The sequence below is a fragment of the Sulfitobacter sp. G5_S2_6_S6 genome (genome assembly GCF_054968505.1).
The window spans coordinates 1-55,782 of the sequence record NZ_JBQKUI010000008.1; the positions used below are offsets into that span (position 1 = coordinate 1).

Below are 55,782 nucleotides of genomic sequence, written 5' to 3' on the forward strand. Positions count from 1 at the left end.
TTTAAATCTCTGAATATAGCTGATTGGCCCGAGTAAATAAGGGTATGTCGCGGCTTTCTTCCCTTGGAGAGGCTTGCTTTGCTACAGGAAGCGCTACGGTTTCCGAGCCTGCTATTACGGAAAATAAGGGGTTGTATGGTCGCCTTTCGAAATGATGCTGCTAAGTAGGTTCGATAGTGCCAGCCCTTCCGAGAACGATGCGCGAAGGATGCCATGTTTTATCGGTGATGCGAGCGGCGCGGATCATTTCCGGCAGCTCTTGGATCCCGTCATTGGTCAGTGCGGCACCGATTGCAGTGACGAACGTCTCTTATGGGGCGCTTACGTCTTGCGGTAGGTAGGGCGGATTGCGGAAGTTCGCTGCAATTGCGCTTCTATGGTAGAGTATTCTGGAAGCCGCCATTGAAATACAGCCAGAAGCAGGCACTCAGTGGCACCGCAATTATGGCCAGCCGGTAGACCGAACTCTGAACCGCGCGGGGCGCAGTGTCGCGTGCAAGGTTGTGGAGCCGGTATTGATAGACCGCCGCACCCCTATGGCTGCGGCGGTCTAAAGGGTCGTCAGGCGAAATCCACACCGTTTTCGATCATCGGCAGGTGGGTCACCAGATCACGCCCGGAGGCTGCGATTGCGTTGGCGAGCGCTGGACCCGCCGGCGGTGTACCCGGCTCGCCAATGCCTGAGGGTGCATCGTTTGTCTTGACGATATGCACCTCAATGGCCTTGATGTCGCGCATCCGCAGCGGTTCGTAGTCGGGGAAGTTTTGCTGCACTACGACGCCGCCATCCAGCGTGATCTGATCGCGCATGATGTGACCGACGCCAAAGCCGATCGCCCCTTCGACCTGGGCTTTGATGACATCGGGGTTCACCGCGACGCCACAGTCGACGGCTGCGGTGTATTTCTCGATCTGAACATAGTCATCTTCGTCGATCGAGATTTCGCAGATCTGCGCACAGTAGGTACCAAAGGATTTGTGCACAGCCACACCGTGGAAATGCCCGTCCGGCAACGGCTTGCCAAACCCGGCGTTCTCGGCAGCCAGTTTAAGGACGTTAGCTTTGCGTATTTGATCGGCTGTGTCGCCGGGCAAATACGCAAGACGGAAGCTGACGGGATCCTGACCCGCTGCTGCGGCGGCCACATCCATCATGGTTTCCATGACATAGGCGTTATGGCTGTGACCGACGGACCGCCAATAGTTAACGGTTGTTGCCGGGGCCGCGTCCGTCAAGCCGATGTGCATTCCGGGGATCGCATAGGGATTTTCTGCCGTCCCTTCCACCGAAGAAATGTCCACACCGTCTTTGACATAGAAAGCGTCAAACGGCCCATCTTTTGCAATGGATTGACCCGCCACGCGGTGATCCCAGCCAACAATCTTGCCCGCATCGTCCAGACCGACACGCACCTTGTGCGCATAGGCCGGGCGGTACCAGCCGCCAGACAGGTCATCTTCGCGGGACCAGACCAGCTTTACCGGGCGGGTCTGGTCGGTCATCGAAAAGGCCAATGTCGTTTCGACGATATAGTCCGCGCCCGCGTTGAAGCGACGGCCAAAGAATCCGCCTGCATACAGGGTTTTGACCTCAATCTTGTCCATCGGGATGCCAAGGATCTGGTGCATCGTGGCGTGGTTCATGGTGGGCCCCTGCGCGCCGTCATACATGATCACGCCGCCGTCTTCGGTGGCTGCGATGGTGGCCGACAGGGGCTCCATCGTTGCGTGGGCCAGCATTGGCAGGAAGAATTCCCGCTCTACGACTTGGGCGGCACCTTGCAGCGCTTCCGTCGCTGCATCCAACGTCGTCTCGGATGCCTGCCACTGCGGATCAGTGTTCACAGCCGCCAGTAGCTGTTGCTTGATCTCGTCGCTGCTGCGGGTTTCGGCATTGCTCAGATCCCACTCAACTTCGATCGCGTCGCGCGCTTGAAACGCGGCCCAGGTGTTTTCGGCGTAGGCCACCACGCCCGCACCGTTGGGCAGGGCCTTGGCGATGATAAATCCCGTGACGTCCTTGGCGAGACTATCGTCGAACGAGGCAACAGTCGCGCCGTATTGCGGAATGCGTTTGATTGCGGCAACCATCTGGTTATCCAGTTGGATATCCATGCCATAGATGCCTTCGCCGTTAACCTTGTCATGGCTGTCGCGGCGCGCTTTTTGGGTGTTGCCGATCTGGGTCCAGTCTTCGGGGGCCTTCAGGACGGGCTCGGCCGGCACCGCGATCTGCGCAGCGGTGGAGATAAACTCACCGATCTGGCCCTCTTTGCCCGCGCCTGAAATGACGCCATTGGCAAGTGTCAGCTCAGAGGTGTCCACGTCCCAATCCTTGGCCGCGGCTTGCAACAATACGTCACGCGCGGCCGCGCCTGCGGTGCGATATTGCATGAACGAATTGGCCATCGCGGTCGATCCGCCCGTGCCTTGCAGCGCGCCAAAGAACAGGTTGTTGTAAACGGCGGTATCCGACGGGGCCATTTCGAAGGTGATATCGCTAAGCTCCATGTTCAGCTCTTCCGCGATCAGCGTGGACAGGCCCGTAGAGGTGCCTTGCCCGCCTTCAAAGTGCTTGATGACGGCTGCAACCGTACCATCGGCATAGATTTTTACGAAGGGCGTAATGGCTGTGCCAGCCTCCGACGTCGAAGCGGCAAGCGCGCCCTTGGGGTCAATGCCAACGGCCAGAACTGCAACGGCCGCACCTGCACCTTTGAGGAAACTGCGGCGGGATGTGTTGATGGTCATGGCTTAGCCCTCCACGATTTCTGAGGCGCGCTGGATACCGGCGCGGATACGTTGATAGGTGGCACAGCGACAGGCATTGCCGTCCATGTAGTCGTCAATCTCATCCAGCGTTGGCTTTGGCGTTTCTTTCAACAGGCCCACCGCAGACATGATCTGACCAGACTGACAGTACCCGCATTGCACCACGTCGAGCTCTTTCCAGGCTTGCTGTACGGCAGCGCCGATCTTGTCGTCGCCAATCGCTTCGATGGTGGAAACCTCGGCACCCTCGACGTCTTCGATATAGGTCTGGCACGACCGGGTCGGTTCGCCGTCGACATGCACGGTGCAAGCGCCGCACGACGCGACGCCGCAGCCGAATTTGGTGCCGGTCAGCTTCAGTTCGTCCCGGATCACCCACAGCAATGGTGTGCCCGGTTCTGCTTCGACAGAGCGTTCGGCCCCGTTAATCTTTAGCTTGATAGTCATGGTCAATCTCCATCTGGCGATACGATTGGAATGTGGGTAAACTGGTCGGTGTACTTATATGGCGTAAAGAGCCGCAGGTAAACCCGCAAGTTTACCGAGCCGAAAAAATTGGCAATTCCTGGATGTGGTGTGTAGACCGACAGAATGAGTGAAGTGGCTGAAAATTCGGTAGATAAACGTGACTCGATCCTGCAAGGCGCGTTTGATGAATTCTGCGAGAATGGGTTCCTTGCGGCCAGCATGGACCGAATCTCCAAGCGGGCCGGTGCGTCCAAGCGCACCGTGTATCGGTATTTTGAAAGCAAGGAAGTGCTCTTCCAAACCCTGATGCTGCGCCAGTGGAGGGTCATCGCGGACAACCTGAAGGTCAGCTACCAGCCCGGCATGGATATCCGAGAGCAACTGATTGAGATGGGCCGCGCGCAGGCGCGACTTTACACGTCGCCCGAAGTCATGAACGCCAACAAGATGTTGATGACTGAGATCCTGCGGGATCCGGAACTTGTCAGGGAAATCCAGAATGAAGTCGACTATACGGCGTCATTTGAACAGTTGTTCAAAGAGGCCGCCGCCGACGGGGTGCTGACCATCCCAAACCCCCGACAAGCGGCAGAAGAGTTCATATCGTTGTTGAAGGGCAAGGCTTTTTGGCCGTTCATGTTGGGGGCGCCCTTGGTCAGTCCTGACGAAATGGACGCCATGATTGACCAATCGGTTGATATGATGATGAACCAATATGGCACCTGAGAAATCAGGTCTCATGCGATCCGCCACAGCAGGAAATCGAGCACCGAACGACCTGTGACGCGAAGAGACCCAACGATATAGATCAAACTGACCAAGCCGTCGAACAATACAAAGGCGTATTGCGACGGATCAGCCAACCCGTTTGGCACGGCGTAGAGCACAGCCGTGATTGCAGCCAAACGCGATATAGCGCTCCAGAACACAACGGCTGCGCGCGCGACAAGATCGCGGGTTGCCCAGACCAACAATGATGCGGCCATGATGAAAAACCCCGCAAGCGTGAAGGAAAACACGAAATTCGCGGGGTTGGGCATTTGCACAGCCTGCCCGATGATCATTGGCGCAAAGAGAAAGTTCAGCAACGCAGTGCCGATGATAAATTTTTTGAACATGCCGGTGGCCCTTCGTGTCGTTCAGTTATTTGGAAAAAACTGCGGATGATTTTGGCAAATCAGCCGAGAGAGTTGCAGCGGCAAGCTCGGCCGCCGCTGCAGGCTCATCCGAGCCATTGCCTTGAAAGCCGACTGTTGCGGCGGTCGATTGGGATCCGCGCGCGGCGCTTCTGGTGTGGGTTACAGGTTGGCGTGCCAATCACGGACGGCTGCACCGATCTCGTCAGGGGAGTCTTCCTGAATGAAGTGCAATCCGGGCACAGTCACTTCGGTGATGTTCGGCCAGCTGCGCACACGGTCCCGTACCGCCCCAGTGATCAACACGCCGGGGTCCGCATTGACGAAGAGCTTGGGTATTGATGTCTTGCCGAGCCAGTCGACATAGGCATCGACGATTTCGGTCACATCCGCTGGCTGCCCTTCAATCGGGATCTGGCGCGGCCATGTCAAAGTGGGGCGGCGATCTTCGCCCGCGTTGGCAAAGGGGCGACGGTATTCGTTCATCTCTTCTTCGGTCAAATCCCGCAGGATGGAACCCGGAACCAGCGCTTCGACAAAGAGGTTCTTTTCAAGAACCATCTCCTCGCCAGCAGGCGAGCGTAGGGCTTGGAACATTTCGCGGGCACGGTCTGGGAATTGGTCCCAGCTATCACGGGTTTCGACGATAGCTTCCATGAAGGCAATGCCTTTGACGGCCTCGGGATGCGTATGTGCCCAATGGAAACCCAAACCGGAACCCCAGTCATGGATGACCAGTGTGACGTTGTCGGTGACGCCCAATTGTTCAAGCAAAGCAAACAGATATTTGCGGTGTTCGACGAAGGTATAGCTGTCCGGGCCAGAGTTATCGAGCTTGTCACTATCGCCCATGCCAATCAGGTCTGGCGCGATCAAGCGTCCCTTGCCTGCAAGGTGGGGCATCACATTGCGCCACAGATAGGACGACATCGGGTTGCCATGCAGGAAGACAATCGGATCGCCGGTCCCTTCTTCGATATAGGCCATCTGCTTACCATGGACGGTGGCAAATTTCTTTTTGTCGCGGAAAGACGTAGTCATGCGAGCACCTCGGGCTTGTGTTTGAGTCGGGGAAGATGTGGAAGAACGATCATTCTAAAACAAGGTTAAAAATGCCAAGAGCGAAATCTCAATCCCGCGAAAACCTGTTGGACAGTGCGCTCAATACGTTCTGGAAGACTGGTTTCCACGTTGTTTCCATGGGCGATCTGGTGCGCGAAACCGGCGTGAGCCGAGCTGGAATCTACAGCGATTTTGGCGGCAAGGAAGACCTGTTCCATGCCTGTCTCGACAGGTACCAAGACACCGTCGTCACTCCAGCCTTTGCCCCGGTCGAGGCCGAAGGCGCGGGAATCGAGGGCATTCAAAAGTATTTCGATAACCTTCTGGCGCGTTTCAAAGACGCGGGCGGCTTTGGTAAGGGATGCCTTGTGGGCAACACACTGTCCCAGATCCCTGAAGATGCGCTGGACACCCGCCAAAAGCTGCGCGCGCATAGCGATCGCCTGACGGCAGGCTTTCGCAAGGTGCTGGCCCATGAGAATGGGGATCATGGCTCATTGAGCGATGCCGAAATCGAGGCGCTTGCGCGCTATACCATGATCACGGTGCAGGGCATTTGGTCTTACTCCCGTCTGACAGGGGATGTCGCGGAATTGCGTGCGGCGTCTGACATGCTCATCGCTGTGTTGAAAGCCCGGCTTCGGGGAACACCGGATTGATGCTGCCTCTGCCCGTGGGTGATTTCCAGTTCATTGCATTGGATGTAGAAACCGCCTGTGGTGACAGCGCCAGTATTTGCCAGATCGGGATCGCCTGCGTCGGCTTTGATGACAGCATTCTTACATGGTCTACCTATGTCGACCCGCTTATGCCGTTCGCGCCCTTCAATGTTGACCTGCACGGGATTGGGCCGGAGACTGTGCGCGGCGCCGGAAGCTTTGCGCAGGTCTGGCCCCAAATCTGGCCGTTGCTGTCACGCCACCCGATGGTGCAGCACAGCAGGTTCGATGAATATGCGATCAACGCCGCGTGCAAAGCGCAGGGCCTTCCGCGACCACGTCTGACATGGCACGACAGCGTGAGCATCGCGCGCAGGGCTTGGCCCGAATTGAAGGGCAACGGCGGCCACGGTCTGGCCAACCTGAAACTGGTGCTGAACCTTGACTTTCACCACCATGACGCAGGCGAAGACGCCCGCGCCGCTGCGATGGTGGTTCTGCGGGCGCAGGCCACGACCAAAGACCACCGGCTGTTCAAACCCGTGCAACTGTCACTGCCTTTGTAAGGGTGGCCCACCCGCCGTTTGCCTCAGCCCCAGCCATAGCTTCCGATCATTTCGGGTCCGCCAAGGCGACGCTCAGCGGAACCGAAACCATTTGAACTACCAACCAAGGCCAGGCTCATCACGAGCATCCGAGTGCCGGAGAGGAGATCCAGTTTAAGTGGCTACGTGGCAGCTTTGCCCCGCGTTGGGTCAGTTCGGCCCGCATCACGTTTTGCTCTTGCAGCAAAGGTCGGCAATGTGTGCTGCAACCGCCGCATCGAAGGACTTGGGAAAATGTCGGCTTTGGGTCGTTCGTATCGACCGACATCTTCGGCGGGAAGCGGTCATTTGCTGCAAGTGTAAAGTTGCTCTTAAGGTGCATGGCCCTTGGTTTCCTAGACACCTTCTTGGTTCACATTGACCTGTCTGTTTTCGAAGTCGACAGGCGACAGCATACCGTTTCTGACATGTTTGCGTTTCGGGATATAGAACATTTCGATGTAGTCGAAGATGTCCTGTCTGGCCTGCTCGCGGGTTTAATATGTTCGACGCCGGTCGCGTTCCCGTTTGAGCAGGTTGAAGAAGCTCTCAGCGACCGCGTTGAAGCTCCTATATTCGTCAAGCCTTGATCCGTGTGGATCAGGACGCGTCGCTTAGGTTTGCGTCGCCAGACAGCCATCAGAAGGGCTTGCTGCACGAGGTCTGTTGGTTGCCGCGATTGTGTCGCCCAGGTCAGTATCAGCCAATGGGCAAATGAGGATCTGCCCGAAACAGAGGCCGAGGAAGAAAATCGAAAGCGAAAGTTCAGCCGCCGTATGGGTGGCGTTCATCGAGGCCGCGAGCTCACCGAGTGCGGCGAGGTACATATCGGTGGCCAATGGGGGAAAGAGGGACAAAAGGCCCAAGGTGGCGGTATCGGCAAAGGCCCGTTTTGGGGTAAGGGAGATCTGTGACAGATCGGCTCCGACAACAATATTAGACGGCGGTCTATTGGCAATTGGTGGACGGCAGTCTGATGATCAATCACGGACTATTCTGCATCTATGAACAGGAACTGTACCTGTCGGGCAAAAGGCCAAGCGGGCGGCCCGCAAATCAAGACGCCAGCACGGCATTGAAGGCTGTGGCTCTACGTCTGGTTCGGGAACTTGGCTATGAGAAAGTCTCGGTTTCGGAAATCATCGAGCAGGCTGGCGTGGCGCGCCAAACGCTATACAACCGCTGGAATACGAAGGCTTACCTTGTTCTCGAAGCCGTTTTTGAGCGGACCAACACCTATGCCGCCGAACGTTCTTGGGACGGGGCAGAGGATTGTCGGACCTTGCTCGAAGATTTCCTGATCCGTATTTTCGAACACTTGCGCATCGACGGGGACACCCTACGAGCTTTGATCACCGCTGTGCTCCGCCGGGCGCAGGACCGCGGAGAGCTTTCGTCGGGGCGGAACGTGGAGACACTGTCGGCCTTGATACATGGCGCGTTCTGGTATCGCTTGCTGAACCGCGGGGTGTTGGACGCCGGGTTCGCGAAAGAAATAGTGGCGGAAACCTTCGCCTGATCGTTCGGCATTCTGCACCCAGAATAGCTTCGGCAAAGGGTTGCCGCAAAAGTTAAACCCTTTGCCCGAAGTGCCCGAACGTAACGCTTGGAAAAATCAGGACGGCGGCGTCAACAGGGCCGCCGCGGCGATTGTTCCTTCCCAAATCGTGTCTAAGGCAGCACTCAGTGATATTCCTTCTCCGTGCTCCCAGAGGAAGATCGCCCTGCCCACTGCTTCGGTAGTGTGGCTTGCGAGCGCGGCGGCGGCTTGGGAGTGCTCGATGCGGTGGCTCAGGCATTCTGTAAGCTCTCTGCGCTCCATCATGAGGAACCCTTGCAGAATACCTCTCGCTCTTTCGTTTGAACGCAGAACCGTGCCGATCATCTTGAGAATAGGTTCATCATTGGTCAGCGCAGCGAAGTGTTGATCCAAGAACATCTTGAGATCGTCCGCAAGCGGTCCGTTTCCGCTGCGTAACGCTTCTTTCGCAGCCTCCGAAAAGGGGGGCGGGGCCCCAACCGCAGCCGTTTCCTTGTTGGTATAGTAGTTGAAGAAAGTGCGCGTGCTGATGCCAGTTGTCGCAGCGATCTCCTCGGTCGTCACATTCTCTAACCCTTTTTGAACGGCCAGATTCAGCGTCGCCAGCTGAATGTCACGCGCCGTCTGCTGTCGTCTTCGCTCTCGTAACGAAACTGTCATGTCTGAATTCCTTGCGTACTGTGCAACGTCTGCCTACAAGGCATCAAACCTGCTGAATAGTCAAGGATCGAGAAGCACATGAAAATCGGCGTTTGGAAGATGTTTGGCGCAGCGCTTGCGTTTGCGGGGGCTGCCACAATGGCGAGCGCGCAGGGCGGCCCTCCCGATGGCATGCCCGCGGCGGGGCCGCTTGAAGTAGGTGTGATCGACATGCAGATGCAGGAAATCCCACGCATTGTGACCACGCCGGGCCGGGCCGTTGCGTTTCAAGACGTTGAAGTGCGCCCGCGTGTCGGCGGTGTGGTCAAAGAGATCCTCTACACGCCCGGACAATTGCTTGAGGTCGGGGATCCGCTTTTCCGGATCGACGATGCCTCCTATCTCGCGGCTGTCGCGACAGCCCGTGCCAATCTGGCCACTGCCGAAGCCAACCTGCCTGTGAAGCAGGCGGCCTATGACCGCGCCGAACAACTCTCCGGACGCGGCTACACCGAGGCAGAGGTCGAAGCGGCGCGTGCCAGTCTGGCCGAAGCAAAGGCCACGCTTGATGCAAACAAAGCGGCGGTTGAATATGCCGAGACCGAACTGTCGTGGACGACGATGACCAGCCCGATCGCCGGGCGTGCGGATGTTTCAACCGTTTCGGTTGGGGATTTGGTCACGGCTGGGCAGGCCGACGCTTTGACGAGCATCGTCACCTCAGATCCGATCTATGTGGATATGATGGAGGCAAGTGCGCGTATCTTGTCGGTGCGCCGCGCCATTGCCGAGGGTGATCTGCAACAAAACGACACCCTTCAAGCGACATTGACGCTGGAGAACGGCGACATCTATCGCGGTACCGGGCAATTGGTCACACCCGGCAACAATGTCTCGACCTCCACCGGAACCGTGACCATCCGTTTCACCTTCGACAACCCTGACCACATTATCCTTCCCGGCATGTTTGTGCGGGGGGAAATCGTGCTTGGCACGATGCAAGCCTACCTTGTTCCGCAGCGTGCAGCGACGCGTGGCAACTCAGGTAAACTGACTGCTTATGTTATCGGTGAAGACGGCAAGGCCGAACAGGTGACTCTCGAAGATGACGGTACCTATCAGAACGCATGGATCGTGCGTGAGGGGCTGAACGATGGGGATCGGCTCGTCGTGGACGGCCTTTCATCCGTCCGCGCAGGGCAAGAGGTCAGCCCCGTGGCCGTGACGATCGACGAGGTTGGCGTCTCTCGCGATATCGCTGCCCCCGCGGCGAAGGATTGATCTATGGCCCGTTTCTTCATCCACCGCCCTGTTTTTGCTTGGGTTCTGGCGATTGCCACCATGTTGCTGGGCGCTTTCAGTATGACGGGTCTGCCGATCTCGCAGTATCCTGATATCGCGCCCACCACCGTTCGAATTTCCGCCACCTATACCGGGGCCTCGGCCGCAACGGTGGAGAATTCGGTCACCACTGTCATCGAGGACGGGCTGACGGGGTTGGATGGGCTCACCTATATGACCTCATCCTCCAGCGAAGGTGCGGCGAGTGTATCGCTGACCTTTGACGATAGTATTGATCCTGACATGGCGCAGGTGCAGGTCCAGAACAAACTGCAACTGGTCGAATCGCAGCTGCCTGACACCGTGACAAGCCAGGGCGTTTCCGTGTCCCGCTCGACCGACTCGGTCCTGATGGTCGGGGCGCTTGTCAGCGAAGACGGCAGCTATACCTCGCTTGAACTGGGCGACCTACTGAGCAGCACGATTGAAGACCCGGTACAGCGCACGGCGGGGGTGGGGTCGATCAATGTTTTCGGCACCGAATACGCAATGCGCATTTGGTTGAACCCCGAAAAGCTGTTCCAATATCAACTGACATCTTCGGAGGTGACCACCGCCGTATCCGAGCAGAACACAAACGTGACGGTCGGCAGTCTGGGTGAGCAGCCGGTGGTGAAAGGCCAGCAGTTCACGGTCTCCCTGTCGGCGCAGTCCCAGCTTGAAACGGTTGAGGACTTTCGGAACATCCTGCTGAAGACCAACTCGGACGGGTCGGCCATTTACCTTGCTGATGTTGCCACAATCGAACTCGCCGAAGAGGACTACGGCAGTGTAAGCCGCTTTAATGGTCATCCGGCGGCGGGCTTTGCGGTGAACCTTTCCACCGGGGCCAATGCGGTGGATACCGCCGAAGCGGTGCGGGACGTGGTGGGCAATCTTTCTTCCGCGTTGCCCGAGGGCGTAGTGGTCGAATATCCCTATGACACCTCGCCCTTCGTCGAGGAATCCATCGACCAAGTCTATGAAACGTTGATCGAGGCGATTGTCCTCGTCTTTCTTGTCATCTTCCTTTTCTTGCAAAGCTGGCGGGCGACGATCATCCCGACCATCGCCGTGCCGGTGGTCTTGCTGGGCACCTTTGGCGTGCTGTCCGCCTTTGGCATGTCAATCAACACCCTTTCCATGTTCGCATTGGTCTTGGCCATTGGTCTGTTGGTCGATGACGCGATTGTTGTTGTCGAGAACGTCGAACGGGTGATGGAAGAAGAAGGGTTGGACGCCGTCACCGCCACGGAAAAGAGCATGGGGGAGATTTCCTCGGCGCTCATCGGGATCGTGATGGTGCTTTCTGCTGTGTTCCTGCCGATGGCCTTCATGGATGGGTCGACGGGGGTCATCTACAAACAGTTCTCGGTCACGATCATTTCGGCGATGGTGCTGTCGCTTTTCGTCGCCCTGATCCTCACGCCTGCGATGTGTGCGCAGCTTCTCAAACCGAACCATGACAAGAAGCCTCTGCTTCCGCTGCGCTGGTTCAATGGCGGCCTTGACCGTCTGACGGGTGGCTATGCTTCGCTTGTCGGGCAGTTGTCCATGCGGCCTTTCCGTATGGTGTTTGTCTTGGCGCTCGTCGGATTTGGCGCCTATTGGGTCTACGACCGTCTGCCGTCGTCGTTCCTGCCGACCGAAGATCAGGGCGTGCTTATGACCATGATCGAACTGCCTCAGGGATCGACAGTTCAGCAGACAGCCCACACGATTGAACAGATCGAGCAATATTTGCTGACCGAAGAGACCGAAATGGTCGATGGCGTCTTTGCCAATGTCGGATACAGTTTCGGGGGGTCTGGTCAGAATTACGGGATGATGTTCATTAGGCTCAAGGACTACGAAGAGCGTCCTGGGCTTGATGCGGCTGATCTGATGATGCGGGCCAATGGCAGGTTCTTCCAGTCCCGACTAGGCAGTATTTTTGTCCTTCAACCGCCTGCCATTCCGGGGCTTGGCACGTCTTCGGGCTTTGCAATGTACCTCGTCGATCAGTCGGGCGCGGGTCAGGAAGCATTGAGTGATGCCGCAGATAAACTGGTCGCGGCAGGGCTTGCTGACGGTCGCGTGACCAACCTGCGCGGCAATGATGCTGCGACAGAACCTTCGTTGAAGCTGCGTATCGACCAACAGAAGGCCGAGGCTTTGGGCGTGTCTTTGTCGAGCGTGAACACCATGCTGGCGACCGTGTTTTCTGGCACCTATGTCAACGACTTCCCTCTGGGCAACAACCTGCGCGAGGTCATTGTACAGGGTGGTGCAGACTGGCGCATGCAGCCTGACGACATTGACCATTGGTATGTGCGGAACGACAGTGCGGAGATGGTGCCGCTGTCGGCCTTTATCAGCCGCGAATGGGAAACCATCACGCCCAAACTGTCGCGCTACGGCGGCACCCGCGCACTGGAGCTTTCCGGCGAAGCGGCAGCGGGCATCAGCTCGGGCGACGCGATGGAAGTGATGGAACAGCTTACCGCTGATCTGGACGGGTCCTACGCCTCGGCCTGGACAGGGCTGAGCTATCAGGAACGGTTGTCCGGCGATCAGGAAGCCATTCTCTATACAATCTCGGCGCTGGTCGTCTTCCTCTGTCTCGCCGCCCTCTATGAAAGCTGGGCCGTGCCTTTTGCGGTGATGCTTTCGGTGCCCGTGGGCATTCTGGGGGCGCTGGTGACAACGTGGTATTTCGGACAGTCGAACGACGTCTATTTCAAGGTAGGTCTGCTTACCACGATCGGCCTTGCGGCGCGAAATGCCATTCTGATCGTAGAGTTCGCGGAATCCCTTCGGGCGGAAGGCAAAGTATTGCTGGAAGCCACCGTCATGGCAGCGCGACAGCGTCTGCGTCCCATCCTAATGACCTCCCTTGCCTTTGGTTTTGGCATCATGCCGCTGGTGCTCGCCTCCGGGGCAGGGGCCAATGCGCAAAAATCCATCGGGACGGGGATGCTCGGCGGGATCATCTTTTCCGCAGTCATCGGGATCGTGATGGTGCCAGTCTTCTACGTCGCCGTAATCCGAACAACAGAAATTTTCCGTAAGCGAGTGGAGAAAGCTCAGTGAAACCTTACTATCTCGTACTGGGTCTGCTTGTCGCGGGCTGTGCTGTCGGCACTGATTACCAGCGCCCCGAAGTGGCCATGGAAACCCGGTTTGTCGGTGGCAATGCAGAGCAGATCGGCGCGGTAGCCACTCAGCAGTGGTGGCTGAACTACAAAGATTCGAACCTAACAAGTCTTCTCACGCGTGGCCTTGCCCAGAACCTTGATGTGATTGCCGCGGGTGAGCGCATACGCCAAGCGCAAGCGGAGTTGCGTACAACCGGGGTAAACGCCGCATCGGACGGATCGCTGACCGGATCCGTGACCACATCCGGCGGCGACGGCACCAACGGTACAAGTACCGTCGAAAGCGGGACATTAGGCGCCTCGCTTGTGATTGATCTCTTCGGTGGTATCCGGCGCGAGCGCGAGGCCGCTGTCGCCTCTCTCACTGCCGCCCGGGCGGAGGAAGAGACCGTTCGTCTTGCATGGCTGGCCGAACTTATCGCTGCCTATTCCGACGCGCGCTATTACCAAGAGGCGATGGCCTTGACGCGCACCGCCATCGCCACGCGCGAAGAGACGGTGAGCATCACCCGAAGCCAGTTTAATGCGGGCGCGGCCACCGAATACGAAGTGGCCGAAGCGCAGGCCTTGCTTTCGACGGCGCGCGCCGATTTGCCGCAATTCGCCGCCTTGTTTGACGCAAATGTCTACGCCATCGCGACACTGCTGAACGAACCCGCGGGACCGATCAAGGCACAGATGCAAAAAGGTGCCCCCCAACTCTCCAGCCCCGGAGATGCGCGCACCGGCGTACCGGCGGACCTGCTTCGCAATAGGCCCGATGTGCGCAGCGCCGAAGCCGATTTGGCCGCTGCCGTGGCCAACGTGGGCGTCGCCGAGGCCGCGCTTTACCCGGCCTTGTCCCTGTCCGGAACGGTGGGCCGTACGGACGCCACAGATGCGTGGAGTTTCGGGCCGCAATTGTCCCTTCCAGTATTTAATCAGGGTCTCTTGAAAGCCAGCCGTGACGCGCAACTCTCTGTCGCACGGCAGGCCGAGATCGCATGGCGGGCCTCGATCAACGAAGCGGTCGAGGATGTCCAAGTCGCACAGTCCAACCTCACCCGCGCGCGCCAGAGGGCGCAACTGCTGCGAACCGCCGCCAGCGACTACGGCCGGGCGCTGACATTGGCACAGGAGAATTATCGAAACGGTGCCATCACGCTGTTGAACCTGCTGGAAACCGACCGGAATACCAATGCTGCAAGGATCTCGGCGGCCTCGGCCACGAACGAAGCGGCGCAGGCCTGGGCCACGCTGAAGATCGCGACGGGGGCAGGGGCGGCCGTGACTGGTCAGCCGAGTAACTGAGCACATATTAACGCTGGTCGTGAAAGGCCGAAAACATGAGACATACTGGAAAAATTGCCGCCCTAATCGCCGTTGCAGGGTTAATTTGCGTTACACTGATCTTGTTCGGAGCGCGCATGGGGCTTTGGGAGCCGATCATAGGGTTCGGGCTTTACCGGAGCTACTTTAACGCAATCGGGGTGGGCATCTTCAGCGCGGGGCTGATCGCTTTGGCCATCCATCTTGGCCGGGGCGAAAAGGGATGGGCAGCGGTCGGCGGCGTGGTCACGCTGCTTGGGCTGGGGGCCCTGTTTCCCCTCATCTCAAACACCGTGAACCCCCAACCGCGCGCGGCACCAATCCATGACATCACGACTGATACCGCCAATCCCCCGGCCTTTGAGGTGCTGGATGACACCCGCGCGGGTGCGCGCAACACGCTCGAATACGGCGGTGTAGAAGTGGCAGACCAACAAGCGACAGCCTATCCCGATATTGTGCCACTTGAGACCGGCCTGAGCACGGACGCAGCCTTTGAGCGGGCATTGCAGGTGGCAGGCGAAATGGGGTGGGAGATCGTTGCGACCGATCCAACCCGCCATCGGTTCGAGGCCACCGCGCGCACCTCTGTCTTCTATTTCGCCGACGATATTGTCGTTGCAGTTACCCCTGCCGAGAACGGGAGCCGCGTGGACATGCGCGGCGTTTCACGGGTGGGGCGCAGTGACCAAGGCGTCAATGCAGCGCGCATTCGTGCCTTTCAACAACAGTTCCATAAGGAGTGAGCGATGAGATTTCCAAGCTCAAACTTGGCCTTTGCCGCGCTGATCGTATTGGGCCAAAGCATCCCATTCTCGGCCCATGCGGAGGCACCAAGCCTCCAGACCGACGGGCCCGTCATTCATCTTGCCGATAACCTTAACGAGGAAGCGTCGCTCGGCTGGTGCATCGATACTGAAGGGCGCGGTCTGAGCGATCAGCTTCACGCCCATTCATGCAAACCGGAAGGGGACGACGTGTTGTTCACCTATGCGGCAGCGACGGGCATGATCGCGTCGGCGACCTATGATGGTCTGTGCATGGCGTATAATGATCCCGAGAATGCCGAAAACCCATTTGGTCTGGTTTCTTGTGACGAGGGCGATCCCGCACAGCAGTTTGTTTATGATGACGCGAGCATGGAGATGCGTTTGGCCTCGAACCCCGCGCAATGCGTCACCGTTGCAAAAACAATCGACGATGCGGGCCCATACCAGTCTCGCGACTTGATCCTCGCGCCATGTGGCGCATTGGAGGCCAGCCTCAAACAATGGGTCATTCAAAGGTAAGAAGCATTAACGGTAACGCATATCGGGAAGCACTTGGTTTAGTCGGTGAAGATCCTAGCGGGAAAGCTTGTATTTTATAGCGAAAAGTCTCTGAAAGAGACTTTCCTTGCCCGCCGGCCCAAGGTCCGGTTTGGGCTGTTCGCTTCGGCCGACACGATGGGTGGCTTATGCACTTTGACGGTAGGTGCGAAGATTCCCTATAAAGGTAGGGAGATCGGCTATTTAGCTTTAGATCGCCGAAAGAACGCGGAGAATTTGCCCTGCAACCCCTCGCTTACGTCAACGCGCGCTGGCGGCGGCGTTGTTGGGTTGACCACAGACGGTACATCTCAAGAACGGCCAGAGGCGCAAAATGCACCAGAGCCGCGCCGACGCCGCCCCAATCGTGCAGGGCAGCCCAGTGGATAAGGGTTAGTATAGCCGCAGCATAGACAAACTGCTGTAGCTTTTTCCACGACCGCCCAAGGCGGCGCACCCATGCGTCTGTCGAGGTAACAGCCAATGGCACAAAGATAAGAAAAGCGATCCAGCCGGTCCAGATGTACAGCTTTGATACCTCGCCGTCAGTGAAGGCTATGGCGCCTTCATCAATGAGATAAAGCACCGTGTGGGCCAGCGCGTAGAAGAATGCGGCCACGCCAAGATTGCGCCGACGCTTCATCAGCCAGCGCGGCCAGCTCGCATCGCGAAAAAGCATCATCAGCGGGGTGATCATCATCGCGATGATCATGAACCGCGCGGCGAATTCACCCGTGGGATGCAAAAGACTGCTGACCGCGTCCGGCGCGCCGGAGGTCAGGCCAAGGGTCATTGGAATGGCGGGGAGGCTCAACAGCGCCCAGAAGGTGAGGGGGTGATCCCATGTGGATTTCAGCACGCAAATATCTCCGAAAGGTTGGTCGTTCTACGCGGGTCGCCCCGCGTATCTGTGGCGATCAGCGTAACAGCGAGGCGAAATAATCTTCCCAGCTTTGATGCGGGCGTCCGGTCGCGGCTTCATAATCGCCGGAGGCGTCAAAGGCGCTGCGGCGGATACCGTCGTAGATGCCGCCGATAATCGGGCCGATAAAATCGCCAAGCTCGGCGGTGCGGTCAGCCACATAGTCTTCGGCCGACATGCTGCGATAGGTAAGCGCGGTGCCATATGCGGCGTTCATGTACTGCGTTAGTTCCGCCTGAGTGATCGGCGTACCGTTCAAATCAAAGGTTTGACCGTTCAGCCCGTCCCGCGTCAGCAAAGCGGCATAGGCATGGGCCAATTCGGAACGGGTCGTGTAGCCGCATTTGCCGTCCCCCGCGCTGTTGGCGATCTCGCCCTTGGCGCGGTAGCTGTCGATATACTCAACGTCAGGCTCGATGTAGATGCCGTTGCGACCGATGGCCCAGTCCAGACCGCTGGCGCGGATGTCGGCCTCGGTCTGACGGTTGCTCTGCACGACGGGTGAGAAGGCGGTCCCAACTTCGGGACCTTGAATGCTGGTGTAAACGATCTTGCGAACGCCGGCGGCCTTGGCCGCCTCGATCACGTTGCGGTGCTGGCCGATGCGGTCTTCGGGCGGGGCCATGCCTGAGACGAGCACAAGGGCATCAACGCCCGCAAGAGATGTTCGAAGCGCGTCCGGCTGGTCATAGTCGCCGGGGCGCACCTCGATCCCTAACGCGGTGGCATTGCCCGGCGTCCGGGCGAGGCCGATGACCAAGGCGTGATCTGTTCGTTCTATGAGTTTGCGGGCGATTTCTTGACCGAGTTGTCCTGAAACGGCGGTGACAGCATAGCGCATCGGGCTCTCCTTTGACTGGGGTCTCGCTGGCAGGGCCTGACGGGCCCTGCCATGTTGCGGATATTAGCCGTGGTAGGCTTGGCTGACGGCAAAGCTGTCTTCGAACCAGTGCCACAGCACCACCTGACCATCGCGGACCTTGGCACGCAGGGCAAAGGTGAAGGGGCCAGTCTCTTTGCCGGATTTCGTGGTGATGCCGCTCATCTTACCAAAGACGGCAACGGTGTCGCCTGCGGCAAAGGCATCTGTGTTGTCCCAAGCGGTTGTCTGAAAATTCTGGCCAAAGACGCCAAGAAAGTCGAAGATTGCCTCCTTGCCGCGTGCCTCACCGATCCACGGCAAGCTTCCGTCGCCCTCGTTGTGCCAGACCATATCGTCGGCCATCAGGGCCCGCATTTTCTCCATATCGCCCGCCCCCATAGCGCCCATGAAGGCCATTACGGTGTCAAAGCTCTCTTGTGTAACTGTGTCCATGTCTTTTGCTCCTGCGTGTTGTCCGAGAATGATGGCCAGAGATGCGCCGAGTGACGTTTTCAGAAGGGTTCTGCGTTTCATGTGTCGCTCCATATCGGGTGCCCCGAAGGAATGGGGCCTTGGTTAAGTTCAAGATTTCGGGTGCCACTCCGCGCGGCACGCGAAAAGCTCGGGCCAGCTCAGCTCTCAGGCGGCGTAGGTCCAAGTGAGCTTGGGGTCTTCGCGGAAGGCAAAACGTTCGAGGTGGCTGGTAATGACCTGCACGACCCTATGGAGTGCGGCCGGGTCATCGGCTGTCGCGCTCAGTGACAACTGGCCCTTTGTTGCGACCAGTTCACATGCCCCGAAAGGCAGTTCGATATGGCCGTTTTGGCGCGTGTGGGTGACGGGCACCTTGTGGCCGAAATGTTTGCAGAGCGTGCCCAGATAACGCTCTGCGCTTTCGGTGTTGAGATGAGTGGTCGCTTTCATGGCGGTGTTCCTCGTGTTGCAAGGAACATCTATTCCCGGCGCATTGATCGGGGTATTCATGGAATCCAGAAGTGATAGTTCCGGCAGGCCGAACAATGATCGATCATCTAAAGCATATGGCCATCTTCGCCCGGGTGGTGGACGAAGGCTCGTTCCGGGCCGCGGCGAAAGCCCTTGGCGTCGCACCGTCGCGGGTGAGTGAAACCGTCTCCGAACTCGAAGATTTCCTTGGCGTGACACTGCTTTACCGCACAACCCGCAAGATCGCGCTGAGCAACGAAGGGCGGATGTTCTACGCCCGGGTGACCGACATGCTGCGAAGCGCCGAAAGCGGATTGAATGACCTCAACGCCCTGTCGTTGGAGCCTGTGGGCGCGCTTAGGGTGTCGATCCCTGCCTTTATGTCGTCATCGACCCTGTCGACGGCGATCGCTGAATTTTCCCGTCTTCATCCGCAAGTCGCCCTGTCGCTGGCTTTTTCGGATCAGAGGATGGACCTTATCAACGATGGTTTTGATGTGAATATCCGCGCGGGCTGGCTCGACGACAGTGCGATGATGTCGCGCAAGCTGGGTGAAAGCGCGCGCGCCTTGGTGGTTGGCAGCGACTATGCCGCAACGCGCCCGGCCCCCGAACATCCTTGCGATCTGGAAGACTGGGACTGGGTGCGCTACCGACATCGCTCAGACTATACTCGTCTCAGCGGCCCCGGCGGGGAAGAGGCGAAAGTTCTGGGCCAAGCCCGGCTGGAAGTGGACAGCGTGGATGCCCTCTACCATTTCGCCTGCAAGAACCTTGGCGCCACGGTTCTGCCCGAGCATCTCGCCGCCCGGGGGGAGGCGGAGGGCAAGCTGAGCCGCCTGTTCCCCGATTGGCGGCTGAAACCGTTGGGAATTTTTGCCGTCTGGCCAGACACCTCGCGCCGCGAGAACCTCACGCTTCTGTTCGTTCGGTTTTTGGCAAAAGAGCTCCATCAATAGGACGGTGCCTATCGGGCCATTTGGCCCCGTATGAAGGGGGCATCTGCCACGTCGCCTTAGATTCCCTCATGGTGCGGCCAAATGAGCCTTTCGCTGAACGAAGCCCCGGTGCAGATGGCTGAACGCCAGGCCGAGAGATACGATCTTTGCCGGATCCTCGCTCCTTCATCGCAACCCTTTCCCAAGGTGATCAAGCAGCAGCCGGACCTTTGGCGAAAGATACCGGTTCTGCGGATAGATCGCCCAGATGCCATCGTCCGGCGCGCGGTAGCTGTCCAGCACGGGTATCAACCGACCGGCCCGCAGCTCCGCCTCGACGTAATAATCCGGCAATTGGATGATCCCGAGGTTCTTCAGCGCCGCATCGACCAGCGATGCGCCGCTGTTGCAGCGAAGATTGCCTTTCACCCGTATGTGGCGGGTGGTTCCTTTTTCCTGAAACCGCCAATAGCCCAAAGTACCTTGCAGACAGTTGTAGCCGTCAAGTTCGGACAGGGTGTGCGGGGTTCCGTGAGCGGAAAGGTATTCGGGTGCCGCGCAGGTGTAATGCCTGCGAGAGGCCAGCCGCTTTGCCATCATGGAGCTGTCTTCCAACTCTCCCAGCCGGATCGCGAGATCGTAGCTTTCCGCTACAAGATCGAGCAGCTGATTGGTCAGCCTGAGGTTGATCTCAAGCTCAGGATAGCGCCGCACGAAGTCATTCACCAAAGGCGCGATGCGGTTCTCGCCATATGTCACCGGGGCTGTAAGGTTCAGCCGTCCCTTGGGGCTTTGATGCAGATCGGTGATCGCGCGCTCGGCTTCGGCCAGCCCATCAAGCACCTGCCGGCAATGGTTGTAATACACCTGACCCGTCTCGGTGATCGTGACCTTGCGCGTGGTGCGGTAGAACAGCTTGGTGTCCAATCGCGCCTCAAGTGCGCCGACTTGGCGGCTGACCTGAGCCGTAGAAATACCCAAGCTGTTGGCAGCAGCTGTAAAGCTTTGTGCTTCAGCGACGGCCACAAACTCTGATACCCCCTCCCAACTCAGCATGATGTTCCTTTCAATCTTAATGGCGGAAGAACTATTGCTAATAGGTAACGGTGTTTTGCAGATATCTCTGATTATCGCCAGTGGGAAACAGTGTAAATGACAGTCCCTACAACGTCACCCGCCAAAATAATCCTAACCGCGAAGTGAGACCCATGACCGATATCATCAAATGCAAAGCGGCCGTCGCCTGGGCCGTTAACGAACCTCTCTCGATCGAGGAAATCGACGTAATGCCGCCTAAGGCTGGCGAAGTGCGCATCAAAATTATCGCCTCGGGCGTTTGCCATACCGATGCTTTCACCTTGTCGGGCGAAGACCCCGAAGGCCTGTTCCCGGTCATTCTGGGCCATGAAGGGGGCGGGATTGTCGAATCCATCGGCGAGGGCGTCACCAGCGTGGCGGTGGGTGACCATGTGATCCCGCTCTACACGCCAGAATGTGGCGAGTGCAAATTCTGCAAATCCGGCAAGACCAACCTCTGCCAGAAGATCCGGGAAACCCAGGGGCGCGGTCTGATGCCCGACGGCACCAGCCGGTTCTACAAGGATGGTCAGCCCATCCTGCACTACATGGGCTGCTCGACCTTCTCGGAATACACAGTGCTGCCCGAGATATCGCTTGCCAAGGTTAACCCCGATGCGCCGCTTGAAGAGGTTTGCCTTCTGGGCTGCGGCGTCACTACCGGCATGGGGGCTGTGATGAACACCGCGAAGGTCGAAGAGGGGTCGACCGTTGCGATCTTCGGTATGGGCGGCATTGGCCTGTCCGCCGTGATCGGCGCGACCATGGCCAAGGTCAGCCGGATCATCGTGATCGATATCAACGAAAGCAAATTCGATCTGGCACGCAAGCTGGGTGCCACCGATTTCATCAACCCCAAAGATCACGACAAACCCATTCAGGACGTGATTGTCGAGATGACCGACGGCGGCGTGGATTATTCGTTCGAGTGTATCGGCAACGTCAATGTTATGCGCTCGGCGTTGGAATGCTGCCACAAAGGCTGGGGCGAATCCGTAGTCATCGGTGTCGCAGGGGCAGGGCAAGAAATCTCGACCCGTCCGTTCCAGTTGGTCACGGGCCGCGTCTGGCGGGGGTCGGCCTTCGGCGGGGTCAAGGGACGCTCCGAGCTACCTGACTATGTCGAGCGCTATATGAACGGCGAGTTCAAGCTGAATGATTTCATCACCCATACCATGGGGCTGGAAGAGATCAACGAGGCCTTCGACCTGATGCATGAAGGAAAAAGCATCCGCTCGGTCATCCACTTCGGCGAATGATCGCCTCCCGGTCGCGCCGTTTGTAGGCGCGGCCGGGGCGATCTGGAAGCGTTGCTGGAAAGCCTAAAGTCAGACCCTTTCGCGCCGCTGTGCATCCCTGACCAGCGCTGCCATTCGGTAGAACCCATGCGCCATCTTGGTGAAAGGCGTGAGCAGGAAAAACGCCAGTACCGCGCCGAGGTGTATGACCAAAAGACCCGGCATCCAGCCAGAACCGCTTGCCGCATAGAGCAGCAGCCCCGATAGTCCGACAAACCCCAGCAATCCGGTAAAGGCTATTTCGCCACCAAAGGCATTAGTCGCGCCGAGTGATTTGTCAGACCGCAGCTTGAGCCAGACCATCTTGCCACAGCCCAACACCAGCAGAACACCGCCGGAAAGGCCGAGGATCTTGGGAGCGGAGAACAGCCCGTAGGGGGCGGGCATATCCAGCAGATAGTGCATCAGGGTTCCTACGCTGGTCGAAGCGAAACACAGCAGAAAGCCATACATAATCGCCTGATGCGCATAGCGGCGGGCATGGGTGAAGCGGTCTTCGTCTTCAAAGTTGCAGCCGTCGCCGTGGCCGCCCTTGAGGTTGCGCATGTTCGCGACAGAGGCGATGGCCCCGCGCAGATGCGACAGGCGAACCCGGGTGCCGCCCACGGTTTGCCAGTAGCGGCGCAGGCCGATGGCAATGCTTATCAACGGAAAAAGAAAGGCGGGCAGGAAGATCGCCACCATCGCATTGTGGGATAGCACGGCGTAGAAGCCTTCGCCTCCTGCGGCGGCCAGCGCACGGGCGGCCCAGAAGAGCAGGGCAAAGCCCAAGACAGTGGCGAGCACGATGGCGAGGCCGTTTTTCTGGAAGGCTTTCCCGGCGGCACGTGGAAAGGCAAACTCTTCCCAACTGTCTTGGCGCACATAGGCCAAGGCTTGGGGCAGGTTCAGGTCAAACTCATGCGGGGCGGTGTATTGGCACGCATAGTAGCAGCCCCGGCAATTGTGACAGAGGTTCGCCAGTTGCGTCAGATCCCCGTCCGAAAAAGCGCGTTCGGCTTGAAGGGCAGGGAAGACCGAGCAGTACCCCTCGCAATAGCGGCAGGCGTTGCAGATTTCGGCCTGACGGCGGGCCTCTTGGAGTAGATCAATTTGCATGGGCTGCGGCCTCCTTGCCTGCGATACGTCCGAATACGGTGCCGATGGTCATGCCAAACCCGGCGAGGTAGCCTTGGCCTAGGATCGACCCGGCCATGGTTTCGCCCGCCGCCCAAAGGTTGCTGACAGGGCGGTCATCGATGGAACATTGCGCGTTTTCATCCACCTTCAGCCCGAGATAGGTAAAAGTGACGCCAGTGCGCAGCGAATAGCCGTAGAACGGCGGCTCGGTGATCGGCCGCGCCCAGTTTGTCTTGGGCGGGGTCAGACCCGTGGTCGCCACGCCATCAAGCTCGGTGGGGTGAAAGCCGCTTTGATCGCCGCAGGCTTCATTGAATTCGGCCACGGTCTGCTCCAGCGCCTCAGCGGGCAGGCCCATCTTATCCGCCAGTTCCGCCAGCGTATCAGCTTTGATCGGCGGGAAGACGGAAGGCATAAACAGGTTCAGCGATTTGGCATCGATGATGACATAGCCGACCTGATCGGGCTGCGCGGCCACCAGACGGCCCCAGATCGCATAGCGTTTCGGCCAAACATCCTCGCCCTCATCATAGAACCGCTGCGCATCCTTGTTGACGACGATGGAGAAGGGCACGCAATCCAGCCGTGTGACGATCCCGCCATCGAATTTCGGTGCCCGCCCGTCGATGGCGACGGCGTGACATTGGGTCGGATCGCCCACCTGTGCGATGCCTTGATCCAGCAGATCCGCCAGAACCACGCCGCGGTTATAGGGCGTGCCGCGGATCAAGAAGTTCTTCGCCGCTGGCCCCCATGCGCGTGCCAGCCAGTCGGTGTCGGCCTGAAATCCGCCAGAGGCCACGACGACGGATTTGGGCGAGAGGCTCTTTGCTGCCCCCTCATGGGTATAGTCCACCCGCGTTACCCGGTCGCCTTCCAGTTCGAGATGGGTCACGGCGGCTTCATAGAGCACCTCCACGCCCAGCCCTTCGGCGGTGCGGTAATAGGCGTTCACGAGGCTCTTGCCGCCGCCGCGAAAGAAGGCGTTGGTGCGGGCAAGGGATAGGGTGCCCGACAGCGAGGGCTGAAACCGCACGCCATGGGCTTCCATCCACGGCAGGCATTCCTCGGAAGAGCGGATGGCGAGGCGTGCGAGATGTTCATCTGTCTTGCCACCCGTCACCTTCATCAGATCGGCGAGGTATTCCTCTTCGGTGTAGCTTTCGACCAATGGGCCCAAGGGGCCATGGTGCATGCAGCGGAAGTTGCGGGTGTGGCGCGAATTGCCGCCCCGGTAGGGTTTTGGCGCGGTCTCAAGAATCAGCACGCGGGCGCCGTTTTCGGCAGCGGTGATCGCGGCACAAAGCGCCGCATTGCCGCCGCCGATCACGACGATATCGTAGGTTTCAGTCACAGCAGGTCTCCGTCATAGGTTTCATCGCGCGTGGGCTGCGCGCGCAGGGCGCGCACCCGAACCCGTTGGGCCGCTTCGATATGCGCGCGCATCGCCGCTTCGGCGAGGGCGGCATCACGGGCCTTGATCGCATCCAGAACGCCAAAATGTTCCTCCACCGCTTTCTCGGCACGGTCAGGATCGGTGAGCGTCGTCGGGCCGAGGATCATCAGCGTCTTTTGCAGTGTATGGATCGACCGGGTGAGAAAACGGTTCTTCGCGGCGTCCAGAAGGGCGGCGTGGAACTGGCGGTTGAGGGTGAAGGCTTCGGGCACATTGCCCAGGGTGGCAAGCTGCTGGTTCATGTCCTGCAACTCTTCGATCTCGATGTCCGAGGCAGCGCGGGCGGCGAGCCGTGCGGCGGTGCCCTCCAGCACGGCGCGCATCTCGTAGAGTTCCATCACCTCGGCGTAGTCCAGCGTGCGGATGCTCGCCCCTTGACGCGGGATATGTGCCACGACGCCGTCTGCCTCTAACTGTCGGATCGCTTCGCGCACGGGGGTGCGGGAGACGCCCAGACGGTCGGCCAGTTCGGTCTCCCGCAGGCGGTCGCCGGGGTTCAGCCGTCCGGCGCGTAACTCATCCATTAGTTGAGCATAGGCAGAGTTGCCCTGCGGTGTGCGGTCTTCTTCGCTCATAAAACGCCCCCAAAGGTGATTATTGCATACATGTGGATACAATAGTATGCAATAATGATCAAGTCCGATAAACTGCAGGAGTGGACCCCATGCGCATTGCCATACCAACCCGAAGCCGGTCGCTTACCCTCATCCTCGCCGGGGCTGGCACTTTGGCCTTCTGGGCGCTTGATCTGCCGCTACCATTCCTTTTCGGCCCTATGGCCGCCTGTCTTATCGCGGCATTGTCGAACGTGCCGATTAAAGGCTTCGGTCAGGTCTCGGTGGCGGCGCGCACGATCCTTGGGGTGGCGGTTGGGGCTTCGATCACGCCTGATCTTTTTTACCAACTTCCACAAATGGCGATGTCGGTGGCGCTGGTCCCGGTCTTTATCGCGTTGATCGGGATTATCGGGGTCCCGTTCTTTCGGCATGTTTGGGGGTTCGATGGGCCGACAGCCTATTACGCCGCGATGCCGGGTGGCCTGCAGGACATGGTGATTTTTGGCACCGAAGCGGGGGGCGATCCGCGGGCGCTGTCGTTGATCCATGCCACGCGGGTGCTGATTATTGTCACCCTCGCGCCTGCCTTCCTGACGCTGGTTTACGGAGCAAGGCTGACCAATCCCATCGGCGCGCCGGTGACGGAACTGCCGGTGGGCGAGATGGCCCTGATGGCCGCCGCCGCCCTGATCGGCTGGAAGGGGGGAGAGCGGATCGGCCTTTTTGGCGCGTCGATCCTCGGCCCCATGATCGTCACCGCTGTCTTGTCACTTTCCGGCCTGATCCACAGCCGCCCGCCCGCCGAAGCCATCCTGGCCGCGCAGTTCTTTATCGGCTGCGGGATCGGCGTGCATTTTCTGGGCGTGACATGGGGCGAGCTGACGCGGGTGGTGCTGGCGGGCATCGCCTATGTGCTGGTGCTCGCCGTCTTGGCCGCAGGTTTCACCGGGCTTGTCACTTGGGCCGGGTTGGGCAACCCGGTCGAGGCATTCCTTGCCTTCGCGCCGGGCGGGCAGGCCGAGATGACGGTGCTGGCCATCGTGACCGGTGCGGATTTGGGCTTTGTCATCACCCACCATCTGACCCGCATCGTGCTGGTGATCGTCGGCGCGCCGCTGGTCGCGGGGTTTATGGCGCGTAGACGGAAGGATTGATCATATGGATCGGAGCGCCTGCCGCATAGGCGTTCACCTGTTCGAAGATATCCGCGAATTGCTTGTCGAATTCGTCTTCGGTGACAAAGCCGATATGCGGGGTGGCGATCATCTTGGGGTGGGACAGCAGCGGGTCGCTGGGGTCGGTCAGCGGCTCGGCATCAAAGACATCCACCGCCGCCGCGCCAAGATGCCCGGCGTTAAGCGCTTGCAGCAGCGCGCCTTCGGCAATCAGCCCGGCGCGCGAGGTGTTCACTAATACCGAACGCGGCGGCATCGCACCGAGGTCGTCGGCGGTGACACTGCCGCGCGTCTCAGATGTAAGCCGCAGATGCAGCGAAACCACGTCACATGTGCCGAAAAAGGCCGCGCGGCTCTCGGGCACGGTCTCGCCATCGGCTTCCGCCCGCGCGCGCCCGGCTTCGGAACTCCACCAGACAACTTCCATGCCAAAGGCGCGGGCATAATCGGCCACAACACGCCCGATGCGCCCATAGCCATAAAGCCCCAGCCGCCGCCCGCGCAGGCTGCGCCCGACGCCCATCTGCCAGTTGCCCGCCTTGGCGCTTGCCATCTGCTGCGGCAGTTGCCGCATGGCTGCAAGGATCAGCGCAAAGGTCAGTTCCGCCGCCGCATGGTTGGCCCCATCCGCACCTTTGTTGGAACACAGCAGTACTCCCTGGTCGGTGCAGGCCGCGACGTCCACATGCGGATAAGCGCCACGCTGCGAGATCAGGCGCAGGTTCGGCAGGCGCTCCAGCAGCCCGCGCGTCACCTTGGTCCGCTCGCGAAAGAGCACGACGCAGTCGGCATCCCGCAAACGGTCGGCCAAGATCGCCTCGTCAGGCTGATGGTCCGTCCAGACGGTGACATCATGCCCCGCCAGCAGGTCAAAGCAAGGCAACCCGCGGAGGGTGTTGAACCAGTCGTCGAGGATATGAACCTTCATCCCTGCACCCTATGCTGAAAGCGCGTTGATCGCTTTGCTGACCCGTTCGTGCAGGATCAGCAGATCAGAGTCGCGGTCTTTTTGCGTGTTGAGGCTGGCGATCAGCTCGGCACGCAGTTTTTCCAGATCACGGCGGGCGGTTTTGATTTTCTCGTAGTTGGTCATCATTTGCTTCTCAATGGGACAAAAGAACGGGGATTTTGATCTTTTCCAGCACCTCGGCGGTCACGCCGCCAAGGAAATCTTCGCGAAACTTGGAGTGTTCATAGGCACCCAGCACCAGTAGTGAGGGATCGTGCCGCTCGCAATAGGACAGCAGAGTCTGTGACACCGGATGGGTTGTCGGAAAGTCTTCATGCACCGCTTCGACGCCGTGGCGGTCGAGGTGGGTCATCAGATCGGTGATCGGCCAGGATGTGCGTTTGCCGACCGTCAGCACGCTGACCCGGCCATCGGCCTCAAGCAGGCGCAAGCTGTCCGACAGCGCCCGCGCGGCGGCGCGACCACCGTCCCATGCCAGCGCCGCGTGGCTGTGCTGCGCGCCTGCGTCATAGCCCGCGGGCACCACGATCACCGGACGCCCGGACTGCAAGGCGATGCGATCAGGATGGTGGGTCACATGGGCGTCGTCGCTCTCGGTCCGGGCACCGACGATCAGCATGTCATAGTACCGCGCGCCTTCGGAAAGCAGCATGTCGACGCGGCCGGTCTCTTCGCGGAAATCCAGCGCGTCGCCCAGACCGAGGGCGGGGCGGAGTTCTTCGAACCGGCGGATGACCTCGGCCAAGATTTCGCTGTTGGCAGCCTCCAACAGGGCGCGAGCCTCTTCAGGGATCCAACGGGAACGACGGTCGATCACCTCATGCGCGGTATGCGCAAGGATCGCCGTGACATGCGCGCCGCGCTGTTTGGCGAGGGAAGCGGCATAGCGCAGCGCGGCGACGGAGGCGTCGGAGCCGTTGAAGGCGACAAGCAGGTTCATCACGGGCATGTCAGCGACCCTCCCAAATGCGCGAGGGGACAAAGACACAGCCATCCGCCAGCTTGCGGGCTGTTCGCAGCAGCCCGGCGGAGTTCAGCGCGAAGCCGTCCGACGTGTCGTAATCCACCAGCACGTCGATCGTACCAGAGGCATGTTCAAGCACCACATCAGCGGGGCTTTGAATGGGGCGTTCCAACAGGCCATCGGCCACACTGCCGGGCGTGAGCGCGCAGGAAGCAAGACATTGCGCCCCGGTCACCGCCATGGAGGGGTGCGTGTTCCACGGCATGAAATAGCGCGTCGCGATGGTGCCGCCCTCGCGGGCGGGGGCCAGCAGGCCGAACTTCGGCGTAACGGATTTTGCCACATCCCCCATGCCCATGGCGGCCCCGGCCTGAAGGCGGATGGCTTCCATACGGGCAAAGAAATCCTTGTTCGCGTCAAGCTCGGCGACGCTCTCATACCCCGTCAGGCCAAAGTCCGCCGCGCGGGCGATGACCATCGGCATGGCGACATCCATGCAGGTGACTTCGATCCCGTCAAAGGTATCGCGGATACTACCCGTGGGCAAAAACGCCCCGGTCGAAGAGCCGACGACGCCCATGAAGTTCAACGCCACGGCTGCACCGGCACCGGGCACGCCCGCGATCTCGGTGTCGCCGTCATAGGTGAGCACACCGCCGGGGGTCAGCACTTTGGAGAGCACCTTGGCCCCAGTGTTGACGGCGTGGATCTTCACATCCGTTACATCGCCGGTGGGCTGGACGAGGCCCAATTCCACCGCCGCAGGGCCAACACCCGACAGGATGTTTCCGCAGGTCGGTTTGAAGTCGACCAGCCGATCCTCGACCGAGACTTGGGCGAAGAAATAGTCCACATCGGCCCAAGCGTCGTCTGAAGGCGATAGCATCGCGACCTTGGTCGTGACCGCCGCGCCGCCACCGATGCCGTCGATGTTGAGCGGATGGCCGGAGCCCACCACAGCGAGCAGCACCTCGGCCAGAGTTTCGCGGTCTTCCGGCAGATCCGCGCGGTTGAAGTATGGCCCCCGCGAGGTGCCGCCGCGCATGAAGAGATAGGGGATAGCAGTCTGTGTCATCTCTAAACTCCTCAGTTCAGCGGCCAGGGCAGATCGACTGCGCTTTGCAGTAGACCGGGCGGGAAATCACGGTTGAGTGCCCCGGCCATGACGCACATCAGCGCGATGCCGCAGGCCGTCAGGATCAGGGTTTTCGGCCAATGCGCCTGTGCGCGGACCCGCAGGAAGCTGATCAAAAAGCCCAAGAGCGCGAGGATGAAGCCGACGAAGTATGTGGCGACGATCAACCCCACGAACCACGCCAGCGTGCTCCAGAGGCCATAGGGCGCATCAGCGTCCTCGCCCGAGACTTCCTTGTCGGCAAAGATCGCATCGCTTTCGGGGCGCAGGATCATCTGCACCAGCAAGATCAGCAGCGCAGCCAGGGCGATACCCCCCACAACCAGCGGCACGATCTTGTCGGTCATGTTGTAGTCAGGGATTAGCGAGGCATTGATCAGCGCGGCCACGACGTAGCCCATGATGATCAGCAAAAAGACCAGCGGCGCGCGTTTGGAGCCGGACTGCACATCGCCTTCGGCCATGATCGACTTGGCCTGACGCAGACCCAGCACGACAGAGACCACGGTGACGATCAGCAGCACGATGACGATGGGTGAGAAGACATAGTCCATCCCATCCTCAAAGGATTTGCGGAACCGGAACGATGCGATCTGAAACGCTTGGTTCGAGAATTTCTCGACCGGGTTGGACAGCACGAAACCGATGAGGAAAGCCGGGCGCGACCAGTCAAAGCGGCGCAGGAAGATACCGATCAGGCCGATCACGAAAAGCGCGAGGATGTCTTCGAAGTTCTGTCCCGACTGGAACGCCGCGAAGGAGATCAGCATGAAGAGGAAAGGCGCGAGGTAAGTGAAGCGGATCGTGGTCAGCTTGGCGATTCCGCCCGAAGCCGCGATGCACAGCAGCGTGCCGACGACATTGGCCAGCGCCAGCAGCCAGACAATCGAATAGGTGATGTCGAGGTTGTCGCGCAGCATCGAGGGGCCGACTTCGATCTCGCCGGACCCCAGCAGGGCGATGGCCCCGATGAAGATCGCCATGGAGCCAGAACCGGGGATGCCGAACAGCAGGGTAGGGACCAAGCCGCCGCCCTCTTTCGCGTTGTTCGAGCTTTCCGGCCCGATCACGCCGCGCACTTCGCCTTTGCCGAAGTTCGATTTGTCCTTCGTCGTTTGAACCGCGTGGCCATAAGCGATCCAGTCAACGACTGACCCACCAAGGCCGGGGATGACGCCGACCACCACGCCGATCAGTGAGCAGCGCACCGACAGCCATTTGTTGGCAACCCAGTCGCGCACGCCGTCGCCCCAGCCCGCGCCGAGTTTGGCTTTTTTTGAAATCGCCCGGTCTTGGCGCAGGAGCGATACGATCTCGGGCACGGCAAAGATGCCAAGGCCCACGATCACCAGTTTCAGGCCGTCTGTTAGATAGGGGATGTCATAGGTCGCCATCCGCAGGGAGCCGCCCGCATCAGCCTCGCCGATGGTGCCGATGAGCAGGCCGAGACCCGCGGCCGCCAGACCTTTGAGCGCCACGCGCCCGGCCAACACCGCGACCATCGACAGGCCGAGGATCGAGATCATCAGCATCTCGGGCAGGCCGAACGACAGGACGATGGGCCGCGCAACAACGATGAACAACGTCAGGAAAGCCGCGCCGACCAGACCGCCGAAGAGCGATGAGGTGAAAGCCGCCGAAAGCGCCCGCGCGGCTTGGCCTTTCTTGGCCATCGGAAAGCCATCGAGCACCGTGGCTTGGCTGGCCGAAGACCCCGGAATGCCCATGAGGACGGAAGCGAAAGTGTCTGAGGTCGGCACGACCGCGACCATGCCGATCATCAGCGCCAGACCCAGCACCGGGTCCATGCCGAACATGAAGGGCAAGAGCAGCGACAGCCCCGCGATCCCACCGAGGCCGGGAAAGACGCCGACAGCCAGGCCCATGACGACGCCCAACACCAGATATCCCAGTACTACAGGTTGCAAAATTAGAGCCCATGCCTGGCCAAGCGCAGGCAGAGCGGTTGCGAACAGATCCATCGCACCGACCTCGAAATGTTAGATTAAAGGGAGGGGTGGCCCCGGGGCGCGCCCGGGGCCTTGGGGGTTTCGCTTACTTCAGCGAAACGCCATAGGCTTCTTGCAGCCAGTTGGTGACGAAGGCCTTCGCCTCTGCAGAGACGGTCGTGCCGCGCTGCGTCGCCTTTGCCGCGCCTTCACCTACGAAGACGGGGTATTTCCCGACGCGCTTCTCGGCGATTTGAGCGAAATCTTCGCGGTTGCGCACCGCGTCGAAGGCTGCCGTGTAGGTTTCGATCACGTCATCGGGCGTCCCTGCGGGCAGGAAGGCGATCTTTTGCACCGGAAAACCTGCGATGAAGAAGGCTTTCCACGCGTCCCAAGCCTCGCCCTCGGTCGCGCAGCCCTCGGTGGCTTCACAGACTTCCTTGAAGGTCAGGATGTCGGGGAAGGTGGGGTCACGAACGATGTTGCCATCGTCGTCCAGCGCGCCCCATGTCATCATCGGCACGGCTTGACCCTTTTCGACCAGATCGGCAGAGGCCCCGAGGTAGCTTGACGAGGTCTGGTAATCGATCGTGGCCTCGCCGCGCTCAAACATCAGACGGCCATCGCCACGGCCCTTGATGCCAAAAACCGGCTCTACATTCATGCCCAGCATTTCCCATGCCAGCAGCGGCACGAGGTCAAGGCGCGTGGCCCCTTGCGAGCCGTAGATGAAGTTGATGTCTTTAAGGTTATTGGCGGTGCCATCGAATTTCTCACCGTCCGCGGGGTTCAGATAGGCGACCCCGCCGGTGCCCGATGCCATGACAGGCTTCCAGTCGCTGTACTCATACCGCACGCGCGGATCGTCCAGCAGATAGGGGAACTGGGTCGAGCCGGAGGTGCCGAAAAGAACCGTGCCCTCGTCATGTTCTTGCTCTTGGAACCAGTTGGCACCTTTGGTTGAACCCGCGCCCGGCATGAATTTGACCACGACGGTGGGGTTGCCCGGAAGTTCCTCGGACAAGAGCGGGGCAAAGAAGTTGGCCCATTTGGCCGAGCCGCCGGTTTCCGAGAAGGGGATGACCCACTCGATGGTTTTCCCTGCAAAGTCGACTTCGGCCAGCGCCGGGGCGGCAAGGCAAGCAGCAGATACAGCGGTTGCGGCGAAATACTTGATAGTCATTGGTGTCCTCCCGTAGACATTCTGTATCGGTCAGACTTTCACGCCTGCCGTAATTCGTATTTGTTTCAGGGAACGAATCCCTCCTCCAACACGGGCACACTGCCTTTCCAACCTTGCGCGAAACTTGCGCATCAGGATTAAGTTTTAATCATGCGCATTGCAGTCATCGAAGACAATGAGGCTCTGGCACAGGGAATTGCCCATCGCTTGCGCGATCGGGGCCATGCGGTGGACCTGCTGCATGACGGGGAAGATGCTGACATTTTCTTGCGACATGAGGGGGCTGACCTGATCGTGCTGGACTGTAACTTGCCCGGTTGTGACGGGCTGGAAGTTCTGAGCCGTCTGCGCCGCCGTGGCGATGGCACGCCAGTGATCCTGCTGACCGCGCGGGCGGAGACTTCAGAGCGAGTAGCAGGGCTGGATGCCGGAGCCGATGATTACCTGACCAAACCCTTCGAGATGGATGAGCTCGAGGCCCGGCTGCGTGCCATGGCGCGGCGCAAAAACCTTGAGTTCGCCGCCCGCGACGCGATTGGCCCCTTGGTCTTTGACCGCACGAACCGGCAGCTGCTGGAGGGGGAGCAGCCACTGGCTTTTCCTCGTAAAGAACTGGCGACGCTTGAATGCCTTCTCGAAAGGCGCGGGCGGATCGTCTCGAAATCCCAACTGATCACCCACGTCTATGGCACCGGGGCCGCGCAGGAAGACAGCGCCATCGAGCCGCATGTGTCCCGTCTTCGCAAACGGTTAGAGCCCTTCGGCATCCGCATCAAAGCCGCCCGTGGGCTGGGCTATATGTTGGAGGTCGACAGCGCATGACCTCGATGTCGCTGCGCTCTCGGCTGTTCATGCTGATCCTGCCGCCGCTGCTGCTGCTTTCGATCGTTCTGGGGTTTTGGCGCTTTGAAGTGGCGCAGCGCACCTCTGAAACCCTGTTCGACCGGAGCCTGCTGGCCGCGGCCTTGGCAATCTCTCGCGATGTGGCAATCTCAGGCGGGGATGCGCTTTCTCCCAGCACGCGGGATTTCGTCTCGGATGCCGGGGGCGGTGAGCTTTTTTACCATGTCACGGGCCCAGGTGGCATCTACATCACCGGCTATGCCTATCCCCCCGTCTCTGGCGGTCGGGCGGGCGAGGATCGGCTGAACTACACGATGGCGGAATATCGGGGCGAGCCTGTGCGGGTTTTGCGGATGGCGGAGAGCACGACCATCGGCAACCTCACGGGCGATACGATCGTCACCGTCTGGCAAAGGGACAGTGATCGCAATGCTTTCGCCGCCGCCTTGGCGCGCCGCGCGGCGGCGTTGATCGCCAGCCTGATGGCAGCACTTGCTTTGGTGGTTTGGTTCGGGGTGAAGATCGGCCTGCGCCCCTTGAACGATTTACAAGATGCGATCCAACACCGATCTCCCGATGACCTGCGCGATATCCGCCGCCCGGTCCCGGCAGAAGTCTTTGGTATTGTCGCTACATTGAACCGGCTTTTCGGGCAGGTGCGCCAGAGCATTGAGGACCATCAGGTCTTTATCTCCAACGCCGCGCATCAGCTGCGCAACCCCGCCTCCGCACTGTTGTCATTGGCCGAGGTTTTGCCAGATGTCAGCGACCCGCAAGAGCGTCGCCTGCGCGAACGTGAATTGATCGCCGCCGCACGTAAATCGGCGCGGCTCGCCAATCAGTTGTTGTCTCTCGAACGGTTGCGCTACGACGAGGCACCAACATTCGATAGACTGGAACTTAACGCTGTCGCTGCCGAAGTCTGCAGTGACTTTGCCCCGACGGTCCTGTCGCGGGACATAGGCTTTGGCTTCGAGCCATATCCTGCCCCTTTGCCCGTGAATGGTGATAGCGTGCTGCTGGGTGAGGCCATCACCAATCTACTTGAAAACGCGCTGTCCCATGGGGGGCCAGGCCTCTCAGCGATCCGCGTGAGCACCGTGGCCGAGGCGGGGTATGCGGTGCTGACCGTACAAGATGACGGCATCGGCATCCCCAAAGACAGCACGCAGGCCGCGTTTCAACGGTTCGGTCAATTGAGCGAAGGGGAGGGCAGCGGGCTTGGGCTTGCCATCGTTCAGGATGTCCTGCGCCGTCACGGTGGTGACGTCGAGCTGTTGCCGCAGGAGCGGGGGTTGGTCGTGCGATTGAAAGTTCCGTTGGTGTCGCCGGTCGCAAAGCCCTGACACAAACCGCGCGCTGCTCGTTACTCTAATTCGTGTACCCAGTTACATAGGTAAATGCATCGATCCTGTCGACCGCGTCGTGGTTTGGTGCAGACTTACCGTTCTAAATCAAATTCGCTTGCTTGCAGGTATTTAGCTTTATGCAATTCGGTTTCTTGGTCTGCAAGCGGCGCATAGGGAGCGGCAAGGCGACAGAGTTCCGATGGTGCGACAAAGCACGAATGGTCGTTTTGGGCGGAAAGCGGTCGTTCGCTGCAGGTGCGAAGCATGGGGAAGGCAATGGTGAAAGCGGGCGTATCACGAGCGGCTAAGACTTCATTGTCTTTCTAAAAAGCTGGCCTGCCCAAAGTCGACAGATCCACGTTCCGGTTTGTTCGATTTCAGAAAAGCAGGCGGATGCACGATACAGGGGCTTGCTATTTTCTTTGCCAGTGGACCGCGATCGCTTGAAGGTGGGACTAGAGCCATCTTTCAAACGACCGCGGCACTGCGATTACTTCCCGGTGAAAGTGTATTTGCCTTCTGCCCGCACATACAGCATGCAATCATCTTCGATCTGGCAAGACAGATCATATGATCCGCCTGTTTCGGAGCCAAAATAGCTGCCGGGAACTAGATCGCTTTCTGTGGAGCCTTCCGGGACGGTTAGGTCCGTTTTGCCGGAGATTGTGACAGCGCGGAGCAATCCAGCATTGCTTTCGAGCGTGCCGGAAGTTCCTGCCGGAATTTTCAGGAATGTTGCATTGTTTGCGCTGGTCTCTCCCCAAAGGTAGGCGAGCTGTGGGGCGGCCGTGTTGTCCTTGGCGGCAGGCTGATCGATCCATGTCACATCATCCGTGCTTAGCCAGACAACGTTGCTTGAATCCAAATTCACTGGAAGTTCGTGGTTGTCAAAAGCCTCTTCGGTCGGCCGGACCAGATATGGCCCTTCGAGGATCTCCAAAAAGATCGTTGCGCCGCCCTCTGCCGCCGCAGATGTGATGTGAGGCTCACCCGCCGGCTGTGACCAAAAAGAGCCCGGCCCCATCCACATGTTTGCGGCATCGGGATCATCATTGTGGACTGCACCTTCGATAACGATGCCCCGATAGGTAATGTTGTGAATATGGGGCGGCGAAGAAAAGTTCTCTCCGAATTTGATAATGGCACCGGTGGGCACGTCTTTGGCTATATCCCCCCAGAGCACGCCGGCCTGAGGTGCTGCGTCTCCGCGTGCAGGGTTGAGCGGCTGATAAGTAACATCCGAAAATTTCACGATCTCGGTGGCTTCTTGTGCAAAGGATTGCTGAGAACTTAGCGACAGGGCTATTGCGGCTATGGGCAGAACGGAGTGTTTCATCATGTCATATACTTTCGTGGTTAAAGCGTCTTGGCTCGTTGCCGGGAGTGAGATACTATGAACCCAACGAATGATAATGGCTTCAAAAAATAATATACTATTTGGCTGTGGCAAATAATGATTAACGATCTGAAATTGCTGGAATTGTTCGTTCGGGCAGCGCGGTTGGGAGCTATCGGTAAGGCCGGTGCAGAGTTTGGTTTGTCGCCGACGAGCGCGACGCAACGCATTCAGGCACTCGAATCCGAAGTGGGCGCGCAGCTTTTGCACCGGACAACTCGAAGTGTCAGTGTGACGCTTGAAGGGGAGCGCTTGCTGAAACATGCAGAGCGGATTTTCGAGACGGTGCAGGACGCCATGCTTGACGTAAGTGGCGAAAATCAAGTCCTGCGCGGCACTCTAAGATTGGCTGGCCCTGCCTCATTCGGGCGGAAGTACATTGCGCCATTTGTGACGGAATTCTTGTCGATGCATCCGGGTTTGACCGTGCAACTCCACCTTAGTGATACGGTTTTTGACATCGTGGATAACGGGTTCGATTGTGCTATCCGGTTGGGTGCTCTGGAAAGTTCGAGCCTCAAGGCGCAAAAGCTTAGTTCATGTCCACGTATTCTGGTTGCTGCGCCAGACTACCTAAAAGCAATGGGCACGCCACAAACGCCACAGGACCTGGTTCATTTTGACTGCGTAATTCGCGATGCATTGCAGAACTGGAAGTTCAAAGGGCCTCATGGGGAGGAAGATGCCGTCAAAGTTGCGGGCCGTTTTGTGACCAATCTTGCAGAGGGTGTTACCGAAGCTGCCATTTCCGGCTTTGGCATCGCGCGCAAATGTACATGGGAAGTTGCCGAGCATCTTGAAAGTGGTGAACTGGTAACTGTCCTAGACAGATATATCGTAGCGCCGGAGTGGAACATTCACTTCATGCGCCCGCCCGGCGGGATCGAGCCGCTTAGGGTCCGGCAATTCAGATCGTTTATCAAACAAAAGATGGCGCAGGTGCCGACTTTGGGGCAGTGAAGTGGTTTTTACAATGACCGATAACTTGCGCCCCACGACCGAACGGCTCCGTTTTGGATTATGGTGCCCGATATACACAGCAGGGCATATATGGCCGGATTGGATTGGACTGGGCGTGAGATTGACCTCAAGGCGTTCGCCAACAACCGTCTCATTTTTTCACAAAATGAGACACTTACATTTGTGAAAATGTTCGTGTTTCGCTACGGTCTATAAACTTAATTCAGCACGTCAGCCCATTCGGGATGTTTCCGAAATTGTGAGGCGGCGAAGGGGCACAGCGGCACGATCTTTTTGCTTTGCTTTCGCATGTCAGCGACAATTTGTTCAATAAGCATCTGCCCGTACCCGCGACCCCGCAAGGCGTCGTCGACTTCGGTGTGGTCGATGATGACGATCTTATCTCCAGCTTTGGAGAAGGTCGACACGGCCTCGCCACCCTCGGTTCGGAGGACATAGCGTCCCCCTGTTTCTCCGTCTTCAAAATCTACCTGCATGAGGATCTCCGTCAAATTTTCAACTGAGGTTCAGCTATTCAAATGGTTCCAGACCTCGCTCATGACGACCGAGCCTTCGCCCACCGATGACGCCACTCGCTTGACCGAGCCGGACCGCACGTCGCCAACTGCAAAAATGCCGTGGGTCGATGTTTCAAACGGCGATCGGCCACCGTTTTCGGTGCCTGTCAGAACGAAGCCCTTATCATCCAACGCGGCGTGCCCAGCCAACCACTCTGTATTGGGTGCCGCCCCCGCCATGATAAAAACTGTGCGGCTGTCATAGCGATGGTGCGTGCTGTCGGCTTTGTTTTTCACTGTCACTGCGGATAGCTTGCTATCGCCATGCAGATCAGAAATTTCTGCTTGGTAATGGATTGTTATCTGCGGATCGGCCTCAAGACGCGACGACAGATAGTCCGACATAGAGGCGGCAAGGCTGCCGGAGCGCACCAGAAGATGCACATGCGCAGCTGTGCGGCTGAGGAACATGGCCGCTTGCCCCGCGGAATTGCCGCCGCCTACAACGATGGCTTCCGAGTTTCGGCAAAACCGAGCTTCCATTTCTGTGGCGGCATAATAAACGCCGACGCCCTCGAATTCTTCCAGTCGCGGGATCGGCAGCTTTCGATACTGAACACCCGTAGCCACCACAATCGACCGTGCGCAGAGTTCGCGTCCGTTTGAACAGGTCGCGTAAAAGCGGTCGTCGCGACAGGCCAGCGCCTCGATCCGCAATGGCATGGCAAATCGGGTGCCGAATTTCATCGCTTGGACTTCGCCGCGCCATACAAGGTCTCCACCTGAAATCCCCGTTGGAAATCCCATGTAGTTCTCGATCCGGCTGGAGGTGCCTGCCTGCCCACCGATGGCGATATCTTCTGCGACGACGGCAGATAGCCCCTCGGCACCGGCATAAACCCCTGCGGCTACGCCCGCAGGCCCGCCCCCGACAATCAGGACATCGACCACTTCGCCGTTCGGGATCACCAGCTCAAGCCCCAATGTCCGAGCGAGCTTTTCCGGCGTCGGATCGTAAATCACCTCACCGCCAAAAATCACCGCAGGGCCACAACCTTGTAGATCACAGCTTGTGCGTTCCGCGTCGGCCTCGGTGCTTTCAAGATCAATCAGTTGCGCCGCGATCCGGTTGCGCTGTGCAAAGACGGCGATCTTCTGAATATCTTTATCAACATCCGCGCCGATCAACTTGAGCTCGGTTTGTCCATGTTCGATGTTTCCGCGGCGTCTGGCGGCAAAAACAGTCAAAATTATATCGCTCATCTCGGGGATGCGGGACATCAGTTTAATCAGGTCTGCGTTTTGGACCGCGATCACTGTCGAGGTTTCACACGCCCTCATTTGGATCATCGACACCGCACCGGACAGCGTCCCGATTTCACCGGTAAATTGGGATCGCCCCATCGTGGCCGCGATTGTCCGCTCCTGCGTAATCGGATGCACAACCTCTATCTCGCCGCTTTCAATATAAAGCAATTCCTCCAGCGGATCACCGGGTCGAATGATCGTGTCGCCTGCGCCATACGTCCGTATCGTTCCAACCTGTCGCAGCGCTTCGACATGGTCCGCATGCAAGGGCGTCCGCTGCATCTGACTAAGATCGTTGGCAAAGCTTTCCATGCTTAGCATCCCTTTTAGCTATTTGTTGGTTGCTCTCGGCGCGTCGGACCCCCGTTGATGAGAATAAACGCATGATGCACAGGCGCTCAATGGACCTTATGTTACAGGCATGCCGCACGTTATTTCCGTCGCATATTCGGGCGGCCTGAACCGCCCGAATATATCGCTATGTTAAGGGACAACCCGGCCTTAGAACGGCGCGAAATTGTCAAATTCTTCCGTTGGTACGGACCACCTGTCCTTGGCCGAGATTTGCGGCGTCGGCGTGCTGCCATGCGGAATTTGTCCGTGTTGACCATACAGCCACAGAACAAAGTTATAGCGTTCGCCTTCAGTGATCGGCTCGGACGCGTGGGGGACGCTGCCGTGGTGGATCAGTGCGGTGCCGGGTTCAAAAGTCAGTTTTTCAACGCGGCGTGAAACCGGATCGATGAAGCTGACGGCCGAACCGGAGTACCCTTCGCCGGGCAGGTTCAGGTTGATATTTAGTGTCACCGCAGAGGCATCCGAATGAGGGCGCAGGGACGTATCTTTGCTGGCCTGCCACCGGATAGAGAACCCGAATGTTTGTGTGTCGTAGCCTACAACGTCAGGGAACAGCAGACGAGACACGGGCCGCATGTAGGCGTCCATCATCTCGCGGTAGAAGCCCTGAAACCCGGGCGCGGCAAGATACCCTTCGGAGCGCGGGTCAAGCATGGCACCACCGCGGTTCAGCACGATCCCGTAAGGGGGGCGCAATGGGATGTCCGCATCGGCAACGCCGTCAAGGTATTCACGCAGGGCCGCAAGGCGTTCGACATCAAAGAATTGCGCGCGATAGACTCCGGGGAAGACTTCTTCCCACAGGTCCTTGACCGCACCTTCGGCTGTCGGGTCTGCCCATGCCTGTTCCACGGCCGCGCGCAGTTTTGGATCGAAAATAGAGCTGTCGAGCTGAGGCAGCTTAGCCTCGTTCTCCGTCTGCCATTCTGACCAAGCGCGTTCAAACAGATCGCGGTTCTGGTTCCAGAATTGTTGGACAGAGAACTCGCGGTTAAGCATTTGTTCCCGGCTTGGGCGCGCAATGGCACGGGCTTGTTGAAGAGATGAAAGGGTCATTTAGGGGCATCCTTCTTATGTTGGAGCAGGTTTGATAAGCAATACTTATTGATCTCTCTCAGCTTGATAAACGGGCATATTTTGTAATCAAAATTCGGTTAATAGATATAATCGTCAGTTCGGGTTGGGGCGCCGTTTTTCTTTAAAATCCTATTTCGGAAAAACGAATGGCGCGGCGAGCCGAAGCCCGCCGCGCCATGCCGAACGCGCCTTGCGGTGCGTTATACGTCCACGACCACCTTGCCGATTGCTTTGCCGCTGGCGAGGCGGTCATAGGCTGCACCGACCTCTTCAAGGGCAAACTGGGGCTCATCCACGACCGGTTTCAATGCGCCGCTATCAACCAGCTTTGCCAGTTCGGCCAAGATTGCACCGTGGTCTGCGCGGTCTTTGTCATGCAACATCGGGATCAGCATGAATACGACATGCAGTGAGGCACCCTTCAGGTGGGCGGGGGACAGGTCAAGCTCTGCCAACGCGAGGGTGGTGGCCACGTGGCCGTTCAGGGCGACCGCGTTGAATGAGTTCGTCAGGTTGCCAGCGCCGACTGTATCCAGCACCGCATCAAAACCTGTGCCACCTGTGTGCTTGGCGACGTAGTCCTCGACGGACTCCGCCTTGAAATCGATCGCTTCGGCACCAAGAGCACGCACAACAGATAGGCGTTCATCGCCGCTGTCGGTGGCATAAACCTCCGCCCCCAGTGACCGGGCCAATTGCACGCCGATGTGCCCGACACCGCCAGAACCGCCATGCACAAGCACCTTCTGGCCCTCGCTTACGCCGGCCCGCTTGAGCCCCTCATAAGCGGTGATCCCGACCAGCGGGATCGCGGCCGCTTCGCGCATGGATAGGGATTTCGGCTTTTTCGCGATCAGCCGTGCATCAGCCGGCATGTATTCCGCCAGAGCGCCCTGAAGGTTGGCCAGACCACCGGCGCAGCCATATACTTCGTCGCCCACGGCGAAACCGGTCACACCCTCGCCGACTTCTTCAATCGTGCCAGCAAAATCCATGCCCAAAACAGCAGGTGTAGCGGGGGCAAAACCAAGGTCCGTGCCCATATTGCGGATCATCATGTCGATTGTGTTGATACTGGTTGCTTGAACGCGAACAATCACATGACCGGTGTCTGCGGTTGGTTTGGGCAGCTCGGTCAATGCAAAGGCGGAGTTGGGTCCGTATTCGGAGAGGGCCATGGTTTTCATCGGGTTTTCCTTTCGATGTGTTTGTTGACACAGAACTAACACGTCTGAATATTTGGGTAATCGGTGCAATTCGGAGTTCAGTTTTCGGATTCTGAAGGTAATGCTGTCATCTGCGCGTGGACGGCGACCAAACAGAAAGAACCGCACCGTGAATACGGGCGCGGTTCTTGAGAAGTGACCTTAATAAGGGGAGTTTAGTTGATGTCTTGAACCTTCATGACCAGATCGCCCCAATTGCGCTGGTTCTCGATGTCGTGCTCAAGCCCTTGTTCGTCAGCCACTGTGAAACGCTTGATGGCCGGGGTTTTGCTGGTCGCTTGATAAAGCCAATAGGCCTCTGCCTTCAGGGCTTCTTCAATGGGTTTGTCGATAGATTCGTAAACCATCTGCTTACAAGCGTTAATCGAAGCCGCGGGAAATTTGGAAATGCGCTGCGCCAGCGCGTCAACGTAGGGGCCGATCTCATCGGGCTCAAGCGCCTTGTTAATTGTGCCGAACCGTTCCGCATCATCTGCGTCGTAATCATTTGCGCTAAGGATAATTTCCAACGCTTTGCCCAAACCTGTTTGACGGGCCATGCGCGACGCGCCGCCTCCACAGGGCAGAATGCCCATGCCGACTTCCATTTGCATAAACTTGTACTTGCCACGCGCGGCGAACCGCATGTCGAGCGCCAGTGCCAGTTCATGGCCTCCGCCACGTGCAAACCCTTCCAGCTTCGCAATGGTCGCTTGCGGCACCCTGCTAATCCGTTCGCATACCATTTGTAGGTCAAGCAATACCGCGTTTTCGCGCGAAACGGCTTCGATCGCCATATCTTTAAGAAGCTCCGTATCGTAATGCGCCACCCAGATTTCGGGGTGCGCCGACTGGAAGATTACAACCTTTGTATCGCGGTCCCGCTCAAGCCGCATTGCAAGGCTGTTCAGGTCGGCGAGCATCTCTTGTCCCTGAACGTTGACCGTTCCATAATCGAACGTCACGGTAGCGATGGCATCTTTGACATCGACGCTAAACGTTGTGAAATTCTCGTACTTCATAGCATCTCTCCGTTGTGGTGCCCTGTTTTGCGCAGGGCTTGAGTTGTGAGCCGAAGCTCTTTTTCGTCCCCCTATGATGAGATGATCCAAATTTTGGATAAACGGGGGTGAAGTGAGCTACAGAATTCGGATTTTGAATATAAATTGCGTGCCGCTTTATTGCTGAGTCGATGTCCGTCTTTCTTCGACGCGCAGACCAATTCCTGCTCAAGGTGCGCCACACTCTGGCTCAATGTGTCTCAAACTGTCTCACGGTGAGACAGTTTGCGCGATCAAGCCCCGCGTGGGCTTCAGCGTCATTGTTCCGCAGCCCAACAGCTTCAATCCTACTTCCAGCGTTCATGCGGCAGGGAGAGGCCGCGCACATGGGAGGAGGAATTCATGTCACCAACACGCGAAGAACAGCATTGGATGTATCGCAATATGGTCACGAGCCGGAGGTTCGAAGAAGCCATTGCGAAGATCTATTTCGAGGGTAAATCACCGGCGTTCAACATGGCCAACGGGCCGATCCCGGGTGAAATGCACCTGTCCGACGGGCAGGAGCCAGTGGCGGTGGGGGTTTGCGCGCACCTGACTCCCGAGGATGTGGTCACAGCCACCCACCGTCCACACCATCAGGCCATCGCCAAGGGCGTTGATCTGGATAAAATGGCCGCCGAGATCTTCGGTAAGAAAACCGGCTTATCCGGTGGTCGCGGCGGGCATATGCATCTCTTTGATGACAATGTGAACTTTGCCTGTTCTGGCATTATCGCGCAGGGCATGGGCCCCGCCGTCGGTGCGGCGCTCAGCCGCAAGATGCAAGGCAAGCCGGGCGTCGCCGTGGCCTTCGTCGGTGAAGGCGCGGTGAACCAGGGCGGCTGGCACGAGGCGATGAACCTCGCTGCCGTTTGGAACCTGCCTTTTATCTGCGTGGTCGAGGATAACGGCTGGGGCATTTCTGTTGCCAAAGAAACCGCCAGCAGCATCGGCAGCCACGCAGATCGCGCGGCGGCTTATGGCATCCCCGGCAAACGGATTGAGGGCAACGACCCCTATGCCATCTTTGAAGCAGCAGGCGAGGCGATTGCGCGGGCGCGAGCGGGTGAAGGCCCATCGCTGCTGGAATGTGAAACCTACCGTTTAGCGGGCCACTTTATGGGTGACGCCGAGGCCTATCGCCCCGAAGGGGAAAAGGACGCGCTGTTTGAAAAAGATCCGATCCCCAAAATGAGGGAAAGATTGCTTGCCGAAGGTGCTGCCAGCGAGGCGGAACTGAACACGATCGAGGAAGAATCCGCCGCGCGTGTTGACGCCGCAATCAAATTCGCCCGCGAAAGCGATGATGCAGCCCCCGAAGATGCGCTGACGCGCGTGTTCGCGGCATAAACGGGAGGGAGAGACATGACCAAATCGAACGAGAGAAAACTGACCATCGCCCGCGCTATGGCCGAAGCCACCGCACAGGAAATGCGCATCGATCCCTCCGTCTTCGTGATGGGCGAGGACATCGGCCCTCTGGGTGGCGTCTATGGGAATACCCGTGGGTTAATCGAAGAGTTCGGGGCGGAACGCATCCGCGACACACCGATTTCGGAAACTGCCTTTATTGGTGCTGCTGTTGGTGCGGCGCAGGATGGCATGCGTCCGGTGGTCGAACTGATGTTCGTCGACTTCTTTGGCGTCTGCTTTGATGCGATCTACAATCTGATGGCCAAGAACATCTATTTCTCCGGCGGCAACGTGAAAGTGCCAATGGTTCTGATGACCTCAACCGGTGGTGGCTATTCCGATGGCGGCCAGCATTCGCAGTGTCTGTACGGCACCTTTGCTCACCTGCCCGGAATGAAGGTTGTGGCCCCATCCAATGCCTATGACGCCAAAGGGTTGATGACGGCCGCCATGCGCGACGACAGTCCGGTGGTTTACATGTACCACAAGGGGCTACAGGGCATGGGTTGGCTTGGCACCGAGGCGGGGGCGACTGTGCATGTGCCGGAAGAGCCCTACACGCTGGAAATCGGCAAGGCCAAGGTCGTGCGCGAAGGCAAGGATGTATCCATCGTCAGTTGCGGCATGGGCGTTCACAACGCTTTGAAGGCCGCCAAGAAGCTTGAACAACAAGGCGTCAGCGCCGAAGTCGTCGATCTTGTCAGCCTTGTCCCACTGGACCGTGACACCATCCGCGCCAGCGTCGCCAAGACCGGCAGGCTGATTGTCGTGGACGAGGACTATATGAGCTACGGCCTCTCGGGCGAAATCATCGCCTCCGTGACCGAGCATGATATCTCGGTTCTCAAGGCCGCGCCGAAACGCGTTGCCTTCCCCGATGTGCCGATCCCATTCGCGCGGGTGATGGAGCAGTTCTGCCTGCCCAACCCTGACAAGATCGTCGCTGCCTGGGACGAGATGCAAGCGGCCTGAGCCGAACCAAAACCAACAAATCACTAATCAACGGGGTCGCATGAAGCGCGACCCCGAACAGGAAAGGACACTTCAAATGGCAACAGATATCGTCATCCCATCCGACCTCTGGGAAGAGGACGAAGAAACAGTGATCACCGGCTGGCTTGCTGATGATGGCGCGACCGTCGAAGAAGGCGCGTTGGTGGTCGAGATTATGACCGCCAAAGTGCAATACGAGATCAACGCACCAGCCTCTGGCACCCTGCGGATCAAGGAAGAGGCCGATGCCGTAGTGCCCAAGGGCGCCGTCATCGGGTCGGTCGAATGACCAAGGTCGTCCCTCTCAAAGGCGTGCGCGGCATGATCGCGGATGCCATGACCAAAAGCCTTGCGACGGCCGCGCAGCTGACCCACCACGGCAGCGCCGATGCGACGGCCCTGATGGCCGAAAAAACACGCTTAGGCGAGGCAGGTACCAAGATATCTGTTGAGGATCTCTTGATGCTGGCTGTGGTGCGCGCCCTGAAAAAGAACCCCGAGGCAAACGGACGTGTCGAGGGGCGCGAGGTGCATTTGTCTGATGCGGTTGACCTGTCGGTGGCTATCGCCTTGCCCGGCAATCTGTTGGTCGCCCCTGCCATGTTCGGTGCCGATGCGATGGATGTAACCGAATTGCGTGCGGCGCGGCAGGATCTGGCCACGCGGGCTAAGATCAACAAGCTGACCGTGACAGAAATGACGGGCGGCACATTCACCGTCTCCAACCTCGGCCTCACGCGGGTGGAACATTTCACGCCGATCATCAACGCAGGGCAAATCTGCATTCTTGGCATTGGGCGTATGACGGATCGCGCGGTACGGGGCGCGGATGGCGGGATCGAATTGCGCCCCCATGTGGGCCTGTCGCTGACCTTTGATCACCGCGCGCTTGATGGTGCACCAGCGGGTGATCTGCTGACTTCCATCTGCGAAGAGATCGAAAGGATGGCGGTGTGAACGCACCTCTCACATATGTGGAGGGCGTGGCCGAGGGGCTTGCCCTTGAGGCAGCGGCCTTCGCGGCGCAAGGCGCTGTAACCTGTCTCTGGAGCCCACGCCGCCGCGCGCTTGTCTGTCCGGCAAGCCTGAGGCTCAAACCCGGATTTGAAACGGCGAAGCGTAGTTCAGCCACGCGCGGCTGGCCGTTGTATCTGCGCCCCACGGGCGGCGGCGCGGTCCCCCAAGGTCCGGGGGTGTTAAACCTCGCGCTGGCGTTTACCGCTGATCGGACGTTCTCCATTGAGGATGGTTACCGCCTGATCACACGGATCATTCAGAATGCAATCCCCGCCGGTTGGGCGACGGGTGCGACCCCGAACAGCTTTTGTGACGGCGCATGGAACCTGTCCTTGAAGGGCCGCAAAGCCGTTGGCACCGCGCAGCGCATACGCCCTGTTGGCAACGGGCAGCGCCGCATTCTGGCGCATGCGCTGATTTTGGTGGAGGGCGATCTGGCCACCGGGGCCGCAGCCGTCGATGCGTTCCACCGTGACCTTTCCCTTGGCCCAATCGACGCGGGTGTTCACACGACGTTGGACAGGGCCATCCCGTCGCAGCGTGATCGGATGAACGCATTGGCCGCATCACTTAATGAAATAGCACAGCGCGACATTCTGCGCGCAACACAGCATTTAGGTCGCCGAGCGGCCTGAACCCAAACCCGCGTTAACAACAAAGGTAATCGATACCAAAGAGGAGGAACCAATCCATGACAGCCTATTCAGTTCTGGCCGTGACACCCACCGACGACAGCTGGATCCCCGGCTATATCGAGCCGGTCGGCAAGATCATCGCCAAACATGGCGGCAAGTATATTGCGCGCACAACCAGCCACGAACAGGTCGAGGGCGAAGACCAGCCCGCAGCCCTGCGCGTGATCCTTGAATGGCCGGATGCGCAAGCCGCCCGCGACTTCGTGAATGATCCGGACTACGCGCCCTATCTCGAGGCCCGCCACAAGGGATCGACCAGCGTTCATTTCATCATCGACGGCAAGGACGAGCTTGCCTGAGAACCATAAGATACCCAGCGGTGTCCTTACGAATTCCGCTACTGCCGGCGGCCTGTGAGGACGCCAAGATAAGCCAAATAAACCCACAATGTGAGTGTGATCTGTACTCTATCACACCTCGCGCGTGAGGCTCGTCGAAATGACGGAGCAACGCGCTCCGGTCGCCTTCGACAGGCGGTCCTTCTTTACGCGACGGTGGGCCGGCCTGCTTCAGGTCGGCCGCCGGATCTCGTACATTTTCAGTTTCCGGTTAATCGTTGCGCGCCCCATGCCAAGTACGCGAGCAGCTTCGCTGACATTCCACCGGCTGTTTGCGAGCGCATCAAGGATCATGCTGCGTTCGTCATATGCGGTTACCGGATTGGCGGGTACAATGGCGCAAACCGGTTCCGGTATCGCAGAGGCCAGAGGAGCGCCAACACAGGCTTGTTGCAAATCAAGCAGGTTGATCCGGTTGTCCTGTGCCGTTGCCAGTGCGTTTTGAAGCGCGCCGCGCATTTCGCGGACATTGCCATGGAACGGTAGGCGACAAAGCGCATCTTTGGCCTCGGCACTGAAGATGACGTTACAACCAGTCAGCTGCGCGCACAGGGCCTGGGCCAGAACCTCGGGATGTTCACGCCTTCGGAGGGGGGGCAGGAAGACCTTTGAGCCTGTTAGAAGATAAAATAGGTCGTCTCTGAAATGCCCCGCGTTGACGGCGTCTATCAAAGGTTTGCGGCTTGTGGAAACCACACGCAGGCGGCTGTCATGCCCATGGTCATCCGTTTGGTGGCGGTGTTCTTCCTGTTCATTCAGGAAACGTCGCAGCTCTGCCTGCGAAGCGCCCGGCAGCTCGTCCACATTGTCAAACACCAAGGTCGCGCGGACGCCCTTGCCATAGGACATTCTTGAAACGACGCGGGCTTGCTCAATGACCCTGCGCAAATGGTCTGTGTCTGCGTCACTCTCGCCAAGCGTCGCACAATCCAGATCAAAAACCGGTGCGTCAGGGGCATCGGTTTGCAGCAATGCGGCCACAAGCGCGGATTTCCCGGTTCCGGTTTCGCCTTCCAGATGCAGCATGGCTGTGTCTTCCAACATGGTTCGCGCACGGCGACAGGCGGCAGCCATGTTGTGACTTCCGGTCGCCAACTGCTGTAGCGATGGTGGCAAGCGCCGTTTGCGCGCAGGGCCGGGCGGCAGCGGCTTGGACACCCGTTGGGGTGCGGCGGTCTTTGGCAAAGCAACCGTCAGGTTCACGGCGGCCCCATGATTGGCTGGAATCGAAACTACCCTCTCGGGCACATTCACCAGCCGATTGCTGTCGACGTGAAAGATCGCCTCGAACGCCTGCCCCCTCAGCGATGTAGCGTTTGCACCGTCAAGGCAGGCGGAAACGGTCGAAGTGGCACCGATAATCATCCCTGCCTCGTTCACGGCGACCAGTGCATCTTCGGAGAGGACGTGATCACGCCCCACACGCGAGACCGTCACAAGCATCGCGTCGTTGAATTCCTTTTCAAAAAGGTTGCGCTGAATGCGATGCGCGGTCTTTGCCAACAGCTGCTGCCCAAACAGATAATCCGCGCGATTGCCCCGATCGACAGAGACAAGATTGATTGCACCAATCATCCCCCCGTTGGCATCCAGCACCGGAACGCCGGTACAGGCGAACTGTCTGAGCGTCGAAAAGTAATGATCCGCACCGCGCACAGTGATTGCGTGCCCCGTTCGCAAGGCCATGGATACGCCGTTTGTGCCGGCCACGCGTTCGTCCCAACATGACCCAAGGGCGATGCCGTTCCATCCGTCAGAGCCACTCGTCGCCCCGCTATGCTCAATCCGAACAGAGACGCCATCGGCGTCGGTGACAACCAGGCAATGACCGATTTCGCCCGCGACCGAAGCGAGATGTTGAAAGAAGCCCTGCCTGCCGCCGGTGCTCTCGACAATCTGTTCAAGTCGGGGGGCAACTTCGGAGGATTGGAGGCGCATGATAGGCCGCCCGGTATCGTGCCGCAGGTTATACTGCCGCGCACACCGGTCCCAGGACGCGGCAATCGCATCCGTTTGATTTGAGGTAATGAAACCTCTCATCACGTCTCCTCCCGACTCTTAGCTTAATGCGCAATCCCCTTGATCGGCAAACGTTTTGGGACGCCTCAGGCGCCAGCCAGCTCACGAATAGCCGCCATCAGTTGCGCGACATGTGCGCGGTCGGCGGCGGCGGGATGGGGCCGTGCGATGCGTCCGGTATCGTTGTCGTAATACTGCCCCGAGGCATTGGCGAATTCCTCGGACACTGCCGCACGGCGCAGGATGTCAGCCCCGATCCGCAGGTCATTGCCCGCCATTCCATAGGATTCCTTAACCATTTTTGTGGCAAGAAGAGACCCCGGGTTGACCGAGACAAACACCGGCCCTTCGGGGTGTTCGCGCGCCAATTCCTGCGACCAGATTGTCAACGCCAGCTTGCTTTGCGCGTAGGCTTCATTGTGGCCAAGCTGTTGCTCACCGCGCATGGCCTTGATGTTGACGGGCGCTTGTGCTGCTGAGGAAAGGCTCACCACGCGACCGTCTTTTGGGATGATCGGCAGCAGACCAACGGTCAAAGCCCAAGGCGCGATTGCGTTGACCATGAAACGCACGTCCAGCCCGCTGTCCGTCTGTGTGTTGGGAACCTTCAGAACACCGGCATTGTTGATCAACACATCCAGGGTGTCATGTTTGGCACGGACATCTGCCACCAAGGCGTTAACATCCGCCAGCAACGAAAGGTCAGCGCGGTAGGTTTCCGGATTGCCCCCGACCTCGTGTGCCGCGGCTTCCAACTTGTCCGCGCTGCGGCCGTGCAACAGGACGTTGTGGCCCTCGGCAGTCAGCGTCTTGGCTGTCAAAAGGCCGATCCCGTCCGTCGCGCCGGTGATAAGAATTGTCTTGGTCATGTGAATGTCTCCTCAGGTGTGCAAGGCGCGGGTGGGCGCTCTTTAATAGCGAACCAACGTACGGCTCTCGATGCTTTGGCGGGGCGTCGTGACTGTCGGGTCCTCGATCAGATCAATCGCACTGTGGCCAACGCAGGGGAGGCCGGAATTGTCGTAGATGTTGAAAAACGCGACCTCGTCAGGCGTCATCCGTGAGCGGTAAACCCATTCGTGCGCGTCGTCTTTTGCCAACCCCATTACCTGGCCTTTGCGATCGGGGTAGATCAAGTCAATCACGATCCAATCCGCCTCTTTAACAGTCGAGGGACGAACGAAGCCAAGCGGAGCCGAATTGATCGGGTTCGCGATCGGGCGCCAGACGTTGATAAAGGCATAATGACCCTGCGCCCATTCATCGGCCTGTCCAGGGCCAAGAATATCCACAAGACGCCTTTCCGCACCCTCGCGGCTATAATCGCTGTGGACGTGGCGGGCCGGGCGACGCTTGGCCTGCGGATCATCGATGCGTACTGTATGATCAAAGATGATCACCTCTTTTGCGCCAACTTCCTGTTTCAATAGATCGGCCAGTTCGGCATCATATCGGCTCTGCCAATTGTCGCCTTTGAAATCCAATATAGCCGTTGGGGCGTTGGCAAAAGCAAAGCCATCCTCTGCAAATTCCGTGGCGGCCTCGCAGTTCCGTTGATCCTTCACTGCGATCTTGGCAGCGAAAAACTCCGGCTCGATGAGGTTGCCAGCAATGCCATCCACATCAATTTCGAACGCCTGCCGAAACGGCTTGTGGACGTGATAGTTTACGGTTCCGGTCTGTGTCACCAGAGACTCCTTTCCATCATGATCGGGCCAGTCTGCTCGGCGGATTACCGCAAAAGCCTTGAGTTGATGTCATCCTTAGGATGCGAATTTATACCTTGTTTTTCGCGCAATAAACTGCCGAGAGTGGAGTTCACTTTCTTGATTTTGGGTATAATTGATGGACGCCGATCATCTGCGATTGTTCGTAATGGCAGCAGAGCGGCTCAATATCAGTGCCGCGGGTCGTGACCTTGGCCTTGCACCTGCCGTGGCAAGCGCCCGCCTCGCCAAGTTGGAAACTGAACAGCCCCTAGATTTGTAGACGCTTTCTTCCCTAACTTTGAGGCAAGGAGGCCGTTATGGGGAAGCCAAATTTCAGTGAAGATTTCAAGCGCGATGCAGTCCATCAGATAACAGTGCGGGGGTATGCCGTTCGCGAGGTTTCGGAACGGTTGGGCGTTAGTACATATTCGCTCTACAAATGGATGAAGTTCTACGCAAAAGCTGCGTCACAGACATCATCTGTTGACCACGAAGCTGAGAGCCGCAGGCTCAAGCGTGAGTTGGCCCGTGTGGCCGGGATCCGCGCAGAGATCGGTTACAAACGTAAGCCGGGCAAGTATGGCGGAAGGCCGTCAGTCGTCGTCGACAACACGTTAGACCGGCAGTTTGATGTGACAGCGCCAGACACCGCCTGGGTGTCCGATATCACTTACATCAAAACCTATGAGGGGTTCCTCTATCTGGCGGTTATCATCGACCTCTACTCACGATGTGTGATCGGCTGGGCGACACAATCGCGGCAACCAACAGACCTCGTGCTGCAAGCCCTTCTGATGGCTGTCTGGCGACGCAAACCTAAGCGACGCGTCCTGATCGATACGGATCAAGGCAGCCAATACACCAGCAAGGACTGGGCGGCGTTTCTGCGGGCCCACAATATCGAACACTCGATGAGCAGGCGCGGGAATTGCCATGACTGTGAGTATGGTATTGCGGCTTGATGGCCTGACCCATGTTACGATTGACTGCGTGTCATTGCGTTGACGTGTCGACCATCAAGTCGCCCCGGCAACGGGCGAGATGTGACCTTATAGGAGCCTGACGGGTACGCCCCATCACAGTCCTGTCCCCTCGGATCGGTGCCTGGGCATTCTTAGCAAAGAGGGCAGCATGAAGACCACACACCCAGTTATTATCGGCATCGACACGCACAAGGCCAGCCACGTCGCTGTGGCGATTGATACGCAAGGCACCCGCTTAGCGACGCTCTCCATTCCAACCAATCCGAAGGGGTATTTAGAATTGGAGCGTTGGTCTCAGTCTCTTGGGAAAGTTCAGGCATTCGGGATTGAAGGCACCGGTTCTTACGGCGCAGGTCTTTCGCGATCGTTGCTCGCCCACGGCCACAATGTCATTGAGGTCACGCGTCCAAATCGGCAACTGCGATACACGCAGGGCAAGACAGATAGTTTGGACGCGGAAGGTGCCGCACGTTCCGTTCTTTCTGGGCAAGCTACGGCACGACCGAAGACACAGACGGGGTCATCAGAAATGATTCGCCATCTGAAGATTGCACGTGATACCGCAGTTAAATCGCGCTCGCAGGCAATGGTCACCCTGAAAACACTGATCATAAATGCACCCGCCGATTTGCGCGACGCACTGAATCATATCCGTGGGAAAATCGCACTAATCCGGCACATCGCCGCCTTTCGACCTGGTGATATCGACAATCCATTGGCCTCTGCTAAAGCCGCCATGCGTGCATTGGCGCGTCGTTGGCTGTGGCTGCACGAAGAGATTATTGCGCACGATAAGGAACTGGAACGGCTTGTCACAGAACGCGCACCAGAGTTAATGGCATCCCACGGCATTGCCACTTTGACGGTCGCACAGATGCTGATCCTCGTTGGCGATGATCCAACACGCATTCGATCAGAGGCTGCCTTCGCTAAGCTTTGCGGGGTTTGTCCCATTCCGGCATCGAGTGGGAAAACACATCGGTTCCGACTGAACCGGGGCGGCAATCGCCAGGCCAATGCTGCCCTCTATCGTGTTGCCATTGTCAGGATGCGAAGCCACGAACCGACACTGGCTTATGTCAAGAAACGCACAAAAGACGGGAAGAGCAAGAGCGAGATTATTCGTTGCCTAAAACGCTACATCGTGCGCGAAATTTATAGCCAGCTTTGCGTCCCAAAATCGTCCCAGATCAAGGCTTGACGAATATAGGAGCTTCAATGCGCGCGTCCATTGTCCTCGGACCAATGGCGGACAAAGACTTGCCTGAGAGCTTCTTCAACCTGCTCAAACGGGAACGCAACGGGGAAACCCAAGCTGCCCCTGGGCGCCGTTTAAACCCTCCGTTGAAAACTTCCCCGCCGTAGAGGCCGACGTTGGCTCTTTCCGCTTCCGATGACCCTCCGGCTTGCAGTTTCCGCTTCTTGGCGCGAGGCTGCGATCGGGGGCGTTCGCTTTGGGAGAGGCGGCGTGGACAGCATATTTGGGGGAGGACAGACCGATGGCGGTTGATGCGGGGCGGTTGACGGATTTTGCGACGGCAATTTTGGCGTATGCAGGGAAGGATGCAGGGCGGGCGGCGAAGGTTGCGGCGCGGTTGGTGGGGGCTAATCTGGCGGGGCATGACAGCCACGGGGTGGGGATGATACCCGCCTATGTGGACGGTATTCTTGCAGGGCAGTTGGACGCTGCGGCCGATATCGAGCTGGTGCAGGACAAGGGGCCGTTCCTCTTGGTCGATGGCCACCGTGGCTTTGGCCATATCGTGGCAGAGCAGGCGATGACGCTGGCGATTGATCGCGCGCAGACCCACCATTTCGCGATGCTGTCCTTGCGCAGCAGCTTCCACCTTGGGCGGTTGGGCGACTGGGGCATCATGGCGGCGGAGGCGGGGTTTATCTGCATCCTTTACGCGAATGTTCAGTCCGCGCGCCCCCTCGTGGCACCGTTCGGCGGCAGTGATGCGCGGTTTGTCACCAACCCTTACTGCACGGCGATACCGGCAACCGAAAAGCATCCGATGTTTGTGCTGGATATGGCGACCAGTACCATCGCCATGGGCAAGGCGCGTGTCGCTCAGCTTAGCGGCAATCCTGCGCCCGAAGGGGCGTTGATTGATGCGCAGGGTAATGCCACGCGCGATCCGTCGGTGGTATCTGACGGTGCGGGCGGGGCGTTGACGGCCTTCGGGCAGCATAAAGGGTTCGGGCTTGCCTTGCTGGGGGATATCTTAGGTGGATCGTTCAGCGGGGGCGGGGCCTATGCGCCCGAGCGCGAGGTGCCCGACCGGGTCGTGAACAACATGATGGCGATCTTGATCGATCCGAATGTCTTTGGTCTTGCGCAAAGCTTTGGTGTGGATGTGGACCGCTATACAGATTGGGTAAAAGCATCCCCCGCAGCGCCCGGAACGGCGGGGGTGCAATTCCCCGGCGACCCCGAAAGGCGCAGCACGGCAGAGCGATCGGCCAAGGGTATTCCGCTGGATGCAGGCACATTGGCGCAACTGACGGCGGCGGCGCGCAAGGCGGGTGTTCCCGCGTCAGAACATCTCTGCTCTACCTCTGATTGACGTCACCCTGCGCAATCGCGCCTCTCGCGGTCTTTTGTTGACTCAAGGAAAGGCGCGCTCTTATCCTTTTCCACAGGGCGGAACCACGTTTCACAAGAAAACGGGCCGCTAACCTTGCCGCAAACGCGAATGTTTTGCGCCGCAGGAATTTCTGGGAGGAAAGATATGAACGTATTGAAGACGACGGTCGTGGCATTTGGGTTCACGGCTTCCATGGCGTTCGCGCAGGATCTGGACCTGCCGCGTCAACTGAGCTGGACAGCCTATGACACCGGGTCGGCGGGCTATAATCAGGCCGTGGCAATCGGTGCTGCGTTGCAAGATGCGGCGGGGGTGAACTTGCGCGTGCTGCCGGGCAAGAACGACGTGTCGCGCACAGAGCCATTGCGCCAGGGGCGGGTTGAATTCTCGGCCACGGGTGTGGGCGGTAGTTTTATGGCGCAGGAAGGTGTGTTTGATTTCGGAGCCGAAAACTGGGGCCCGCAGCCGATCCGGGTGCTGCTGGCGAACAACGGCGGCGCGATCAACCTTGCGGTCGGTGTCGCGGGCGATCTGGGGATCGAGACCTATGCCGACCTCAAGGGGAAGCGCGTGTCCTATATCGTGGGTGCCCCTGCGTTGAACGTAAACACCGAAGCCTATCTGGCCTATGGCGGCTTGACATGGGACGATGTGGAGCGGGTTGATTTCGGGGGGTTCGGGGCCAGCTGGACCGGCCTGATCGAAGGGCAGGTCGATGCGGCTTTTGCGTCGACCAATTCGGGCAAGGCATATGAGGCCGAAGCGGGGCCGCGCGGGCTGTTCTGGCCGCCGATTGATCCCGACGACACCGAGGGTTTCGCCCGCATGCAGGAAATTGCCCCCTTCTTCACGCTGAACAAAGCCAAGGTCGGGGCCACCATCGACGGGACCGACGGCTATCAGGGCGCGGGCTATGCCTATCCGGTGCTGACCTCGATTGCTGCCACGGACGAAGCGTTGGTCTATAATATGACCAAGGCGATGGTAGAGCTGTTCCCGAAATATGACGGCAATTCCCCCGGCATCGGTGGCTGGGCGCTGGACAAGCAGAACATGGAATGGGTGGTGCCCTACCACGAAGGGGCGATCCGCTATTTCGAAGAAGTGGGCGCTTGGTCCGACACCGCGCAGGCGCATAACGACAAACTTGTGAAACGCCAAGAAGCGCTGGCCGCGGCATGGGAAGCGACGAAAGCATCCAACCCCTCTGACTGGGAAGCCGCCTGGTCCGAGGCGCGCCGCAAGGCCTTGGCAGACGGCGGGTTCTCTGTCGTTTTCTGAACCCTTTCAAAGTTTGGGGCGGGCTGGTCATGGTGCCGGCCCGTTCCTGCTGTGCCGCTCACCGGCCCGTACCCCCTAATATGAAAGCGTTTTTATGACCGATCCCGATACATTGCGCGCCCCGCAGCCGAAGTTCGAGGAGGTGGCGATTGACGGTGCCACCCCGGCGGAGCGGATCTCGGGGGTGGCACGTTGGGTCGTGGTG

Annotated in this window: 54 protein-coding genes and 4 pseudogenes (1 of these 58 only partly in view); 28 read left to right on the top strand and 30 right to left on the bottom strand. The window is 58.8% G+C overall.

The window, feature by feature from the left end:
• Positions 1–561 precede the first annotated feature (561 nt).
• Complete coding sequence (locus ACTRWK_RS13055) at positions 562–2,751, bottom strand: xanthine dehydrogenase family protein molybdopterin-binding subunit (RefSeq protein ID WP_289081443.1); 2,190 nt, start codon at positions 2,749–2,751, stop codon at positions 562–564.
• Positions 2,752–2,754: 3 nt separating this feature from the next.
• Positions 2,755–3,219, bottom strand: a complete 465-nt coding sequence (locus ACTRWK_RS13060; protein ID WP_037943408.1) for a (2Fe-2S)-binding protein — start codon at positions 3,217–3,219, stop codon at positions 2,755–2,757.
• 144 nt (positions 3,220–3,363) lie between these two features.
• On the opposite strand from ACTRWK_RS13060, the gene ACTRWK_RS13065 reads away from it, so the two are divergent.
• The gene (locus ACTRWK_RS13065) at positions 3,364–3,966 is read left to right on the top strand and encodes a TetR/AcrR family transcriptional regulator (protein WP_081858773.1); all 603 of its coding nucleotides are present in this window, start codon (positions 3,364–3,366) and stop codon (positions 3,964–3,966) included.
• Positions 3,967–3,977: 11 nt separating this feature from the next.
• On the opposite strand, the gene ACTRWK_RS13070 is transcribed toward ACTRWK_RS13065, so the two are convergent.
• Complete coding sequence (locus ACTRWK_RS13070) at positions 3,978–4,358, bottom strand: hypothetical protein (RefSeq protein ID WP_037943412.1); 381 nt, start codon at positions 4,356–4,358, stop codon at positions 3,978–3,980.
• Positions 4,359–4,538: 180 nt separating this feature from the next.
• On the bottom strand, positions 4,539–5,417 hold the full coding sequence (locus ACTRWK_RS13075) for a haloalkane dehalogenase (RefSeq protein ID WP_037943419.1): 879 nt from the start codon (positions 5,415–5,417) through the stop codon (positions 4,539–4,541).
• 35 nt (positions 5,418–5,452) lie between these two features.
• Between ACTRWK_RS13075 and ACTRWK_RS13080 the strand changes: the two genes are divergently transcribed.
• Both ACTRWK_RS13080 and ACTRWK_RS13085 read left to right on the top strand, forming a co-directional pair.
• Complete coding sequence (locus tag ACTRWK_RS13080) at positions 5,453–6,097, top strand: TetR/AcrR family transcriptional regulator (RefSeq protein ID WP_289081444.1); 645 nt, start codon at positions 5,453–5,455, stop codon at positions 6,095–6,097.
• Positions 6,097–6,663 carry a 3'-5' exonuclease gene (locus ACTRWK_RS13085; RefSeq protein WP_037943423.1) on the top strand — a complete coding sequence of 189 codons (567 nt, stop codon included), beginning with the start codon at positions 6,097–6,099 and terminating at the stop codon, positions 6,661–6,663. The genes ACTRWK_RS13080 and ACTRWK_RS13085 overlap by 1 nt, the downstream gene beginning before the upstream one ends.
• 374 nt (positions 6,664–7,037) lie before the next feature.
• On the opposite strand, the pseudogene ACTRWK_RS13090 reads toward ACTRWK_RS13085, so the two are convergent.
• Both ACTRWK_RS13090 and ACTRWK_RS13095 read right to left on the bottom strand, forming a co-directional pair.
• Positions 7,038–7,381: pseudogene (locus ACTRWK_RS13090) on the bottom strand (IS3 family transposase); the annotation flags it as partial.
• On the bottom strand, positions 7,296–7,508 hold the full coding sequence (locus ACTRWK_RS13095; protein WP_235183749.1) for a hypothetical protein: 213 nt from the start codon (positions 7,506–7,508) through the stop codon (positions 7,296–7,298). The pseudogene ACTRWK_RS13090 and the gene ACTRWK_RS13095, both read right to left, overlap by 86 nt.
• Positions 7,509–7,657: 149 nt before the next feature.
• Between ACTRWK_RS13095 and ACTRWK_RS13100 the strand changes: the two genes are divergently transcribed.
• Positions 7,658–8,200 carry a TetR/AcrR family transcriptional regulator gene (locus tag ACTRWK_RS13100; protein WP_235183750.1) on the top strand — a complete coding sequence of 181 codons (543 nt, stop codon included), beginning with the start codon at positions 7,658–7,660 and terminating at the stop codon, positions 8,198–8,200.
• A gap of 96 nt (positions 8,201–8,296) precedes the next feature.
• On the opposite strand, the gene ACTRWK_RS13105 is transcribed toward ACTRWK_RS13100, so the two are convergent.
• A complete protein-coding gene (locus tag ACTRWK_RS13105; RefSeq protein WP_051843908.1) occupies positions 8,297–8,881 on the bottom strand; it encodes a TetR/AcrR family transcriptional regulator in 585 nt (194 codons plus the stop codon).
• Positions 8,882–8,959: 78 nt separating this feature from the next.
• Between ACTRWK_RS13105 and ACTRWK_RS13110 the strand changes: the two genes are divergently transcribed.
• Genes ACTRWK_RS13110 through ACTRWK_RS13130 form a run of 5 tightly spaced genes read left to right on the top strand, consistent with a single transcriptional unit; the run spans position 8,960 to position 15,914 of the window.
• Positions 8,960–10,141: an efflux RND transporter periplasmic adaptor subunit gene (locus ACTRWK_RS13110; protein WP_037943428.1), complete on the top strand. Its 1,182-nt coding sequence runs from the start codon at positions 8,960–8,962 to the stop codon at positions 10,139–10,141.
• Positions 10,142–10,144: 3 nt separating this feature from the next.
• Positions 10,145–13,252, top strand: coding sequence for an efflux RND transporter permease subunit (locus ACTRWK_RS13115; RefSeq protein WP_289081445.1), 3,108 nt, complete (start codon positions 10,145–10,147; stop codon positions 13,250–13,252).
• Complete coding sequence (locus tag ACTRWK_RS13120) at positions 13,249–14,607, top strand: efflux transporter outer membrane subunit (protein WP_289081446.1); 1,359 nt, start codon at positions 13,249–13,251, stop codon at positions 14,605–14,607. The genes ACTRWK_RS13115 and ACTRWK_RS13120 overlap by 4 nt, the downstream gene beginning before the upstream one ends.
• 35 nt (positions 14,608–14,642) lie before the next feature.
• Positions 14,643–15,371, top strand: a complete 729-nt coding sequence (locus tag ACTRWK_RS13125) for a DUF1499 domain-containing protein (protein WP_037943434.1) — start codon at positions 14,643–14,645, stop codon at positions 15,369–15,371.
• Between the two features lie 3 nt (positions 15,372–15,374).
• Positions 15,375–15,914: an RICIN domain-containing protein gene (locus ACTRWK_RS13130; protein ID WP_037943436.1), complete on the top strand. Its 540-nt coding sequence runs from the start codon at positions 15,375–15,377 to the stop codon at positions 15,912–15,914.
• 274 nt (positions 15,915–16,188) lie between these two features.
• Here the strand turns inward: ACTRWK_RS13130 and ACTRWK_RS13135 are convergent, their stop codons facing one another.
• From ACTRWK_RS13135 to ACTRWK_RS13150, 4 genes are all read right to left on the bottom strand, one after another.
• Positions 16,189–16,791, bottom strand: coding sequence for a protein-methionine-sulfoxide reductase heme-binding subunit MsrQ (locus tag ACTRWK_RS13135; protein WP_051843912.1), 603 nt, complete (start codon positions 16,789–16,791; stop codon positions 16,189–16,191).
• A 58-nt stretch (positions 16,792–16,849) separates the two neighbouring features.
• Positions 16,850–17,695, bottom strand: a complete 846-nt coding sequence (locus ACTRWK_RS13140; RefSeq protein ID WP_037943437.1) for an NAD(P)H-binding protein — start codon at positions 17,693–17,695, stop codon at positions 16,850–16,852.
• Positions 17,696–17,758: 63 nt separating this feature from the next.
• Positions 17,759–18,169: a nuclear transport factor 2 family protein gene (locus ACTRWK_RS13145; RefSeq protein ID WP_235183751.1), complete on the bottom strand. Its 411-nt coding sequence runs from the start codon at positions 18,167–18,169 to the stop codon at positions 17,759–17,761.
• Positions 18,170–18,355: 186 nt separating this feature from the next.
• The gene (locus ACTRWK_RS13150) at positions 18,356–18,640 is read right to left on the bottom strand and encodes a DUF2218 domain-containing protein (RefSeq protein WP_037943438.1); all 285 of its coding nucleotides are present in this window, start codon (positions 18,638–18,640) and stop codon (positions 18,356–18,358) included.
• 95 nt (positions 18,641–18,735) lie between these two features.
• Between ACTRWK_RS13150 and ACTRWK_RS13155 the strand changes: the two genes are divergently transcribed.
• Entirely contained in the window at positions 18,736–19,620 is an 885-nt protein-coding gene (locus tag ACTRWK_RS13155) for a LysR family transcriptional regulator (RefSeq protein WP_037943440.1), read from the top strand.
• Positions 19,621–19,785: 165 nt separating this feature from the next.
• On the opposite strand, the gene ACTRWK_RS13160 is transcribed toward ACTRWK_RS13155, so the two are convergent.
• On the bottom strand, positions 19,786–20,655 hold the full coding sequence (locus ACTRWK_RS13160; protein WP_289081448.1) for a LysR substrate-binding domain-containing protein: 870 nt from the start codon (positions 20,653–20,655) through the stop codon (positions 19,786–19,788).
• Between the two features lie 164 nt (positions 20,656–20,819).
• Here ACTRWK_RS13160 and ACTRWK_RS13165 point away from each other — a divergent pair, with 164 nt between their 5' ends.
• Positions 20,820–21,935, top strand: a complete 1,116-nt coding sequence (locus ACTRWK_RS13165) for an S-(hydroxymethyl)glutathione dehydrogenase/class III alcohol dehydrogenase (RefSeq protein ID WP_180829262.1) — start codon at positions 20,820–20,822, stop codon at positions 21,933–21,935.
• Between the two features lie 69 nt (positions 21,936–22,004).
• Here ACTRWK_RS13165 and tcuB read toward each other — a convergent pair whose 3' ends face one another.
• Genes tcuB through ACTRWK_RS13180 form a run of 3 tightly spaced genes read right to left on the bottom strand, consistent with a single transcriptional unit; the run spans position 22,005 to position 25,124 of the window.
• Positions 22,005–23,072 carry a tricarballylate utilization 4Fe-4S protein TcuB gene (gene tcuB / locus ACTRWK_RS13170; protein WP_289081449.1) on the bottom strand — a complete coding sequence of 356 codons (1,068 nt, stop codon included), beginning with the start codon at positions 23,070–23,072 and terminating at the stop codon, positions 22,005–22,007.
• Entirely contained in the window at positions 23,062–24,447 is a 1,386-nt protein-coding gene (gene tcuA, locus ACTRWK_RS13175; RefSeq protein ID WP_289081450.1) for an FAD-dependent tricarballylate dehydrogenase TcuA, read from the bottom strand. The genes tcuB and tcuA overlap by 11 nt, the downstream gene beginning before the upstream one ends.
• Complete coding sequence (locus tag ACTRWK_RS13180) at positions 24,444–25,124, bottom strand: GntR family transcriptional regulator (protein WP_037943456.1); 681 nt, start codon at positions 25,122–25,124, stop codon at positions 24,444–24,446. Before ACTRWK_RS13180 ends, tcuA begins: the two co-directional genes overlap by 4 nt.
• Before the next feature lie 89 nt (positions 25,125–25,213).
• Between ACTRWK_RS13180 and ACTRWK_RS13185 the strand changes: the two genes are divergently transcribed.
• Positions 25,214–26,260, top strand: a complete 1,047-nt coding sequence (locus ACTRWK_RS13185) for an AbrB family transcriptional regulator (protein WP_037943459.1) — start codon at positions 25,214–25,216, stop codon at positions 26,258–26,260.
• On the opposite strand, the gene ACTRWK_RS13190 is transcribed toward ACTRWK_RS13185, so the two are convergent.
• From ACTRWK_RS13190 to ACTRWK_RS13215, 6 genes are all read right to left on the bottom strand, one after another.
• Complete coding sequence (locus tag ACTRWK_RS13190; protein WP_037943461.1) at positions 26,235–27,209, bottom strand: D-2-hydroxyacid dehydrogenase family protein; 975 nt, start codon at positions 27,207–27,209, stop codon at positions 26,235–26,237. The genes ACTRWK_RS13185 and ACTRWK_RS13190 overlap by 26 nt on opposite strands.
• A gap of 9 nt (positions 27,210–27,218) precedes the next feature.
• Positions 27,219–27,374: a hypothetical protein gene (locus ACTRWK_RS13195; RefSeq protein WP_168593143.1), complete on the bottom strand. Its 156-nt coding sequence runs from the start codon at positions 27,372–27,374 to the stop codon at positions 27,219–27,221.
• 10 nt (positions 27,375–27,384) lie between these two features.
• Positions 27,385–28,200, bottom strand: coding sequence for a universal stress protein (locus ACTRWK_RS13200; protein ID WP_037943465.1), 816 nt, complete (start codon positions 28,198–28,200; stop codon positions 27,385–27,387).
• Position 28,201: 1 nt separating this feature from the next.
• Entirely contained in the window at positions 28,202–29,290 is a 1,089-nt protein-coding gene (locus ACTRWK_RS13205) for a 4-oxalomesaconate tautomerase (RefSeq protein WP_037943466.1), read from the bottom strand.
• A gap of 11 nt (positions 29,291–29,301) precedes the next feature.
• Positions 29,302–31,332, bottom strand: a complete 2,031-nt coding sequence (locus tag ACTRWK_RS13210; protein WP_462843951.1) for a tripartite tricarboxylate transporter permease — start codon at positions 31,330–31,332, stop codon at positions 29,302–29,304.
• A gap of 73 nt (positions 31,333–31,405) precedes the next feature.
• Positions 31,406–32,482 carry a type 2 periplasmic-binding domain-containing protein gene (locus ACTRWK_RS13215; protein WP_037943468.1) on the bottom strand — a complete coding sequence of 359 codons (1,077 nt, stop codon included), beginning with the start codon at positions 32,480–32,482 and terminating at the stop codon, positions 31,406–31,408.
• 150 nt (positions 32,483–32,632) lie between these two features.
• On the opposite strand from ACTRWK_RS13215, the gene ACTRWK_RS13220 reads away from it, so the two are divergent.
• Both ACTRWK_RS13220 and ACTRWK_RS13225 read left to right on the top strand, forming a co-directional pair.
• On the top strand, positions 32,633–33,304 hold the full coding sequence (locus ACTRWK_RS13220; protein ID WP_005851808.1) for a response regulator transcription factor: 672 nt from the start codon (positions 32,633–32,635) through the stop codon (positions 33,302–33,304).
• Positions 33,301–34,671, top strand: coding sequence for a sensor histidine kinase (locus ACTRWK_RS13225; RefSeq protein ID WP_037943471.1), 1,371 nt, complete (start codon positions 33,301–33,303; stop codon positions 34,669–34,671). Before ACTRWK_RS13220 ends, ACTRWK_RS13225 begins: the two co-directional genes overlap by 4 nt.
• A gap of 493 nt (positions 34,672–35,164) precedes the next feature.
• On the opposite strand, the gene ACTRWK_RS13230 is transcribed toward ACTRWK_RS13225, so the two are convergent.
• Positions 35,165–36,013 carry a DUF4437 domain-containing protein gene (locus ACTRWK_RS13230; protein ID WP_243251320.1) on the bottom strand — a complete coding sequence of 283 codons (849 nt, stop codon included), beginning with the start codon at positions 36,011–36,013 and terminating at the stop codon, positions 35,165–35,167.
• Between the two features lie 114 nt (positions 36,014–36,127).
• Between ACTRWK_RS13230 and ACTRWK_RS13235 the strand changes: the two genes are divergently transcribed.
• Positions 36,128–37,030 (top strand): LysR family transcriptional regulator, encoded by a 903-nt coding sequence (locus ACTRWK_RS13235; protein ID WP_168593145.1) that lies wholly within the window; start codon positions 36,128–36,130, stop codon positions 37,028–37,030.
• Between the two features lie 218 nt (positions 37,031–37,248).
• Here the strand turns inward: ACTRWK_RS13235 and ACTRWK_RS13240 are convergent, their stop codons facing one another.
• The 5 genes from ACTRWK_RS13240 to ACTRWK_RS13260 all read right to left on the bottom strand — a co-directional run bounded on the left by ACTRWK_RS13240 (position 37,249) and on the right by ACTRWK_RS13260 (position 42,517).
• On the bottom strand, positions 37,249–37,527 hold the full coding sequence (locus tag ACTRWK_RS13240) for a GNAT family N-acetyltransferase (protein ID WP_289081452.1): 279 nt from the start codon (positions 37,525–37,527) through the stop codon (positions 37,249–37,251).
• Positions 37,528–37,557: 30 nt separating this feature from the next.
• On the bottom strand, positions 37,558–39,168 hold the full coding sequence (locus ACTRWK_RS13245; RefSeq protein WP_289081453.1) for an FAD-dependent oxidoreductase: 1,611 nt from the start codon (positions 39,166–39,168) through the stop codon (positions 37,558–37,560).
• 189 nt (positions 39,169–39,357) lie between these two features.
• Positions 39,358–40,269, bottom strand: coding sequence for a 2OG-Fe(II) oxygenase family protein (locus ACTRWK_RS13250; protein WP_037943481.1), 912 nt, complete (start codon positions 40,267–40,269; stop codon positions 39,358–39,360).
• 221 nt (positions 40,270–40,490) lie between these two features.
• The gene (locus ACTRWK_RS13255; RefSeq protein WP_037943484.1) at positions 40,491–41,477 is read right to left on the bottom strand and encodes a zinc-dependent alcohol dehydrogenase family protein; all 987 of its coding nucleotides are present in this window, start codon (positions 41,475–41,477) and stop codon (positions 40,491–40,493) included.
• A 194-nt stretch (positions 41,478–41,671) separates the two neighbouring features.
• Complete coding sequence (locus ACTRWK_RS13260) at positions 41,672–42,517, bottom strand: enoyl-CoA hydratase/isomerase family protein (protein ID WP_005851826.1); 846 nt, start codon at positions 42,515–42,517, stop codon at positions 41,672–41,674.
• A gap of 381 nt (positions 42,518–42,898) precedes the next feature.
• On the opposite strand from ACTRWK_RS13260, the gene ACTRWK_RS13265 reads away from it, so the two are divergent.
• From ACTRWK_RS13265 to ACTRWK_RS13290, 6 genes are all read left to right on the top strand, one after another.
• Positions 42,899–43,888, top strand: a complete 990-nt coding sequence (locus tag ACTRWK_RS13265) for a thiamine pyrophosphate-dependent dehydrogenase E1 component subunit alpha (protein WP_235602533.1) — start codon at positions 42,899–42,901, stop codon at positions 43,886–43,888.
• Between the two features lie 15 nt (positions 43,889–43,903).
• Positions 43,904–44,923, top strand: coding sequence for an alpha-ketoacid dehydrogenase subunit beta (locus tag ACTRWK_RS13270; RefSeq protein ID WP_289081454.1), 1,020 nt, complete (start codon positions 43,904–43,906; stop codon positions 44,921–44,923).
• A gap of 76 nt (positions 44,924–44,999) precedes the next feature.
• The gene (locus ACTRWK_RS13275) at positions 45,000–45,233 is read left to right on the top strand and encodes a biotin/lipoyl-containing protein (protein WP_005851830.1); all 234 of its coding nucleotides are present in this window, start codon (positions 45,000–45,002) and stop codon (positions 45,231–45,233) included.
• Positions 45,230–45,901: a 2-oxo acid dehydrogenase subunit E2 gene (locus tag ACTRWK_RS13280; RefSeq protein WP_289081455.1), complete on the top strand. Its 672-nt coding sequence runs from the start codon at positions 45,230–45,232 to the stop codon at positions 45,899–45,901. Before ACTRWK_RS13275 ends, ACTRWK_RS13280 begins: the two co-directional genes overlap by 4 nt.
• Positions 45,898–46,596: a lipoyl protein ligase domain-containing protein gene (locus ACTRWK_RS13285; protein WP_289081456.1), complete on the top strand. Its 699-nt coding sequence runs from the start codon at positions 45,898–45,900 to the stop codon at positions 46,594–46,596. Before ACTRWK_RS13280 ends, ACTRWK_RS13285 begins: the two co-directional genes overlap by 4 nt.
• A gap of 56 nt (positions 46,597–46,652) precedes the next feature.
• Complete coding sequence (locus ACTRWK_RS13290; protein WP_064216752.1) at positions 46,653–46,955, top strand: DUF1330 domain-containing protein; 303 nt, start codon at positions 46,653–46,655, stop codon at positions 46,953–46,955.
• Between the two features lie 210 nt (positions 46,956–47,165).
• On the opposite strand, the gene ACTRWK_RS13295 is transcribed toward ACTRWK_RS13290, so the two are convergent.
• The 3 genes from ACTRWK_RS13295 to ACTRWK_RS13305 form a co-directional block, all read right to left on the bottom strand.
• Positions 47,166–48,932 carry a sigma-54-dependent Fis family transcriptional regulator gene (locus ACTRWK_RS13295; protein WP_289081457.1) on the bottom strand — a complete coding sequence of 589 codons (1,767 nt, stop codon included), beginning with the start codon at positions 48,930–48,932 and terminating at the stop codon, positions 47,166–47,168.
• Positions 48,933–49,099: 167 nt separating this feature from the next.
• Complete coding sequence (locus tag ACTRWK_RS13300; protein WP_289081458.1) at positions 49,100–49,882, bottom strand: SDR family NAD(P)-dependent oxidoreductase; 783 nt, start codon at positions 49,880–49,882, stop codon at positions 49,100–49,102.
• Positions 49,883–49,924: 42 nt separating this feature from the next.
• Positions 49,925–50,701, bottom strand: coding sequence for a CmcJ/NvfI family oxidoreductase (locus ACTRWK_RS13305; protein ID WP_289081459.1), 777 nt, complete (start codon positions 50,699–50,701; stop codon positions 49,925–49,927).
• Between the two features lie 157 nt (positions 50,702–50,858).
• Here ACTRWK_RS13305 and ACTRWK_RS13310 point away from each other — a divergent pair.
• From ACTRWK_RS13310 to ACTRWK_RS13340, 7 genes and pseudogenes are all read left to right on the top strand, one after another.
• Positions 50,859–50,999, top strand: a pseudogene (locus ACTRWK_RS13310) (helix-turn-helix domain-containing protein); the annotation flags it as partial.
• Positions 51,000–51,039: 40 nt separating this feature from the next.
• Positions 51,040–51,237 (top strand): annotated as a pseudogene (locus ACTRWK_RS13315) (transposase); the annotation flags it as partial.
• A gap of 6 nt (positions 51,238–51,243) precedes the next feature.
• Positions 51,244–51,660 (top strand): annotated as a pseudogene (locus tag ACTRWK_RS13320) (IS3 family transposase); the annotation flags it as partial.
• 193 nt (positions 51,661–51,853) lie between these two features.
• Positions 51,854–52,906 carry an IS110 family RNA-guided transposase gene (locus ACTRWK_RS13325; RefSeq protein WP_037943496.1) on the top strand — a complete coding sequence of 351 codons (1,053 nt, stop codon included), beginning with the start codon at positions 51,854–51,856 and terminating at the stop codon, positions 52,904–52,906.
• Between the two features lie 298 nt (positions 52,907–53,204).
• Positions 53,205–54,275 (top strand): malate/lactate/ureidoglycolate dehydrogenase, encoded by a 1,071-nt coding sequence (locus ACTRWK_RS13330; protein WP_289081460.1) that lies wholly within the window; start codon positions 53,205–53,207, stop codon positions 54,273–54,275.
• A 165-nt stretch (positions 54,276–54,440) separates the two neighbouring features.
• Positions 54,441–55,577, top strand: a complete 1,137-nt coding sequence (locus ACTRWK_RS13335; RefSeq protein WP_037943500.1) for a TAXI family TRAP transporter solute-binding subunit — start codon at positions 54,441–54,443, stop codon at positions 55,575–55,577.
• Positions 55,578–55,671: 94 nt separating this feature from the next.
• Positions 55,672–55,782, top strand: the 5' portion of a protein-coding gene (locus tag ACTRWK_RS13340; RefSeq protein ID WP_289081461.1) for a TRAP transporter permease. It continues 1,884 nt past the right edge of the window; the window shows 111 of its 1,995 coding nt (coding positions 1–111); the start codon lies at positions 55,672–55,674; its stop codon lies beyond the right edge, outside the window.

Bases quoted from the DNA above. Each gene is read 5' to 3' on its own strand.
- ACTRWK_RS13055 (WP_289081443.1), bottom strand. From the start codon at position 2,751: ATGACCATCAACACATCCCGCCGCAGTTTCCTCAAAGGTGCAGGTGCG.
- ACTRWK_RS13060 (WP_037943408.1), bottom strand. From the start codon at position 3,219: ATGACTATCAAGCTAAAGATTAACGGGGCCGAACGCTCTGTCGAAGCA.
- ACTRWK_RS13065 (WP_081858773.1), top strand. From the start codon at position 3,364: ATGAGTGAAGTGGCTGAAAATTCGGTAGATAAACGTGACTCGATCCTG.
- ACTRWK_RS13070 (WP_037943412.1), bottom strand. From the start codon at position 4,358: ATGTTCAAAAAATTTATCATCGGCACTGCGTTGCTGAACTTTCTCTTT.
- ACTRWK_RS13075 (WP_037943419.1), bottom strand. From the start codon at position 5,417: ATGACTACGTCTTTCCGCGACAAAAAGAAATTTGCCACCGTCCATGGT.
- ACTRWK_RS13080 (WP_289081444.1), top strand. From the start codon at position 5,453: ATGTGGAAGAACGATCATTCTAAAACAAGGTTAAAAATGCCAAGAGCG.
- ACTRWK_RS13085 (WP_037943423.1), top strand. From the start codon at position 6,097: ATGCTGCCTCTGCCCGTGGGTGATTTCCAGTTCATTGCATTGGATGTA.
- ACTRWK_RS13095 (WP_235183749.1), bottom strand. From the start codon at position 7,508: ATGTACCTCGCCGCACTCGGTGAGCTCGCGGCCTCGATGAACGCCACC.
- ACTRWK_RS13100 (WP_235183750.1), top strand. From the start codon at position 7,658: ATGATCAATCACGGACTATTCTGCATCTATGAACAGGAACTGTACCTG.
- ACTRWK_RS13105 (WP_051843908.1), bottom strand. From the start codon at position 8,881: ATGACAGTTTCGTTACGAGAGCGAAGACGACAGCAGACGGCGCGTGAC.
- ACTRWK_RS13110 (WP_037943428.1), top strand. From the start codon at position 8,960: ATGAAAATCGGCGTTTGGAAGATGTTTGGCGCAGCGCTTGCGTTTGCG.
- ACTRWK_RS13115 (WP_289081445.1), top strand. From the start codon at position 10,145: ATGGCCCGTTTCTTCATCCACCGCCCTGTTTTTGCTTGGGTTCTGGCG.
- ACTRWK_RS13125 (WP_037943434.1), top strand. From the start codon at position 14,643: ATGAGACATACTGGAAAAATTGCCGCCCTAATCGCCGTTGCAGGGTTA.
- ACTRWK_RS13130 (WP_037943436.1), top strand. From the start codon at position 15,375: ATGAGATTTCCAAGCTCAAACTTGGCCTTTGCCGCGCTGATCGTATTG.
- ACTRWK_RS13140 (WP_037943437.1), bottom strand. From the start codon at position 17,695: ATGCGCTATGCTGTCACCGCCGTTTCAGGACAACTCGGTCAAGAAATC.
- ACTRWK_RS13145 (WP_235183751.1), bottom strand. From the start codon at position 18,169: ATGGACACAGTTACACAAGAGAGCTTTGACACCGTAATGGCCTTCATG.
- ACTRWK_RS13150 (WP_037943438.1), bottom strand. From the start codon at position 18,640: ATGAAAGCGACCACTCATCTCAACACCGAAAGCGCAGAGCGTTATCTG.
- ACTRWK_RS13155 (WP_037943440.1), top strand. From the start codon at position 18,736: ATGATCGATCATCTAAAGCATATGGCCATCTTCGCCCGGGTGGTGGAC.
- ACTRWK_RS13160 (WP_289081448.1), bottom strand. From the start codon at position 20,655: ATGCTGAGTTGGGAGGGGGTATCAGAGTTTGTGGCCGTCGCTGAAGCA.
- tcuB (WP_289081449.1), bottom strand. From the start codon at position 23,072: ATGCAAATTGATCTACTCCAAGAGGCCCGCCGTCAGGCCGAAATCTGC.
- ACTRWK_RS13180 (WP_037943456.1), bottom strand. From the start codon at position 25,124: ATGAGCGAAGAAGACCGCACACCGCAGGGCAACTCTGCCTATGCTCAA.
- ACTRWK_RS13185 (WP_037943459.1), top strand. From the start codon at position 25,214: ATGCGCATTGCCATACCAACCCGAAGCCGGTCGCTTACCCTCATCCTC.
- ACTRWK_RS13190 (WP_037943461.1), bottom strand. From the start codon at position 27,209: ATGAAGGTTCATATCCTCGACGACTGGTTCAACACCCTCCGCGGGTTG.
- ACTRWK_RS13195 (WP_168593143.1), bottom strand. From the start codon at position 27,374: ATGACCAACTACGAGAAAATCAAAACCGCCCGCCGTGATCTGGAAAAA.
- ACTRWK_RS13200 (WP_037943465.1), bottom strand. From the start codon at position 28,200: ATGCCCGTGATGAACCTGCTTGTCGCCTTCAACGGCTCCGACGCCTCC.
- ACTRWK_RS13205 (WP_037943466.1), bottom strand. From the start codon at position 29,290: ATGACACAGACTGCTATCCCCTATCTCTTCATGCGCGGCGGCACCTCG.
- ACTRWK_RS13210 (WP_462843951.1), bottom strand. From the start codon at position 31,332: ATGGATCTGTTCGCAACCGCTCTGCCTGCGCTTGGCCAGGCATGGGCT.
- ACTRWK_RS13215 (WP_037943468.1), bottom strand. From the start codon at position 32,482: ATGACTATCAAGTATTTCGCCGCAACCGCTGTATCTGCTGCTTGCCTT.
- ACTRWK_RS13220 (WP_005851808.1), top strand. From the start codon at position 32,633: ATGCGCATTGCAGTCATCGAAGACAATGAGGCTCTGGCACAGGGAATT.
- ACTRWK_RS13225 (WP_037943471.1), top strand. From the start codon at position 33,301: ATGACCTCGATGTCGCTGCGCTCTCGGCTGTTCATGCTGATCCTGCCG.
- ACTRWK_RS13230 (WP_243251320.1), bottom strand. From the start codon at position 36,013: ATGATGAAACACTCCGTTCTGCCCATAGCCGCAATAGCCCTGTCGCTA.
- ACTRWK_RS13235 (WP_168593145.1), top strand. From the start codon at position 36,128: ATGATTAACGATCTGAAATTGCTGGAATTGTTCGTTCGGGCAGCGCGG.
- ACTRWK_RS13240 (WP_289081452.1), bottom strand. From the start codon at position 37,527: ATGCAGGTAGATTTTGAAGACGGAGAAACAGGGGGACGCTATGTCCTC.
- ACTRWK_RS13245 (WP_289081453.1), bottom strand. From the start codon at position 39,168: ATGGAAAGCTTTGCCAACGATCTTAGTCAGATGCAGCGGACGCCCTTG.
- ACTRWK_RS13250 (WP_037943481.1), bottom strand. From the start codon at position 40,269: ATGACCCTTTCATCTCTTCAACAAGCCCGTGCCATTGCGCGCCCAAGC.
- ACTRWK_RS13255 (WP_037943484.1), bottom strand. From the start codon at position 41,477: ATGAAAACCATGGCCCTCTCCGAATACGGACCCAACTCCGCCTTTGCA.
- ACTRWK_RS13260 (WP_005851826.1), bottom strand. From the start codon at position 42,517: ATGAAGTACGAGAATTTCACAACGTTTAGCGTCGATGTCAAAGATGCC.
- ACTRWK_RS13265 (WP_235602533.1), top strand. From the start codon at position 42,899: ATGTCACCAACACGCGAAGAACAGCATTGGATGTATCGCAATATGGTC.
- ACTRWK_RS13270 (WP_289081454.1), top strand. From the start codon at position 43,904: ATGACCAAATCGAACGAGAGAAAACTGACCATCGCCCGCGCTATGGCC.
- ACTRWK_RS13275 (WP_005851830.1), top strand. From the start codon at position 45,000: ATGGCAACAGATATCGTCATCCCATCCGACCTCTGGGAAGAGGACGAA.
- ACTRWK_RS13280 (WP_289081455.1), top strand. From the start codon at position 45,230: ATGACCAAGGTCGTCCCTCTCAAAGGCGTGCGCGGCATGATCGCGGAT.
- ACTRWK_RS13290 (WP_064216752.1), top strand. From the start codon at position 46,653: ATGACAGCCTATTCAGTTCTGGCCGTGACACCCACCGACGACAGCTGG.
- ACTRWK_RS13295 (WP_289081457.1), bottom strand. From the start codon at position 48,932: ATGCGCCTCCAATCCTCCGAAGTTGCCCCCCGACTTGAACAGATTGTC.
- ACTRWK_RS13300 (WP_289081458.1), bottom strand. From the start codon at position 49,882: ATGACCAAGACAATTCTTATCACCGGCGCGACGGACGGGATCGGCCTT.
- ACTRWK_RS13325 (WP_037943496.1), top strand. From the start codon at position 51,854: ATGAAGACCACACACCCAGTTATTATCGGCATCGACACGCACAAGGCC.
- ACTRWK_RS13330 (WP_289081460.1), top strand. From the start codon at position 53,205: ATGGCGGTTGATGCGGGGCGGTTGACGGATTTTGCGACGGCAATTTTG.
- ACTRWK_RS13335 (WP_037943500.1), top strand. From the start codon at position 54,441: ATGAACGTATTGAAGACGACGGTCGTGGCATTTGGGTTCACGGCTTCC.